68 protein-coding genes are annotated in these 56603 nt (G+C 36.0%); 60 read left to right on the top strand and 8 right to left on the bottom strand.

The window, feature by feature from the left end; translation table 11 throughout:
- Positions 1-4: 4 nt before the first annotated feature.
- Both ACPDG9_RS01340 and ACPDG9_RS01335 read left to right on the top strand, forming a co-directional pair.
- On the top strand, positions 5-1075 hold the full coding sequence (locus ACPDG9_RS01340; RefSeq protein WP_430526048.1) for a mannose-1-phosphate guanylyltransferase: 1071 nt from the start codon (positions 5-7) through the stop codon (positions 1073-1075).
- Between the two features lie 47 nt (positions 1076-1122).
- Positions 1123-1842, top strand: coding sequence for a sterol desaturase family protein (locus ACPDG9_RS01335; protein WP_430526047.1), 720 nt, complete (start codon positions 1123-1125; stop codon positions 1840-1842).
- Positions 1843-1920: 78 nt separating this feature from the next.
- Here the strand turns inward: ACPDG9_RS01335 and purE are convergent, their stop codons facing one another.
- Together purE and ACPDG9_RS01325 are read right to left on the bottom strand one after the other, a co-directional pair.
- Positions 1921-2403, bottom strand: coding sequence for a 5-(carboxyamino)imidazole ribonucleotide mutase (gene purE, locus ACPDG9_RS01330; protein ID WP_430526046.1), 483 nt, complete (start codon positions 2401-2403; stop codon positions 1921-1923).
- A 3-nt stretch (positions 2404-2406) separates the two neighbouring features.
- Positions 2407-3561, bottom strand: coding sequence for a 5-(carboxyamino)imidazole ribonucleotide synthase (locus ACPDG9_RS01325; RefSeq protein ID WP_430526045.1), 1155 nt, complete (start codon positions 3559-3561; stop codon positions 2407-2409).
- A gap of 648 nt (positions 3562-4209) precedes the next feature.
- Here ACPDG9_RS01325 and hpt point away from each other — a divergent pair.
- The 11 genes from hpt (at position 4210) to ACPDG9_RS01270 (ending at position 14566) form a co-directional block, all read left to right on the top strand.
- Positions 4210-4743, top strand: coding sequence for a hypoxanthine phosphoribosyltransferase (hpt, locus tag ACPDG9_RS01320; RefSeq protein ID WP_430526044.1), 534 nt, complete (start codon positions 4210-4212; stop codon positions 4741-4743).
- Between the two features lie 33 nt (positions 4744-4776).
- Entirely contained in the window at positions 4777-5352 is a 576-nt protein-coding gene (locus ACPDG9_RS01315) for an adenylate kinase (RefSeq protein ID WP_430526043.1), read from the top strand.
- A 52-nt stretch (positions 5353-5404) separates the two neighbouring features.
- Positions 5405-6406 (top strand): GTPase ObgE, encoded by a 1002-nt coding sequence (gene obgE, locus ACPDG9_RS01310; RefSeq protein ID WP_430526042.1) that lies wholly within the window; start codon positions 5405-5407, stop codon positions 6404-6406.
- 174 nt (positions 6407-6580) lie between these two features.
- The gene (locus ACPDG9_RS01305) at positions 6581-8899 is read left to right on the top strand and encodes a putative monovalent cation/H+ antiporter subunit A (protein ID WP_430526041.1); all 2319 of its coding nucleotides are present in this window, start codon (positions 6581-6583) and stop codon (positions 8897-8899) included.
- A complete protein-coding gene (locus ACPDG9_RS01300) occupies positions 8880-9320 on the top strand; it encodes a Na+/H+ antiporter subunit B (RefSeq protein WP_430526040.1) in 441 nt (146 codons plus the stop codon). The genes ACPDG9_RS01305 and ACPDG9_RS01300 overlap by 20 nt, the downstream gene beginning before the upstream one ends.
- 19 nt (positions 9321-9339) lie before the next feature.
- Positions 9340-9693 carry a Na+/H+ antiporter subunit C gene (locus tag ACPDG9_RS01295; RefSeq protein WP_430526039.1) on the top strand — a complete coding sequence of 118 codons (354 nt, stop codon included), beginning with the start codon at positions 9340-9342 and terminating at the stop codon, positions 9691-9693.
- A complete protein-coding gene (locus ACPDG9_RS01290) occupies positions 9690-11201 on the top strand; it encodes a proton-conducting transporter membrane subunit (protein ID WP_430526038.1) in 1512 nt (503 codons plus the stop codon). The genes ACPDG9_RS01295 and ACPDG9_RS01290 overlap by 4 nt, the downstream gene beginning before the upstream one ends.
- Positions 11202-11207: 6 nt before the next feature.
- Complete coding sequence (locus ACPDG9_RS01285; RefSeq protein ID WP_430526037.1) at positions 11208-11693, top strand: Na+/H+ antiporter subunit E; 486 nt, start codon at positions 11208-11210, stop codon at positions 11691-11693.
- Positions 11690-11965: a monovalent cation/H+ antiporter complex subunit F gene (locus ACPDG9_RS01280; protein ID WP_430526036.1), complete on the top strand. Its 276-nt coding sequence runs from the start codon at positions 11690-11692 to the stop codon at positions 11963-11965. The genes ACPDG9_RS01285 and ACPDG9_RS01280 overlap by 4 nt, the downstream gene beginning before the upstream one ends.
- On the top strand, positions 11958-12362 hold the full coding sequence (mnhG, locus tag ACPDG9_RS01275; protein ID WP_430526035.1) for a monovalent cation/H(+) antiporter subunit G: 405 nt from the start codon (positions 11958-11960) through the stop codon (positions 12360-12362). The genes ACPDG9_RS01280 and mnhG overlap by 8 nt, the downstream gene beginning before the upstream one ends.
- A 53-nt stretch (positions 12363-12415) precedes the next feature.
- On the top strand, positions 12416-14566 hold the full coding sequence (locus tag ACPDG9_RS01270; RefSeq protein ID WP_430526034.1) for a S46 family peptidase: 2151 nt from the start codon (positions 12416-12418) through the stop codon (positions 14564-14566).
- A 109-nt stretch (positions 14567-14675) separates the two neighbouring features.
- On the opposite strand, the gene ACPDG9_RS01265 is transcribed toward ACPDG9_RS01270, so the two are convergent.
- The gene (locus tag ACPDG9_RS01265; protein ID WP_430526033.1) at positions 14676-15047 is read right to left on the bottom strand and encodes a hypothetical protein; all 372 of its coding nucleotides are present in this window, start codon (positions 15045-15047) and stop codon (positions 14676-14678) included.
- 3 nt (positions 15048-15050) lie between these two features.
- The gene (locus ACPDG9_RS01260) at positions 15051-15494 is read right to left on the bottom strand and encodes a DUF4190 domain-containing protein (RefSeq protein WP_430526032.1); all 444 of its coding nucleotides are present in this window, start codon (positions 15492-15494) and stop codon (positions 15051-15053) included.
- Between the two features lie 276 nt (positions 15495-15770).
- Between ACPDG9_RS01260 and ACPDG9_RS01255 the strand changes: the two genes are divergently transcribed.
- The 3 genes from ACPDG9_RS01255 (at position 15771) to ACPDG9_RS01245 (ending at position 18748) form a co-directional block, all read left to right on the top strand.
- Entirely contained in the window at positions 15771-17123 is a 1353-nt protein-coding gene (locus ACPDG9_RS01255; protein ID WP_430526031.1) for a UDP-N-acetylmuramate--L-alanine ligase, read from the top strand.
- Between the two features lie 132 nt (positions 17124-17255).
- The gene (locus ACPDG9_RS01250) at positions 17256-17996 is read left to right on the top strand and encodes a JAB domain-containing protein (RefSeq protein WP_430526030.1); all 741 of its coding nucleotides are present in this window, start codon (positions 17256-17258) and stop codon (positions 17994-17996) included.
- Between the two features lie 53 nt (positions 17997-18049).
- Positions 18050-18748, top strand: coding sequence for a YjjG family noncanonical pyrimidine nucleotidase (locus tag ACPDG9_RS01245; protein ID WP_430526029.1), 699 nt, complete (start codon positions 18050-18052; stop codon positions 18746-18748).
- 15 nt (positions 18749-18763) lie between these two features.
- Here the strand turns inward: ACPDG9_RS01245 and ACPDG9_RS01240 are convergent, their stop codons facing one another.
- Positions 18764-20041 (bottom strand): replication-associated recombination protein A, encoded by a 1278-nt coding sequence (locus ACPDG9_RS01240; protein WP_430526028.1) that lies wholly within the window; start codon positions 20039-20041, stop codon positions 18764-18766.
- Between the two features lie 151 nt (positions 20042-20192).
- On the opposite strand from ACPDG9_RS01240, the gene ACPDG9_RS01235 reads away from it, so the two are divergent.
- A complete protein-coding gene (locus ACPDG9_RS01235) occupies positions 20193-20996 on the top strand; it encodes a rhomboid family intramembrane serine protease (RefSeq protein ID WP_430526027.1) in 804 nt (267 codons plus the stop codon).
- 107 nt (positions 20997-21103) lie between these two features.
- Here the strand turns inward: ACPDG9_RS01235 and rlmB are convergent, their stop codons facing one another.
- Positions 21104-21838: a 23S rRNA (guanosine(2251)-2'-O)-methyltransferase RlmB gene (rlmB, locus tag ACPDG9_RS01230; RefSeq protein WP_430526026.1), complete on the bottom strand. Its 735-nt coding sequence runs from the start codon at positions 21836-21838 to the stop codon at positions 21104-21106.
- 70 nt (positions 21839-21908) lie between these two features.
- Positions 21909-23570 (bottom strand): hypothetical protein, encoded by a 1662-nt coding sequence (locus ACPDG9_RS01225; protein ID WP_430526025.1) that lies wholly within the window; start codon positions 23568-23570, stop codon positions 21909-21911.
- 182 nt (positions 23571-23752) lie between these two features.
- On the opposite strand from ACPDG9_RS01225, the gene rpsL reads away from it, so the two are divergent.
- The 43 genes from rpsL (at position 23753) to ACPDG9_RS01010 (ending at position 53983) form a co-directional block, all read left to right on the top strand.
- Positions 23753-24133 (top strand): 30S ribosomal protein S12, encoded by a 381-nt coding sequence (gene rpsL / locus ACPDG9_RS01220; protein ID WP_002987523.1) that lies wholly within the window; start codon positions 23753-23755, stop codon positions 24131-24133.
- A 25-nt stretch (positions 24134-24158) separates the two neighbouring features.
- Complete coding sequence (rpsG, locus tag ACPDG9_RS01215; RefSeq protein WP_158962473.1) at positions 24159-24635, top strand: 30S ribosomal protein S7; 477 nt, start codon at positions 24159-24161, stop codon at positions 24633-24635.
- 21 nt (positions 24636-24656) lie between these two features.
- Positions 24657-26792 carry an elongation factor G gene (gene fusA / locus ACPDG9_RS01210; protein ID WP_430526024.1) on the top strand — a complete coding sequence of 712 codons (2136 nt, stop codon included), beginning with the start codon at positions 24657-24659 and terminating at the stop codon, positions 26790-26792.
- 12 nt (positions 26793-26804) lie between these two features.
- Entirely contained in the window at positions 26805-27110 is a 306-nt protein-coding gene (gene rpsJ / locus ACPDG9_RS01205; RefSeq protein ID WP_026710316.1) for a 30S ribosomal protein S10, read from the top strand.
- A 112-nt stretch (positions 27111-27222) separates the two neighbouring features.
- Entirely contained in the window at positions 27223-27840 is a 618-nt protein-coding gene (rplC, locus tag ACPDG9_RS01200; RefSeq protein ID WP_430526023.1) for a 50S ribosomal protein L3, read from the top strand.
- Positions 27840-28469, top strand: a complete 630-nt coding sequence (gene rplD, locus ACPDG9_RS01195) for a 50S ribosomal protein L4 (RefSeq protein WP_182626743.1) — start codon at positions 27840-27842, stop codon at positions 28467-28469. The genes rplC and rplD overlap by 1 nt, the downstream gene beginning before the upstream one ends.
- Before the next feature lie 7 nt (positions 28470-28476).
- On the top strand, positions 28477-28767 hold the full coding sequence (gene rplW / locus ACPDG9_RS01190; RefSeq protein ID WP_158962477.1) for a 50S ribosomal protein L23: 291 nt from the start codon (positions 28477-28479) through the stop codon (positions 28765-28767).
- 6 nt (positions 28768-28773) lie between these two features.
- The gene (gene rplB / locus ACPDG9_RS01185) at positions 28774-29598 is read left to right on the top strand and encodes a 50S ribosomal protein L2 (RefSeq protein ID WP_002987516.1); all 825 of its coding nucleotides are present in this window, start codon (positions 28774-28776) and stop codon (positions 29596-29598) included.
- 11 nt (positions 29599-29609) lie between these two features.
- Positions 29610-29888, top strand: a complete 279-nt coding sequence (gene rpsS, locus ACPDG9_RS01180) for a 30S ribosomal protein S19 (protein ID WP_002987514.1) — start codon at positions 29610-29612, stop codon at positions 29886-29888.
- 9 nt (positions 29889-29897) lie between these two features.
- Positions 29898-30308 carry a 50S ribosomal protein L22 gene (rplV, locus tag ACPDG9_RS01175; RefSeq protein ID WP_002987512.1) on the top strand — a complete coding sequence of 137 codons (411 nt, stop codon included), beginning with the start codon at positions 29898-29900 and terminating at the stop codon, positions 30306-30308.
- Between the two features lie 8 nt (positions 30309-30316).
- The gene (gene rpsC / locus ACPDG9_RS01170) at positions 30317-31039 is read left to right on the top strand and encodes a 30S ribosomal protein S3 (protein WP_430526022.1); all 723 of its coding nucleotides are present in this window, start codon (positions 30317-30319) and stop codon (positions 31037-31039) included.
- An 18-nt stretch (positions 31040-31057) separates the two neighbouring features.
- The gene (gene rplP / locus ACPDG9_RS01165; protein WP_002987510.1) at positions 31058-31477 is read left to right on the top strand and encodes a 50S ribosomal protein L16; all 420 of its coding nucleotides are present in this window, start codon (positions 31058-31060) and stop codon (positions 31475-31477) included.
- A gap of 12 nt (positions 31478-31489) precedes the next feature.
- Positions 31490-31681 carry a 50S ribosomal protein L29 gene (gene rpmC / locus ACPDG9_RS01160; protein WP_430526021.1) on the top strand — a complete coding sequence of 64 codons (192 nt, stop codon included), beginning with the start codon at positions 31490-31492 and terminating at the stop codon, positions 31679-31681.
- Positions 31682-31698: 17 nt separating this feature from the next.
- Positions 31699-31956 (top strand): 30S ribosomal protein S17, encoded by a 258-nt coding sequence (gene rpsQ / locus ACPDG9_RS01155; protein WP_182626739.1) that lies wholly within the window; start codon positions 31699-31701, stop codon positions 31954-31956.
- Between the two features lie 2 nt (positions 31957-31958).
- Complete coding sequence (gene rplN, locus ACPDG9_RS01150; protein ID WP_430526020.1) at positions 31959-32327, top strand: 50S ribosomal protein L14; 369 nt, start codon at positions 31959-31961, stop codon at positions 32325-32327.
- A 12-nt stretch (positions 32328-32339) separates the two neighbouring features.
- Complete coding sequence (gene rplX / locus ACPDG9_RS01145; protein WP_060874042.1) at positions 32340-32657, top strand: 50S ribosomal protein L24; 318 nt, start codon at positions 32340-32342, stop codon at positions 32655-32657.
- Positions 32658-32659: 2 nt separating this feature from the next.
- A complete protein-coding gene (gene rplE / locus ACPDG9_RS01140; protein WP_182626737.1) occupies positions 32660-33211 on the top strand; it encodes a 50S ribosomal protein L5 in 552 nt (183 codons plus the stop codon).
- 5 nt (positions 33212-33216) lie between these two features.
- Positions 33217-33486 (top strand): 30S ribosomal protein S14, encoded by a 270-nt coding sequence (rpsN, locus tag ACPDG9_RS01135; RefSeq protein WP_002987503.1) that lies wholly within the window; start codon positions 33217-33219, stop codon positions 33484-33486.
- 22 nt (positions 33487-33508) lie between these two features.
- Positions 33509-33907: a 30S ribosomal protein S8 gene (rpsH, locus tag ACPDG9_RS01130; protein ID WP_182647126.1), complete on the top strand. Its 399-nt coding sequence runs from the start codon at positions 33509-33511 to the stop codon at positions 33905-33907.
- A 17-nt stretch (positions 33908-33924) separates the two neighbouring features.
- Positions 33925-34467, top strand: a complete 543-nt coding sequence (rplF, locus tag ACPDG9_RS01125; protein ID WP_430526019.1) for a 50S ribosomal protein L6 — start codon at positions 33925-33927, stop codon at positions 34465-34467.
- Between the two features lie 11 nt (positions 34468-34478).
- Positions 34479-34829 carry a 50S ribosomal protein L18 gene (gene rplR, locus ACPDG9_RS01120; RefSeq protein WP_430526018.1) on the top strand — a complete coding sequence of 117 codons (351 nt, stop codon included), beginning with the start codon at positions 34479-34481 and terminating at the stop codon, positions 34827-34829.
- A gap of 6 nt (positions 34830-34835) precedes the next feature.
- Positions 34836-35360: a 30S ribosomal protein S5 gene (gene rpsE, locus ACPDG9_RS01115; protein ID WP_182647123.1), complete on the top strand. Its 525-nt coding sequence runs from the start codon at positions 34836-34838 to the stop codon at positions 35358-35360.
- An 11-nt stretch (positions 35361-35371) separates the two neighbouring features.
- Positions 35372-35554, top strand: coding sequence for a 50S ribosomal protein L30 (gene rpmD, locus ACPDG9_RS01110; RefSeq protein WP_002987496.1), 183 nt, complete (start codon positions 35372-35374; stop codon positions 35552-35554).
- A gap of 12 nt (positions 35555-35566) precedes the next feature.
- Entirely contained in the window at positions 35567-36019 is a 453-nt protein-coding gene (rplO, locus tag ACPDG9_RS01105; RefSeq protein ID WP_430526017.1) for a 50S ribosomal protein L15, read from the top strand.
- A 16-nt stretch (positions 36020-36035) separates the two neighbouring features.
- Positions 36036-37382 (top strand): preprotein translocase subunit SecY, encoded by a 1347-nt coding sequence (gene secY, locus ACPDG9_RS01100; protein ID WP_002987494.1) that lies wholly within the window; start codon positions 36036-36038, stop codon positions 37380-37382.
- 5 nt (positions 37383-37387) lie between these two features.
- Complete coding sequence (gene infA, locus ACPDG9_RS01095) at positions 37388-37603, top strand: translation initiation factor IF-1 (RefSeq protein ID WP_002987492.1); 216 nt, start codon at positions 37388-37390, stop codon at positions 37601-37603.
- Positions 37604-37616: 13 nt separating this feature from the next.
- The gene (ykgO, locus tag ACPDG9_RS01090; RefSeq protein ID WP_002987490.1) at positions 37617-37733 is read left to right on the top strand and encodes a type B 50S ribosomal protein L36; all 117 of its coding nucleotides are present in this window, start codon (positions 37617-37619) and stop codon (positions 37731-37733) included.
- Positions 37734-37735: 2 nt separating this feature from the next.
- Complete coding sequence (rpsM, locus tag ACPDG9_RS01085; RefSeq protein WP_430526016.1) at positions 37736-38110, top strand: 30S ribosomal protein S13; 375 nt, start codon at positions 37736-37738, stop codon at positions 38108-38110.
- 11 nt (positions 38111-38121) lie between these two features.
- A complete protein-coding gene (gene rpsK, locus ACPDG9_RS01080) occupies positions 38122-38505 on the top strand; it encodes a 30S ribosomal protein S11 (protein WP_158962485.1) in 384 nt (127 codons plus the stop codon).
- A gap of 85 nt (positions 38506-38590) precedes the next feature.
- Positions 38591-39196 carry a 30S ribosomal protein S4 gene (gene rpsD / locus ACPDG9_RS01075; protein ID WP_430526015.1) on the top strand — a complete coding sequence of 202 codons (606 nt, stop codon included), beginning with the start codon at positions 38591-38593 and terminating at the stop codon, positions 39194-39196.
- A 25-nt stretch (positions 39197-39221) separates the two neighbouring features.
- Entirely contained in the window at positions 39222-40214 is a 993-nt protein-coding gene (locus ACPDG9_RS01070; RefSeq protein WP_182647120.1) for a DNA-directed RNA polymerase subunit alpha, read from the top strand.
- Between the two features lie 33 nt (positions 40215-40247).
- Positions 40248-40727 carry a 50S ribosomal protein L17 gene (gene rplQ / locus ACPDG9_RS01065; RefSeq protein ID WP_430526014.1) on the top strand — a complete coding sequence of 160 codons (480 nt, stop codon included), beginning with the start codon at positions 40248-40250 and terminating at the stop codon, positions 40725-40727.
- A 104-nt stretch (positions 40728-40831) separates the two neighbouring features.
- Positions 40832-41941, top strand: a complete 1110-nt coding sequence (gene carA / locus ACPDG9_RS01060) for a glutamine-hydrolyzing carbamoyl-phosphate synthase small subunit (RefSeq protein WP_430526013.1) — start codon at positions 40832-40834, stop codon at positions 41939-41941.
- Positions 41942-42054: 113 nt separating this feature from the next.
- Positions 42055-43344: a phosphopyruvate hydratase gene (gene eno, locus ACPDG9_RS01055; protein WP_430526012.1), complete on the top strand. Its 1290-nt coding sequence runs from the start codon at positions 42055-42057 to the stop codon at positions 43342-43344.
- A gap of 287 nt (positions 43345-43631) precedes the next feature.
- A complete protein-coding gene (locus tag ACPDG9_RS01050; RefSeq protein ID WP_182647116.1) occupies positions 43632-44918 on the top strand; it encodes a citrate synthase in 1287 nt (428 codons plus the stop codon).
- 156 nt (positions 44919-45074) lie between these two features.
- Complete coding sequence (locus tag ACPDG9_RS01045) at positions 45075-45989, top strand: dimethylarginine dimethylaminohydrolase family protein (RefSeq protein ID WP_430526011.1); 915 nt, start codon at positions 45075-45077, stop codon at positions 45987-45989.
- 10 nt (positions 45990-45999) lie between these two features.
- Positions 46000-46935, top strand: a complete 936-nt coding sequence (ctlX, locus tag ACPDG9_RS01040; RefSeq protein WP_430526010.1) for a citrulline utilization hydrolase CtlX — start codon at positions 46000-46002, stop codon at positions 46933-46935.
- 140 nt (positions 46936-47075) lie between these two features.
- The gene (locus ACPDG9_RS01035; protein WP_430526009.1) at positions 47076-49199 is read left to right on the top strand and encodes a TonB-dependent receptor plug domain-containing protein; all 2124 of its coding nucleotides are present in this window, start codon (positions 47076-47078) and stop codon (positions 49197-49199) included.
- Between the two features lie 2 nt (positions 49200-49201).
- Positions 49202-50650 (top strand): HmuY family protein, encoded by a 1449-nt coding sequence (locus ACPDG9_RS01030; RefSeq protein WP_430526008.1) that lies wholly within the window; start codon positions 49202-49204, stop codon positions 50648-50650.
- Positions 50651-50892: 242 nt separating this feature from the next.
- Positions 50893-51549: a class I SAM-dependent methyltransferase gene (locus ACPDG9_RS01025; protein ID WP_430526007.1), complete on the top strand. Its 657-nt coding sequence runs from the start codon at positions 50893-50895 to the stop codon at positions 51547-51549.
- Between the two features lie 138 nt (positions 51550-51687).
- Positions 51688-52254: a xanthine phosphoribosyltransferase gene (gene xpt / locus ACPDG9_RS01020; RefSeq protein ID WP_430526006.1), complete on the top strand. Its 567-nt coding sequence runs from the start codon at positions 51688-51690 to the stop codon at positions 52252-52254.
- A 150-nt stretch (positions 52255-52404) separates the two neighbouring features.
- Positions 52405-53412, top strand: a complete 1008-nt coding sequence (locus ACPDG9_RS01015; RefSeq protein ID WP_430526005.1) for an LLM class flavin-dependent oxidoreductase — start codon at positions 52405-52407, stop codon at positions 53410-53412.
- A 34-nt stretch (positions 53413-53446) separates the two neighbouring features.
- Positions 53447-53983 (top strand): hypothetical protein, encoded by a 537-nt coding sequence (locus ACPDG9_RS01010; protein ID WP_430526004.1) that lies wholly within the window; start codon positions 53447-53449, stop codon positions 53981-53983.
- A 36-nt stretch (positions 53984-54019) separates the two neighbouring features.
- Here ACPDG9_RS01010 and ACPDG9_RS01005 read toward each other — a convergent pair whose 3' ends face one another.
- Positions 54020-56185: a M3 family metallopeptidase gene (locus ACPDG9_RS01005; protein WP_430526003.1), complete on the bottom strand. Its 2166-nt coding sequence runs from the start codon at positions 56183-56185 to the stop codon at positions 54020-54022.
- Positions 56186-56603 lie beyond the last annotated feature (418 nt).

Here is a 56603-nt window from a genome sequence, read left to right as displayed (position 1 = left end):
TAGTATGAGTTCGAATTATTATGCTGTTGTAATGGCGGGAGGAGTTGGTTCGCGTTTTTGGCCAGTAAGTACTCCGGAATTCCCTAAACAGTTTCACGATATGTTAGGATCAGGTGAAACCTTGATTCAAAAAACATTCTCGCGATTGTCTCAGTTAATACCCAAAGAAAATATCTTGATATTAACACATGAGAATTACAAAACAATTGTACAAGAGCAATTGCCTTCAGTAGAACCCAATAATATCATTTTAGAGCCTGCGATGCGAAATACCGCTCCGTGTATTTTGTATGCAGCTATGAAAATTAAGAAGCTAAATCCCGATGCAGTTATGGTCGTTGCACCTAGTGATCACTGGATTGAAGATGAGCTTCAGTTTATATCTAATTTACAGCGTACATTTGACGTTTGTGAACGAGATCAAGTTTTGATGACGCTAGGTATTTTACCTACATTTCCCAATACAGGATACGGGTATATCGAATTTAATAAACTCGATTCTCGCCCAATTAAAAAAGTGGTTCAATTTCGTGAAAAACCAGATTATGTAACTGCGCGAAAATTTATTCAAAGTAGACATTTCTTGTGGAATTCAGGGATTTTTGTTTGGAGTGTTGGAGCAATTCTAGAAGCATTTTCTAATTTCCAACCCGAAATGACAGCGCTTTTTGAATCGGGTTACGATTTGTTTAATACTGCAGAAGAAAAGACTTTTATCGATGAGCATTATTCGAAAGCTGATAATATCTCAATTGATTATGCAGTAATGGAAAAAGCCAACAATGTGTATGTATTACCAGCTACATTTGATTGGAATGATTTAGGAACATGGGGATCGTTATATGAAAAGCTGCCGAAAGATATTTCGGATAACGCTGTAGTAAATGCTGATGTATATTTCAATAATGCAACGAATAATATTGTGCGTACGGATAAAGGAAAGCGCGTAGTAATTGATGGGTTGAATGACTATATCGTTGTGGATAAAGAGGAGATATTATTAATCTATCCCAAGAAAAAGGAACAAGAAATTAAAACCGTTAGCCAATATATCACGGCTAAAAAAGAGAAATAAGAAAGTCCTTGGCACGCCAAGGACTTTGTGTTTTGAAGCCAAACCGTATGAGTGCAATTGAAAACATGTTAAACCAAACGTATACCTCCATTTTTCTTTGGGCTATGGGATTGAATTTGGGGCTATTGCTTGGATCTTTAGCCTTCTACTCCATATGGCATCGATTGAGGGGGAATAAGATTCAGGTCAATGTGTATCAACCTATTGTTGTTTCTGATGTTGTTGCTGTAGGTTCTACTTTAATTTGCAATGTAATTGTCTTTGTATTCGGTGCTTTCTTGTGGAAAGAAGGATATTTAAGCGTAGATTTTACTACAAAGCACACAGGTGTACTAGTAGGACAGCTTTTACTTCTGATTTTAATTATCGATCTATTGATGTATTTTTTTCACAAGCTTGCGCATGTAAAGCCATTCTATGCGCTTATACATCAAAAGCACCATGAGCATATTGGAGTAAATGCGTTGAGTCTATTTGTACTAAGTCCGTTGGAGGCTCTTGGTTTTGGTTTGATGCTTATGGCTGTCTTGTTTGTTTATCCCTTTCATTATCTTAGCGTGGGTTTGTATTTTGTAATAAACGTCTTGTGGGGAACAATAGGTCACTTTAATCGCGTAGGAAAGGTTTCTTCCAAGGGGTGGAGTACTTGGTTGGGTACAGCAAGTTTTCACAATAAGCACCACATTGAGCCACAAAAAAATTTTGGTTTTTACACCACTTTTTGGGATCGACTGTTTCGTACACATCAGACGAAAACCGATAAGTAAAAAGAAAATAAAAAAAACCAGCAGTTTAGTAAACTACTGGTTCTTTGTGTTGTACAAGGCTAAAAATCGCTAGTACTCTTATTTTTTTAGATTTTCAGCAGCTTTTAAAACGGCCTCTCTTAATCCATTTTTATAAGCGATCATTTTATTGCGAATTTCTTCATTTTGACTTCCCAAAATTTGTAGGGCTAATAGACCTGCATTTTTTCCACCATTTAAAGCAACGGTTGCTACAGGAACTCCACCGGGCATTTGCAAAATAGAAAGCACACTATCCCATCCGTCAATGGAATTGCTTGATTTTACAGGAACTCCAATTACAGGAAGTGGAGACATCGATGCAACCATACCTGGTAGATGAGCTGCTCCACCCGCACCTGCAATAATAACTTGAATTCCCCTTGTGTGTGCATGAGAAGAGAAGTCTACTAATTTCTCTGGCGTGCGATGTGCCGACACAATGTCAACTTCAACTTCAATACCAAATTCTTTAATTATATCGATTGCGTCTTGCATGATAGGCATGTCTGAAATGCTGCCCATTACTACTGCTATTTTCATAATTTATTGACTGATTACTTTGATCGTTTCTTTTACTTTTTGAGCAATTTCTCTCGCTTTGTCCATATCGCTATTGACAATGGTTACATGTCCCATTTTGCGGAAAGGTCTCGTCTCTCTTTTTCCATAGATATGAGGTGTAACACCAGGAATGGCTAAAATTTCATTCATGCCTTCGTAGTATACCTGTCCAGTATGTCCTTCAGCTCCTACTAAGTTAACCATTACGCCCGCAACCTTACTGTCTGTGTTTCCTAAAGGTAAATCTAAAATCGCTCGGATGTGTTGTTCAAATTGAGAAGTGTAACTTGCTTCAATAGAGTAATGTCCTGAATTGTGCGGACGTGGCGCTACTTCATTGACCAAGATTTCGTCGTCTTGTGTTTGAAACATTTCAACAGCTAATAATCCAACGTGGTTAAATTTCTCCGAAACAGTTAATGCAATGGCTCTGGCTTTTTCGGCAACAGTAGCTTCAATGCGCGCAGGACAAATAACATATTCAACTTGATTGGCTTCTGGATGAAATTCCATTTCTACAACAGGAAATGTTTTAATCTCGCCAGAGGCAGAACGCGCAACAATTACCGCTAATTCATTTTTGAAGGGAATCATTGTTTCAGCGATGCATTCCACCTCAGGTAGTCCTACTAAATCATCAAGTGTACGAACTACTTTTACGCCATTTCCATCATAGCCAAATTGAGCCGATTTCCATACGAAAGGAAGTGCTACACGTTGTTCAGTAGCCGCTGTTACTAAATCTGCTTTTGTTGTAAAACGCGTATAAGGTGCAGTTGGAATACCGTGTGTTGTATAGTAATCTTTTTGTTTTCCTTTATGCTGAATCAAACGCAAAGTTTCGGGTGAAGGATAAACTTTTATTCCCTCTTTTTGTAATTGATCCAACGCTTCGAGGTTGACACCTTCAATTTCAATGGTTAAGACATTTACTTTTTTTCCAAAGCGATAAACCGTTTCATAGTCCATAAGATCTCCTTGAAAAAACTGGTGTGCACCGTATTGAGCAGGCGCTTCTTTACTTGGATCTAAGATGTAAGTAGCAAGGTCAAACTTGCGTGTGTCGTACAAAAGCATTTTGCCTAATTGTCCACCTCCTAAGATTCCCAAGCGAAAATCAGTTGAATAATAATTCATTGTGTTGTTGTAATTGTGTTTGTGCAAAGATATACTAATTCACATGGTGAACATCTATTAGCAACAAAAAAAGTAGAGATCTCCTGTCAAAAAAGAGTATAGAAGTAAGTAGTAGACAGGAGCTTTCGTGTAGTAGTGGAAAGTATTGATTTTAACATATATTAGTTTCTATTGCTTGGTATTACGAGTAAAGTATAGCGTATTTTGGGGGTTGGTGATTTTGTTAATGTGAAAATAAACTTAAAATACTTCTTGTTTAGTTAAAAAATTAACTTATATTTGAAGCGATATAATTAAGGTATATTGTATTAAAAAATAATATATACCCTTGATCTGGTGTATAAAAAGTAATCTTAACAATAAAACTTATTAGCTTTGGTTTTAGAGTTAGATTGAATTAGTTTGTTTTAGACGTGGCGTTTGCAAAAGCGCTGCGTTTTTTTTTGATACAAGTGGACTGCAATAAAGAACAATTGACTTACTTCAAGTACAGGGAATGGTTTACTAACCTTACGCCGTGTAAAAGAGAGAAAAGCAAAAAGCGAAAAAATACAAATACAAGGATAAAATGTTTAGAATTCATCTGTTAAGGAGTACAAATGTGGTGTTTCTTTTTTGTATATTTGCAAATTATCAATTCAATTGTGTATGGAGATTCAAGTTTTAGACAAGACTTTTGTTCCTTTCATTTCAGAAAAACAAATTCAAGAACGTTTAGGGGAAATAGCAAGCGATATTTTGCGAGATATGAATGGTGAGGTGCCTATTTTTATAGGTGTTTTAAATGGCTCTTTTATGGTTGTTTCCGATTTAGTGAAGCAGTATAAAGGGCAATGTGAAATGAGTTTTGTAAAAATGGCTTCTTATATTGGAACACAGTCCTCTAACCAAGTGAATCAACTTTTGGGGTTGGACATTGACGTAACAGATCGACGTGTTATTATCATTGAAGACATCGTAGATACAGGTAATACATTGGTGGCTTTAAAGAATCTTTTCGAACAACAGCGCCCAAAAGAGGTGAAAATCTGTACGTTGTGTTTGAAGCCAGAAGCGTATACGAAAGATATTAAACTGGATTATGTCGCTTTTGAAATTGAGAATAAATTCATCGTTGGATATGGGATGGATTACGATAAACACGGAAGAAATATTCCTGAAATTTATCAAATAAAAGAATAATAAACATTAACAGCATAAATAAAGTATAGTAGCATGATTGCAATAGTTTTATTTGGAAAACCTGGTGCGGGTAAAGGTACACAGGCAGAATTTCTTAAAGAAAAATACAATTTAACTCATATTTCTACTGGAGATGTGTTTCGTTATAACTTAAAAAACGGAACAGAATTAGGGAAACAAGCCAAAGTTTATATGGATAGAGCGGAATTGGTGCCAGATTCTATTACAATTGATATGCTTGCAGATGAAGTAGAAAAAAACATGGATAAGGCAGGGTTCTTATTTGATGGTTTTCCACGTACAATTCAGCAAGCAGAAGCTTTAGAAGCTTTATTACAGAAAAAAAATATTCGTTTCGTTGGAACAATTGGCTTAGAAGCTGATGATGATGTGTTGGTACAACGTATTTTAGAAAGAGGTAAAACGAGCGGAAGAGCAGACGATCAAGATGAGCAAATCATCAGAAGTCGCTACGAAGAATACAACGAAAAAACAGCTCCATTAATCGATTATTATACTGCAAAGCAATGTTATAATGCTGTTGATGGGATTGGGTCAGTTGAAGAAATTACAATGAGATTAAGCGGCGTAATAGACCGTTTAATCTAATCGATTTTTTAAATCGAATAGAACAAATCAAAGAGAAGGTAATATATAAAAGATGACTGAAGGGAATTTTGTAGACTACGTAAAGATTTATGTAGCCTCTGGAAAAGGTGGAAGAGGTTCTACGCATTTGCACCGAGAAAAATTTATTGAAAAAGGAGGTCCTGATGGTGGAGATGGTGGACGTGGAGGTCATGTCTATATTGTAGGTAATGAAGGTTTGTGGACGCTATATCACTTGAAGTTCATGCGCCATATCAAAGCAGGTCATGGAGGTGATGGAGGAAGCTCTAGAAGTACAGGAGCAGATGGAGAAGATAGAATTATTGAAGTGCCTTTGGGAACAGTGGTAAAAGACAAAGAAACAGGAGAGGTACTCTTTGAAATTACAGAACACAACGAAAAGCGAATTTTAGGTAAAGGTGGTAAAGGTGGTTTAGGAAACTGGCACTTTAGAACATCAACTAATCAAACACCGCGTTACGCTCAACCTGGAATGCCTGGTGAAGAACTAGATATTATCCTTGAATTAAAAGTCTTAGCCGATGTGGGATTGGTAGGTTTTCCAAATGCAGGTAAATCAACTTTGTTGTCTGTGTTAACCTCTGCGAAACCAAAAATTGCAGATTATCCTTTTACAACGTTGAAACCTAATTTAGGAATTGTTGCTTATCGCGATTTTAAGTCTTTCGTTATTGCCGATATTCCTGGAATTATTGAAGGTGCAGCGGAAGGAAAAGGATTAGGACACTATTTCTTGAGACATATTGAACGAAACTCAACCCTTCTTTTTATGGTGCCTGCTGATGCTGATGATATTAAAAAAGAGTATGAAATTCTCTTGGATGAGTTGAGAAGATATAATCCAGAAATGTTAGATAAAGATCGACTTTTAGTCATAACAAAAGGCGATATGTTGGATGATGAGTTGAAAGCCGAAATGAAAGAAGGATTAGATAGCGACTTGAAAGGTGTGCCTTATATGTTCATATCTGCGGTAGCAAATCAAGGTCTTCAAGAGTTAAAAGATAGATTGTGGCAAATGTTAAATAACTAGCCCGTTAAAGCGAGATTTTAAAATCTCGCTTTTTTTATACATATAATTTGGAAAACTTGGTTATAGTTTTGTTAAAAATTAGCGTGTTATTTGGCTTTTATTCCTTTTTTTTTGATTTTTTTATATATTTACCCTCAGTAGAAATATTTAGAAAAAGAGAAATAAAGCTTATTTATGCTGGTAATTATTTTACTCACTTTTGTACTAGCTTTTAGTACGTTTTTCTTGAAGGGTTTAGGACGTTCTAAGTTTACAGGATTATTAACTTTACTACCATTCAGTTTATTCATTTATTTTCTATCCTTTATACCTCAAATCAAATCGGGAAAGGAAGTTATAATGTTTAGAAACGAATGGGTACCTTCCTTAGGTATCGCTTTTGACTTCAAGTTAGACGGACTAGCCTTGTTGTTTACTTTGTTGATCACAGGTATTGGTACACTTGTCTATTGGTATGCTTCTTATTATTTAAAGGGGCATATCTATATTCATCGCTTTTTTGCCTATCTAGGGCTGTTTATGGGCGCTATGATAGGTGTCGTACTTTCAGATAACTTAATTTCTTTATTTGTATTTTGGGAGTTAACGAGTATCACCTCTTTTTTCCTTATTGGTTTTAATAATGAAGATGAAGATTCCCGTAAAAGCGCACTTTGGGCCTTGGGAATCACAGGGCTAGGTGGTTTCTTTTTGCTTTCTTTTGCTGCTGTAGTAGGAAGTATTGCAGGAAGTTATTCAATTCACGAGTTGCTTACTCAAGCAGATGTTCTAAAGGAACACGCTTCTTATGGAATCTTGTTGTTCTTCTTATTTATGGGAGCTTTTACAAAATCTGCACAATTTCCCTTCCATTTTTGGTTACCTGGAGCGATGAAGGCCCCAACGCCTGTATCTGCTTATTTGCATTCTGCAACAATGGTTAAAGCGGGAATTTATCTTTTGGCTCGTTTTACCCCCGTATTAGGAGATCACCTCTATTGGAATACTACGCTGCAACTTGTAGGAGGATTAACTATGTTATTTGGCGCAATTCACTCTGTATTCAGAAAGGATATGAAGGGCATCTTAGCATATACAACTATTTCGGCTTTGGGTTTAATCGTGTTCTTACTTGGAGTGGGATCAGAAAAAGCGATTTATGCTGCAAGTATTTTTATACTCGTCCACGCGTTGTATAAAGCGACGTTGTTTTTGGTAACAGGAACTGTCGATCATCAAACACATACCCGTGATATTGCCCATTTAGGAGGCTTGCGCAAAACAATGCCTACACTGTCAGTCGCAGCATTAATTGCGGCTTTGTCAAGCGCTGGGATTCCGTTGACCTTCGGGTTTATTGGAAAAGAAATTATTTATGAAGCAACTTTTACTTACCCGATTAATCAATGGGCTTTGGTTTTTACTGGAGTTGCTGTCTTAACTAATGTATTCTTGACGGCTTCGGGTTTCCTAGTGGGAATAAAACCATTTTTTGGAAAAGTAAAAGAAGCGTGCCAAGATGTTCCTAAGCCTTCCTTACAAATGTGGTTACCCCCGTTTGTTCTCGCTATATTAAGTCTTGTTTTTGGCGTATTACCCCAATGGATTAATATCGAAATCATCTCTTCTGTGGCTAGAGCGGTAGGAGGTAAGCCGATTGAAATGGAATTGGCTATATGGCATGGGTTTAATGAGATTGTTGCACTAAGTGCAGGAACTATTGTGTTGGGTACCACTTTGTATTTTGTATTTAAAGGATATCAAAACTCACTAGAGTTTGTAACGCGCTTTTACAACTTATCTCCTCAACATGTCCTCGGTTATATCATCGAGAAATTTAGATTATTTGCCTATGCTTATACTCGTTTGTTTCAAAGTGGATATTTGCGTATTTATTTGATGGTAATAATTGTATTCTTTATTGGACTTGTAGGGTATAAGCTGTTTGCCGATGTGCCTTTGCGTGTTAATACAGAAGACTTATCTGAATTTAGAATATACGAATTAGTTGTATTTCTAATTACTGTTATTGCTATTTTCTTTGCGATCCATACTCCATCGCGTCTCTCTGCCATTGCAGCTACTGGAGTAGTAGGTTATTGTATCTGTTTGATCTTTGTATTTTATGGAGCACCTGACTTAGCAATGACCCAATTTGCTATCGATACGCTTACAGTTGTACTATTCGTATTAGTCTTGTTTAAATTACCTGGGTTTTTAAAATTGAGTAATCGACGTATACAGTTTAGAGATGCCGTTGTTTCGATTGCTTTTGGAGGGTTGATTTCATTAATAACACTCCAAGCTTTAGTATCTCCTGCTGATAAGGAAATTAGTCGTTACTATGCCGAAAATGCCTATGTCTTAGCAAAAGGTAAAAACGTCGTGAACGTAATTCTAGTTGACTTTAGAGGATTTGATACTCTAATTGAAACCATTGTACTGTCAATCGCTGCATTGGGAGTATATGGTTTATTAAAATATAGAACGAAAGATGAAGAAGCTTCCGAATAAACATCAGGTATTAGATACCACAATCTTGCGTACGGCAACCAATTATTTATTGCCGTTGCTAATCTTGTTCTCGTTGTTTGTATTACTGCGTGGGCATTACCTATCAGGTGGTGGTTTTGTCGGTGGACTCATTGCTTCTATCGCCTTCGTTTTACACTCTTTTGCCTATAGTACAAAGCAAACGTTGGCCTTGTTTCAATTTTCCCCTATGCGTTTAATAGGAATCGGCTTATCAGTCTCTATTATAAGTGCACTGATCCCTGTTTTTGTAGGATTACCTGTGATGACTGGAGTTTGGTTTGCAGAATCAGTAGCAGTTATCGGTGCAGTAGGAACTGCGTTGTTCTTTGATATAGGAGTATACTTGGTTGTAATTGGTGTCGTCTTGACGATTCTATTTACAATCGCTGAAAATGTTTAATGACTAAAGAAAACGTTACATGGAATTATTACTAGTCGTTTTAGTAGGTATATTATATTCTGCGGGCATTTATTTAATGTTTCGTCGAAGTATGGTCAAATTGCTTCTTGGCTTGATGATGTTAGGGAATGGAGCAAATATCCTTATTTTTTTAATGGGTGAATTGACCAAAGGAAAGGCGCCTATCATTGATGAAGAACATGCACAATTCTTTGATGCTTATGCTGATCCCGTTCCTCAAGCCCTGATCTTAACTGCAATTGTAATTAGCTTTGGCCTAACCGCTTTTGCTATTGTACTCTTGAACAAGGTATATAGCACAACAGGAACAGATGATTTAGATTCCCTTAATATTCAAGATTTAGATATATGATTTCAAACTTCATATTAGCGCCCATATTTGCTCATATGTTTACCGCGGTAGTCTTATTGATCTTTTGGAAAAATGTAAAAATTCAAAAAATAATAAGTATCGTTGGGAATAGTATTGCTTTTCTCCTGTGTTGGAATTTGTTTACCGCCACTTGGGAACATGGTGCAATTACCTTGCAGTTAGGAAGCTGGAAAGCTCCCTTTGGTATTACTTTCGTTGCTGATACATTAAGTGCTGTCATGGTTCTTCTTACAGCCACAGTAGCATTAGCTGTGGGGATATATTCAACATCCGCTATTAACATTAGTCGAATCAAATACGGGTATTTTATTATTTTTCACTTCCTCATCATGGGATTGTTAGGAGCCTTCTTAACAGGGGATATTTTCAATCTGTATGTGTGGTTTGAAGTTGTAATTATCTCTTCTTTTGTATTGTTAACTTTAGGAGGAAAGAAAAGACAAATGGAATCTGCTGTCAAATACGTTACAATGAATATGTTGGCTTCGACCATTTTTTTGACTGCAATCGGAATTTTGTATGGGATAACAGGTAGTTTAAATATTGCCGATCTAGCACATCAAGTCGCTATTGTAGAAAATCGTGGATTAGTAACGGTAACTGCTCTGCTTTTCTTCGTGGGATTTGGAATTAAATCAGCGGTTTTTCCAATGTACTTCTGGTTGCCTTCGTCTTACCATACACCGCCCTCTGCAATTGGGGCTATATTTGGTGGATTGTTAACCAAAATGGGGGTGTATTCCATGTTTCGCGTATTTACCATTGTATTCCAACCCGATGATTTTGTATTAGGTGTCTTTGTTGTGATTGCTATTCTGACTATGATCAGTGGGGCTTTAGGGGCAATTAATAAGAGAAATATTAGACGTATACTTTCTTATTTTATCGTATGTCACATCGGATATCTTATTGCAGGCTTCGGTCTGTATACCGAGTTGGCATTTGTAGGTGTTATATTTTACCTCATTCACGATGTAATTGTAAAGAGTAATCTATTTATGATGAGTGGCTTGATTCAAAAAATCAGAGAAACACAAGATATCAACCGATTAGGAGGGTTGTACAAAGATTACCCCAAATTGTCGATTCTCTTTGCTGTTATTTTGTTTTCTTTAGTTGGTATTCCCCCATTATCTGGGTTTTGGCCTAAGATTATGCTCTTTCAAGAAGCTTTTCGATTAGAACAGTATGTCTTGTTAGGAACATTAATCTTTGCTAGCTTCATAACATTATTTATTGTAGCTCGTATTTGGTCAGAAGTGTTTTGGAAAGATTTACCGAAACCTAATAGTGAAGAAATTGACCATTTTGCTCCTTTTGTGAGCTCAGGTAAAGTAGCACTGATTTTACCCGTTGCTGCTTTAGCTGGTGTGTCACTGTTCATTGGGTTAAATGCTCCTTTAGTATTTGAAGTTTCAGAACGTGTTGCACACGAAATGATGAATCCTTCGATATACATCGAATCAGTTTTACAAGGTATAAAATAAGATACTATGTTAAAATACTTTTTACTTAATATATTATTGACGTTTGTTTGGGTAGCTCTAACAGGACAATTAAACTATGCAAACTTCTTTTTTGGAGGTATAGCCGGTTTTTTTATCCTTTGGATGTTGACTAAAACTTCTTCGAATAAAGCGGATAAAGAATATTTTTATCGCGTACCCAAAATTTTGGTGTTTATCCTGTACTTTTTTGTCGATATGCTTCAAGCAAATTTACAAGTAGCTATTGACGTGATTACACCAAATTATCACACGACTCCGGGGATCATTAAATATGAAATTGATGCGAAAACCGATTTCGAAATTACCATGTTAGCCAATATTATTGCTTTAACCCCTGGGACAATGGTTATCGATATTGCCGACGATAAAAGTCATATCTTTATTCATACGATGTACTTGAAGGATAAAGACAAGTTTATTCAACGCATGAAAGAAAGAACAGAAAAGAAACTATTAGCTATATTACGATGACAGTAGAGAATTATTTGATTTATGTTGTAATGCCCATTATCTGCTTGTCCTTAATATTGATCTTTATTCGATTTTTAAAAGGACCAGCGGTGGTTGATCGCGTAGTAGCTATTGACTTGCTTATTACCGTTGGAGTTGGATTTATTGGCTTGTTTAGTCTAATCACCAATAACCCTATATTTTTAGACGTTGCTGTCATTATGGCGTTAATCGCTTTCTTGAGTACCGTCGCCTTTTCGTTTTACCTTGATAAAAGAGAAAGAGATGACTGATTTGCTTATCATGATACTAAGTACCTTAGGTGCAATTTTTATTCTAATTGCTTCAATTGGTATATTTAGAATGCCCGACTTTTATACGCGCTTATCCATTACTATTAAAGCAGCCACTTTAGGGATTGGATGCATCTTAGGGGCTGCCGCAATTCACTTCGCTGAGTTTTCAATTACGACCAAAGTGTTCGCTATTGTTTTTTTCCTGTTTATTACCTCCCCTGTAGCTGCCTTTTTGATTGCTAGAACAGCATATATGACAGGTGTTAAATTGTGGAATAAATCGGTAATTGACGAGTTGAAAGACAGATATGGCTTCGACGATTGTAAAGAAATGGATGCCAAAAATATAAACGCAACGACAAATTGCGAGAAAAATGACGAAGAGAAGGATTAATTATTTTGTTTATTAAACTATCTTCGCAAACTAAGTAACATACTATTATAATTATGAAAAAAATCGTTCTATTACTGACTGCATTTTTATTAGTTGCGCCTGTGAAGTTAAAGGCAGACGAAGGAATGTGGTTTTTAATGTTCCTTGAGCGTTTGAACCAACGCGATATGGAAAAAATGGGATTACAGCTTACAGCTGAAGAAATTTACAGTATTAATAACCATTCATTGAAAGATGCAATTGTGCAGTTTGATGGTGGGTGTACTGCTGAAATAATCTCTAATCAAGGTTTAGTTTTGACTAACCACCACTGTGGTTATGATAAGATCGCTAACTTATCTACTCCAGAGGATGATATCTTAACTAACGGATTTTGGGCTAAAGATAAAGCAGCTGAAAGACCAGCTAAAGGTCTATCTGTTCGCTTCTTCGTTCGTATGGACGATGTAACAAAACGCATCTTGAGTGTTGTTAATGGTCAAATGTCTGAAGTAGATAGAGAGAGAGCAATCAATAAAGAGATCGCTAAAATTCAAGAAGAAAATAATGAAAATGGAAGATATACAGTATCTGTTAAATCCTTTTTCCAAGGAAATGAATTTTATTACTTCGTATACGAGGACTATAATGATGTGCGTTTAGTAGGAACACCTCCAAATAGCATTGGTAAATTTGGTGGTGATACAGACAACTGGGAATGGCCTCGTCATACAGGAGATTTTTCTATTTTCCGTGTATATACAGATAAAGAAGGAAACCCTGCAGAATATGATGCAGCTAACGTACCAATGGTACCGAAACACGCTTTACCTGTATCTATTGCAGGGATCAAAGAAGGTGATTTCTCTATGATTTTAGGTTATCCAGGTAGAACTAACCGCTGGATGCCTGCACAAGGGGTAGAGCAAAATATTAAATATGCTTATCCAGCTTGGGTTGAAGGATCTAAATTAGGAATGGATGTCATGAAGAAACACATGGCAAAAGACGACGCTGTCCGTCTAAACTATGCTTCTCAATATGCTGGTGTAGCAAACTATTGGAAAAATAGACAAGGAATGATCGATGCTTTAAACCAACATCAAACGGTTGCTACTAAAACAAAAGCAGAAGAGAACTTCCAAGTATGGGCGAATAAAAAAGAAAATAAAGCGAAGTATGGTGATGTTATTGCTAACATCAACGCATTCTATAGCGCTACAAATGAAAAATCACGTCACGATAACTACTTAATGACGTTATTGCGTACATCTGCTTTGGCTGCAACTCCTTATCGTTTATCAGGAGGAATTGAAGCATATACTAAGGGTGATACAAAGAAAAGAAAAGAAATGCACGATGATTTCATGGCTTATGTGAATGAAATCTATGAAGGACAAAATGAAGAGCTAGAAAAAGAAATGCTAGCTAAACAATTGGCTTTATATGCTACTAAATCTACAGGATACGCTATCACTCCTTATATCGCTGAAATTGAGAAAAAATACAACGGTGATTTTACTAAATTTGTAAACGAAGCTTTTGAAAAAAGTATCTTCGTAAATAAGGATAGAATTAATGCGTTCTTAGCAAACCCTTCTACTACTTTTGAAAATGATCCTTTATTGGAGTTGTCTATCGCTATCATGGAGCAATACCGTGCAAAAAGTGATGAGTTAGTAGGATTAGAAGACAAGTATCAAAAAGCATATCGCTTGTTTGTTGACGGAGTTAGACAGAGTAATCCAAATGGAAAATACTACCCAGATGCAAACTCAACGTTGCGTTTGACTTATGGTACAGTAAAAGGATTGCCTAGAGGAGCAAAAGTAAATGATGCAAAAGAAAACTGGTATACGACGTTAAAAGGTACAATCGCTAAACACGTTCCTGGAGATGACGAGTTTGAGGTACCTCAAAAATTAACTGACTTGTACAATTCCAAAGATTATGGAGTATATGCAGATAAAGAAGGTCACTTGCCAGTAAACTTCTTAACAAATCACGATATTACTGGAGGTAACTCAGGTTCTCCTGTATTGAATGGTAAAGGAGAGTTGATTGGTTTAGCTTTTGATGGAAACATTGAAGCAATGGCTGGAGATGTTATCTACGATCCAGAATTGCAACGTACTATCAACGTTGATATTCGCTATGTATTATTCATTATCGACAAATTTGCTGATGCAAAACACATTGTTGACGAAATGAATGTAGTAAAATAAGAAGAATAAAAAAGCAGTAGTTGAAGAACTACTGCTTTTTTTATAAAGCAAATGGAAACCCATGAAAAAACAGTTTAAAAGAGTACTCTTTTAAACTGTTTTTTTATTTCTAATTTACACCTAATAAAGGAATAAAAGCGTATAAAAAGAAGATGCTCAATATGACAATGTCAAGGTATGCCATCCAGTTTTTATACAGTCGTAAGGGAAGTAATAACAAAGCCCCTCTTGAACAACCTACATAGGCAAAAAACAAGAAGATAGTATAACTATAAGGATTAATCAAATCGTTTTTACCTTTTAACAGCGACATAAAGTCTCGAGTCAAACCTCTACTTCTGCAAAGTGATTCTGGCAATCCCTCGCAAGAAGAACGAATACTTAATGCGGTAGAAGTGGTTGTGTTTAAGAAAAGGATATAGCCAAATAAACACAAGATAAATACAAAAAAAATACAATTGATGATCCTATAGTTCTGCACGACTTATTCCGTTATTTGCTCTTCTAAAAGGTATACGTCTTCTTGATCCTGAAGTGAGTCTTCTTCAGTACCTTCTTCGTTGTAATACGGATAATCTTCCGTTGACATATTTTCCATTTCTTTTTGCATGTCATCGATGTTCTTAATTGCTGCTGTTGTTACGGTAGCAAATAAAGCTCCCCAAGCAAGAATGATGACGAAACTGATCGCACCAAGAACTAGTCCGGCAACACCTAAACCTTTAGGTTCGTTGTTTTTCTTTGCACTAGAAATGGTTAAAATACCCAATACAATGGCTACAACTGCAACAATAAGTGCAACAAGCCCAAAACAAGGGATAAATGATGAAGGTAAAGCAATGATACCCGCAACAAGAGCTAAGATACCTAAAACTTGTGTATTGCCACTTTTTTGTGACGGTACGGGTGGTGGAGTGTAATTGTCCATAGGGTGATTTTTTGTTAAAAAATTTTGACGAAAATACGATATATTTTTTCTTAATTATTATTTAAATAGTAAAATAACGGTTAAGGAGGTAATTTGAAAATAAGGTTGATCGAGAGCAGGAGCTGTATCGGGGGAGAAGTTGTAAAAGAAAACATACAAGTAGCAATAAAAATACAGCGGTTATTTTTCTCGATCGTCTTGTGAAAGTATCCTGTTTTTTAGTAATAATATTGTAATTTTAACCTCCAATAAGAATTGAAGTAAAAAAGATATAGAATGCGTATACATTTTATCGCAATAGGTGGAAGTGCCATGCACAATTTAGCTCTAGCCTTGCATGCAAAAGGTGATGTTGTAACAGGAAGTGATGATGCTATTTTTGAACCATCAAAAACAAGGTTAGCTCAACAAGGTTTATTGCCTAAACAAGAAGGTTGGTTTGCTGAAAAGATCACTGCAACTATCGATGCCGTGATTTTGGGCATGCACGCTAAAGAGGATAATCCAGAACTGATCAGGGCAAAAGAATTAGGCTTAAAGATTTATTCTTATCCAGCGTTTATTTATGAACACGCTAAGAATAAAACTAGAGTTGTTATTGGAGGGTCACATGGAAAAACAACCATTACTTCGATGGTGTTGCACGTGTTGAATTATCATGGTGTGGAAGTTGATTATTTGGTAGGAGCACAGTTAGAAGGATTTGATCGAATGGTCAATTTAACTGATGAAAATGATTTTATGCTCATTGAAGGGGATGAATATTTGTCTTCGCCAATTGATCGCCGTCCGAAGTTTCATCTATATGAACCTAATATCGCTTTGCTAAGTGGTATTGCTTGGGACCATATTAATGTGTTTCCAACATTTGAAAATTATGTGGATCAATTTCGAATTTTTATCGATAAGATTACCAATGGGGGCATCTTAATCTACAATGAAGAAGATGAGATTGTAAAGCAAATTACAGAAGAGAGTAACAATCCCATTCGGAAATTGCCTTACACAACCTTAGAAAATGAAAGTGTTGATGGTGTAGCTTATTTAGTAACATCAGAAGGACCTATGCCTTTGGAAGTATTTGGACAACATAATATCAACAATATTAGTGGTGCAAAATGGGTATGTCAAAATATGGGAATAGATGAGGACGATTTCTTTGATGCGATCACAAGCTTTAAAGGAGCTTCAAAACGCTTAGAGAAATTGTATGATGAACAAACGACAGTTGTATATAAAGATTTCGCCCATTCACCGAGTAAGGTGAAAGCTACCATGAAAGCCGTTCGAGAGCAATATCCAAATAAGCAGTTAATCGCGTGTTTAGAACTTCATACTTATAGTAGTTTGAATGCTGATTTCTTATCCGAATATAGAGGAAGCCTAGATGTCGCAGATCAAGCAGTGGTGTTTTATTCTTTAGATGCTTTGAAGATTAAACGCATGCCTGAGATTACAACAGAACAAATGCAAAAAGCTTTTGAATTGCAAGCGTTGAAGACTTATACAAATGCTGAAAATTTTAAAACCTATATTAAAAACTTAGATCTAAAAGACAGTGTTTTGTTATTTATGAGTTCAGGAGATTACGGTGGACTGAACTTAAATGAATATGTGCAAAATTTGTAATAATAAAAAAATCCTTTCAATGAAAGGATTTTTTTATTTAGAAAGTACAATAAAGACTTGAATGGAGAGAAAGACATCGAATAAAGGATCGATTTTTGAGGTACACAAGAGAGAATCAAAAGACGAAATGTTATGGCTGATGTAAGAAAACCGATCTCCACCTGGGCGATTGATGATCGACCTAGAGAAAAATTATTACTCAAAGGAAAAGGTGCATTGAGTGATACAGAGTTAATTGCAATTCTGATTAATTCTGGAAATAAAAACGAATCTGCAATTGATCTCAGTAGGCGAATATTGGAAAATACAGAGTCTAGTTTAGCAGAACTAGCTAAACAATCCGTAGAAAATCTGAGGCGATTTAAGGGAATAGGTGAAGCCAAGGCTATTGCTATTGTAGCTGCTTTAGAATTGGGACAACGAAGACGAATGGCGGATCTCCCTTCTCGAACTAAGATCAACTGCAGTCAGGATGTCTTTGAATTGATGCAACCAAAAATTGGAGAGCTCAACCATGAGGAGTTCTGGGTGATCTTCTTGAATAACTCCAATGCGGTAAGAGGAATTACGACGAATAAAGAAGCTCCATTCATCAAGCATCAAGTGATAGAAACAGTTGGTATCAGTAAAGGTGGAGTTACAGGAACTCTAGTAGACTTGCGTATTCTTTTTAAGCTAGCGTTAGAAAAGAACGCCACAGCTATTATTCTAGTGCACAACCATCCTTCTGGTAAGCTGCAACCTAGTGAGGCGGATATTCAGATTACAGAGAAAATAAAAAAAGCAGGTAAAATTATGGATATTGTGATCTTAGATCATTTTATTATTACGGAATGTGACTACTATAGTTTTGCAGATCATGGGCGACTATAACAACAGTTTTTTTAAATTGTTTACTTTTGTGTTCTTATATGAAAATAACACCTATGTCATTAAAGAAATTTGAACATAAAACTGATATATTTTTTGACCTTGATCACACCTTATGGGATTTCGAAAAGAATTCCGGTTTAGCCTTTGAACAAGTCCTAAGTGAAATGCAATTGCCTTTTACGATTGAGCAATTTTTACATTATTATGTTGGAATTAATGCTACCTATTGGGATCGCTATAGTTTAAACCAAGTGTCGCAAGCAGAACTTAGAATCGGTAGAATACGTGATACTTTTGAGTTGTTGGGTTATGCAGCTACAACAGAAAAAATGCTGGAGGTAGGGGATAAGTATTTAACTTATTTACCTAATTACAACTATTTGTTTGAAGGAGCGATTGAGATTTTAGGGTATTTGAATGAAAAATACAAGCTACACATTATCACTAATGGATTTGACCAAGTACAAGCAAGAAAAATAAAAAACTCGGGTATAGAGCCCTTTTTTAAAACGGTAACTAATTCTGAATTAGCTGGGGTTAAAAAACCAGATGCTAAAATTTTTACCTATGCTTTGCAGTTGGCTCAAGTTGAGGTACAAGATACGGTTATGATTGGAGATAACCTTTTAGCAGATATAGAAGGAGCACAAAATATAGGAATGGATGTGATTTATTATAATGAGCATCGCAAAAAAGTTCCTGTAACTTTGCCTCAAGTAACTACTTTATTAGATATTAAAAGCCTGCTGTAAGAGCAGGCTTTCGTTTTAATAGTTGTATTTAAATTGCCATCTGTTTTTCAAGAAATCGCGCGTGCCATTTTCTCTACTATTGTGTCCTGGTTCATATAAAACCGTTCCACTTAATTCTGTAGGTAAGAATTCTTGGTCTACAAAATTGTTCGGATAATCATGGGAATATTTGTAGTCCTCACCATAGCCTAATTCTTTCATTAATTTCGTTGGTGCATTGCGCAAGTGAATAGGTATAGCTAAATCTCCTGTTTGTTTAACAAGTTGTTGGGCTTTACCAATAGCCATATAGGTAGAATTACTCTTCGGTGAGGTCGCAAGGTAAATGGCACATTGACTCAATAAGATTCTACTTTCAGGATAGCCAATTACAGCAACGGCTTGAAACGTATTGGTTGCCATAATTAGCGCTGTCGGATTAGCATTGCCAATGTCTTCGGAAGCTGCTATTACAAGTCGTCTCGCAATGAATTTTACGTCTTCTCCTCCTTCAATCATACGCGCTAACCAATACACAGCACCATTGGGATCACTACCGCGGATGGATTTGATAAAGGCGGATACAATATCGTAGTGTTGCTCTCCTGTTTTATCGTAAAGAACCGTGTTTTTTTGAACGATTTGCATGACGTAATCATTGGTTAAAAGAACGTCATCTCCTGTTGTGGCATTGACAATGAGCTCAAAAGTATTTAACAATTTTCGGCCATCTCCACCAGATACGCGAAAAAGAGCCTCTGTCTCTTGTAGTGTAATGCGTTTAGAACGCAGGAATGTATCTTTTTCAATAGCTCGGTCTAGTAGCGTGCGTAAGTCCTCTTTCGTAAACGCATTGAGCGTATAGACTTGACAACGAGAAAGTAAAGCAGGAATTACTTCAAAACTAGGATTCTCTGTTGTTGCGCCAATTAACGTAATCCATCCACGTTCAACAGCTGCTAAAAGTGAATCTTGTTGTGACTTGCTAAAACGGTGAATCTCGTCAATAAATAAAATGGGATTGCGAGCCGTAAATAATCCATGATTGGATTTAGCTTTCTCTATTACTTCTCGGACATCTTTTACTCCAGAGTTAATTGCACTTAAAACGTAAAAGGGACGCTGACTTTCTTTGGCTAAGATTTCAGCTAATGTAGTCTTTCCTGTTCCAGGAGGTCCCCAAAAAAGCAACGATGGAATAAAACCAGTTTGTAATTGTTTTGTTAAGATTCCTTGTTCACCAACTAAATGAGCTTGACTAACATAGTCAGCCAAGGTCTGTGGTCGTACTCTTTCTGCTAATGGTGCATCCATGACAATGTAATTTTGAGAAACACAAAAATACAACCTATAATGTCGAATAAAAAGAAGTCGAGTGAAATTGTAGCTAAACGCTGTGGTTTGTATAGTTGAATTGCGTTACTATTTTATATCTTTATGTTTTACGTATCAAGGAAACGCCCCAATGAAAGATAAACAACTTGTTATAACCGCCGATTTAATTATTCTCCCTGTTCTGTTTCTTATGTTGATCTGGACTGTGTATTGGTTGGATTGGAAAGATTATTTGCAATTATATCAATATGGAATTTATCCTCGTACCTTAAAGGGGTTGAGAGGAATCTTATTTAGCCCTTTTATTCATGGAGGACTAAAACACATCTACAACAATTCTGTAGCCTTATTTGTATTGCTTTTGTTGGTGCAATTTTTTTATAAAAAACAAGTATGGCAGGTTTTGGGGTGGGGGATTTTATTATCTGGATTAGGGACTTGGATTATTGCAAGAGAAAGCTATCACATAGGCGCTAGTGGATTAATATACGTTTTAGTGAGCTATATGTTCTTTAAAGGGATCCAAACAAAATACTTTAGATTAGTGGCGCTCTCTCTTCTTATTGTGATGTTGTATGGAAGTATGATTTGGTATGTTTTTCCTGATATTGAAGAAGGAATCTCTTGGGAGGGACATTTAAGTGGTTTTATTACAGGAATGCTGTTGTCTTTCGTCTTGAAGAATCCTGTATATGCGGAAAAGGTATATAAGTATGAATGGCAGTCCCCAAGTTACAATCCGAATGAGGATCCCTTTATGCAATGCTTTGATGAAAAGGGAAACTTTGTCATTATACCGAAAGAGGTGAAGGAGGTTCTGGATTTAAAAAATCCATATCGACCAACTTTGCCAATTGTGTATGGAAATGGGGAGGCGACGATAAGAGAATCGGGGGGCGAGATTGGCAAGATGATTGCACATCGCAAAGAATAGTAAATAAAAAGGGAAAGGATAGCAACGGCTATCCTTTCCCTTTTTATTTTTGAAAGATAAATCCAATGAATGTAGAATATAATTCTCCATCATAACCGATCACTCATTTATCTACGTTGTCTGATAATTTCATATAGGAATGCCCCACAAGCAACTGATACGTTCAAAGAATCAATGGTGCTGAACATGGGTAATTTTGCTTTTTCATCTATGATTTTCAACACAGAAGGATTGATACCTCGGTCTTCACTCCCCATAATAATAGCTAAAGGAATATTGAGTTCTACATCGTAGATTTCTTTTTCTGCTTTTTCAGTAGCGCCTAAAGTAATAACACCAGATCCTTGTAAGTAGAAGACCGCATCTTTAATGTGGTCCACTTTACAAATTGGAATATTGAAAACAGCACCTGCTGAGGTTTTAATTGTATCGCCATTTACAGGAGCAGCGCCATTTTTTGAGATGATAATTCCATCTGCACCACAGCAAACTGCAGTACGAATAATCGCTCCAAAATTACGTGCATCCGATAATTGATCTAAAACAACAAAAAGAGGTTTTTCTTTTTTCTCCAAGGTCGTTTCTACTAGTTCTTCTAGTGAGATAAACGAAATAGGAGCAATTGTTCCAATAGCCCCTTGGTGGTTCTTCTTTGTTAGACGGTTGAGTTTCTCGATAGGAACATAAGAGAAATTAATATTATTTCGCTTTAATGTTTTGATTAACTCATTCATTAATTCACCCTGTGCATCCTTTTGTAAGAATACCTTATCTATATCTTTACCTGCTTCAATGGCTTCGATTATCGCACGAATACCAAAAATTTGATTCTCCTGATCCATGAGGCAAAGGTAGTTATATTTTTATTATACGATAGCTATTTTTTGAGGGGAGTCCTAATCTTTTCGGAAATTAAAAGAGGGTTTTAAATCCGATGTGAATTGTGGTGTTGTCAAAAGAAAAAGGTACCCCTGGTTGCTTTCCATTGGCAAAAGAGAGGTTGAAGTAACTCGATGAGGTAATAAAGCCCAATCCCATACCTATACTATATAAGGTATTGGTTTGGTTCAAAGGCTTGTAATTTTGAATGGCATAATCAAAAATCGTATGTAAGTATAAACTAGGATGTACTAAGAATCGATACTCTGTGTTGATTAGGTTAAGCTGATTGGCTAATAAACTATTTTCTTGAAAACCGCGAAGTGATTGTGTGCCACCAAAACGGTATAGTTCATTAATGAGATAGTCTTCGCTAAAGAGCGAATAATAGGTCCAATTAACATAGAGGTAGTGCTTGGGCGCAAGTTCGAAGTTTTTATTCGCTTGAAGCTGTATCATGTATTGAGATAGCTTCGTTTCTTCAGTTGTTCGATTACCTGTACCTAGTAAAACATCTAGGGTATAATTGATTGGGAAAATTGGTAGGCTTGTTCGCTTTTGAATTTGGGTGTAGTTTAAGGTGTAAAATTTGCTGTCAAAATTTTCCATCGAAGGCAATATACTATTGGTTGTTGATGATGTACTTTGATATCCAATTTTAATATTGCGGTTGTATCGAATGGCATATCCCAATTGCAAGCCGAGTTTTGTGTTTTGGTAAATGGTATCTTGTTTCTGAATATTGAGTTGACCATTGATATTTAAAGGTGTGTTGAAGAGGTAGACAAAAGACGTTTTAAAGTCAAATTGCGTTTGCTTATTCGCATCACTTCTCCAGTATAACGAAAGAGATTCCCCTTTGTTCAAGACATTGTTTAAGTTTAGATCCAAATAACCAGCTAGCGTAAACTTGTCTTTCTCGTCCGTACTGAATCCCATAAATCCATCAAAAGAATTGGTGTTTGCCTTATCTAAATAAAGGAATAAAGTGGTGGAATCATCTGTGAAAAGCGTTTCTGGAGTTTTATACGAAGTTAAAAAATCGAGTGTATGAACTGTAGAAGTGAGCTCAGCGATGAGTTGTTCACTATAAGGCTTGTTGAGGTAGCGTTTGGTTAGCTGTCGGATGATTTTCTCAGGCACTCGATTGCTGCTTTGAATTTCAATTTGATCTAGTGTTCTGCCTTGCGTTAAGTTTAGTTGTAGCGAACAATATAGCGTGTCATTTTGAATGCGGTGATTAGTCAACTGCAAGGTAGACATGCCCATGCCATCGCGATCTAGTTGTTGAGTGTATTGTTGTAATGTGGTGGAAAGAGATTCAAAAGCAAGTGTAAGACTATCTGTGGTGAAATCAATTTGTTTTTGAATTTTTGGTGATAAAAGGTTGTTGGATAGAACAATTTGACGGATGGGATCGGCTAGTGTATAGGTATATATTAGGTTTGCTTGTTCTTTTTGTTGACGCTTAGTCAATGCTAAATAGCCCTTTTTGTAGAGTAATTGATCCACATGGTCAATGGTTTGATGGACAGACTGTAGATCTGGGTGTTCTTTTTGATATGCTATAGCTTGTACTATGTCACGTTCTTTTTCGAGTGTTGCAGTTAGTTCAAGTGTAAAGAGCACATCTTGTCCATAGCTAGTAAAATGTAGCATGGTGAACAAAAGAAAGAAGAAGAGTGACTTAGACACGGGGCTATATATTTAGGTGTAAAGTAAAATAAAAAAAGTAAGAAGCTGAGGCTTAAAGAATAAAATAAATAAATTACTTGAAAATTAATAGATTGTCTTTTGAAAAAAGAAAAAAACTTTCTACATTTGCAACCCCGTATATAGTGCGGAATAATATATTGTAGAAATTATTAATAAACATTATGCCAACAATTCAACAATTAGTAAGAACAGGGAGAACCCAATTAACTAAGAAGAGTAAATCGGTTGCTTTGGATTCTTGTCCTCAAAGAAGAGGAGTTTGTACGCGTGTTTATACTACTACACCTAAAAAACCTAACTCTGCAATGCGTAAAGTTGCAAGGGTACGTTTGACAAATGGTAATGAAGTAAACGCTTACATCCCAGGAGAAGGACACAATTTACAAGAGCACTCGATAGTATTAGTTAGAGGAGGAAGGGTAAAAGATTTGCCAGGTGTTAGATACCACATCGTACGTGGAGCTTTGGATACTGCTGGAGTAAACGGTAGAACACAAAGAAGATCTAAATATGGTGCAAAACGCCCTAAAGACAAAAAATAATCGTTTAAACGTTTAAGAAAAAGACATGAGAAAAAGACAGGCGAAAAAGAGACCTCTTTTACCAGATCCGAAATTTAATGATCAATTAGTGACGCGTTTTGTGAATAACTTAATGTGGGACGGTAAGAAGTCTACAGCTTTTAAAGTATTCTATGATGCTTTAGCAATCGTTGAAGAGAAAAAACAAGATGAGGAGAAAACTTCATTAGAAATTTGGAAAGACGCTTTAACTAACGTTATGCCACACGTAGAGGTTCGTTCTCGTCGTGTTGGTGGAGCTACATTCCAAATTCCTATGCAAATTCGTCCAGATAGAAAAATTTCTATGGCAATGAAATGGATGATTTTGTATGCGAGAAGAAGAAATGAGAAGTCTATGGCTGCAAGATTAGCTTCTGAAATTTTAGCTGCTGCTAAAGAAGAAGGTGCTGCAGTTAAAAAGAGAATGGATACGCATAAAATGGCTGAGGCTAATAAAGCGTTCTCTCACTTTAGATTTTAATCCATACAGAAAAATTATACAATGGCAAGAGATTTAAAATATACAAGAAATATTGGTATCGCTGCTCACATCGATGCTGGTAAAACAACTACTACAGAACGTATTTTGTTCTATACTGGTAAAAACCATAAAATGGGAGAAACTCACGAAGGGTCTTCTACAATGGACTGGATGGAGCAAGAAGCGGAAAGAGGTATTACTATTACTTCAGCAGCGACTACTTGTACTTGGAATTTCCCAACTAAACAAGGTGAGAAGATAGCTGAGTCTATGGAGTACCACTTCAATATTATTGATACTCCAGGACACGTTGACTTTACAGTTGAGGTGAACCGTTCTTTACGTGTATTAGATGGATTAGTATTCTTATTTAGTGCAGTTGATGGTGTTGAACCACAGTCTGAAACTAACTGGAGATTAGCTGATAACTATAAAGTTCCTCGTATGGGGTTCGTTAACAAAATGGACCGTCAAGGAGCTAACTTCTTAGCAGTATGTCAGCAAGTTAAAGATATGTTGAAATCAAATGCTGTGCCAATCGTTTTACCAATTGGTGATGAGGCAGATTTCAAAGGTATCGTTGACTTAGTGAAAAACCGTGCAATTGTATGGCATGATGAAAATCATGGTTCTACATTTGACGTTGTTGAAATCCCAGCTGATATGGTTGCTGATGTTAAACAATACAGAGGTCAATTAATCGAGGAGATCGCAGCTTATGACGAGAACCTTCTTGAGAAATATATGGAAGATGAAAACTCAATTACAGAGGACGAAATTCACAAAGCGTTGCGTGCAGCGACGTTGGATATGAGTATCATCCCGATGTCTTGTGGTTCATCATTCAAAAATAAAGGTGTTCAGTTTATGTTGGATGCTGTTTGTCGTTACTTACCTTCTCCAATGGATAAGGAAGCTATCGAAGGAACAAATCCTGATACTGAAGAGCCAGTAGTGCGTAAGCCATCAGTTTCTGAGCCGTTTGCTGCGTTAGCGTTTAAAATTGCTACTGATCCTTTCGTAGGTCGTTTAGCTTTCTTTAGAGCTTATTCAGGACACTTAGATGCAGGTTCTTATGTATTGAATACGCGTTCAGGTAACAAAGAGCGTATTTCTCGTATCTACCAAATGCACGCAAACAAACAAAATCCAATCGAATATATTGAGGCTGGAGATATTGGAGCTGCTGTAGGATTTAAGGATATCAAAACTGGAGATACTTTATGTGATGAGAAAAATCCTATCGTATTAGAAAGTATGGATTTCCCTGATCCAGTAATCGGTATCGCTATTGAACCAAAAACAAAAGCGGATATGGATAAAATGGGAACTGCTTTAGCTAAATTGTCTGAAGAGGATCCTACGTTTACTGTGAAAACAGATAAAGCTTCTGGGCAAACAGTAATCTCTGGTATGGGAGAGTTGCACTTAGATGTATTGATCGACCGTATGAGACGTGAATTCAAAGTTGAAGTGAACCAAGGTGAGCCTCAAGTTGAATACAAAGAAACACTTACGCGTGTTGCTAATCACAGAGAATCTTACAAAAAACAATCTGGTGGACGTGGTAAATTCGCGGATATCGTGTTTACAATTGGACCTGCTGACGAAGTGGATGGAAAACCATTCGTTGGATTGCAATTCGTAAATGAGGTAAAAGGGGGTAACGTACCAAAAGAATATATTCCTTCTGTAGAGAAAGGATTCAAAGAAGCGATGAAACAAGGGCCTTTAGCAGGTTTCGAAATGGATTCGATGAAAGTTACACTAACAGATGGTTCTTACCACGCGGTTGACTCGGATGCATTATCATTCGAATTGGCAGCGAAAATGGGTTACAAAGCTGCTGCTAAAGCTGCTGGTGCTGTAATTCTTGAGCCTATCATGAAGTTAGAAGTATTGACTCCTGAAGAAAACATGGGTGATATCGTTGGGGATTTGAACCGTCGTCGTGGGCAAATCAACAGCATGGATGATAGAAATGGAGCAAAAGTTGTAAAAGCTTCTGTGCCGTTATCAGAAATGTTCGGATATGTAACTACATTGAGAACGTTATCATCAGGTAGAGCTACTTCTACAATGGAGTTCTCTCACTACTCTGAAACGCCATCAAACATTTCAGAGGATGTAATCACTAAAGCAAAAGGAAACGCTTAATTTTAGAGAAAAATGAGTCAAAAAATCAGAATAAAATTAAAATCTTACGATCATATGTTGGTTGATAAATCAGCGGAGAAAATCGTAAAAACTGTAAAAAGTACAGGTGCAGTAGTAACAGGGCCAATTCCGTTACCAACTCATAAAAAAATCTTTACTGTTTTACGTTCACCACACGTAAACAAGAAAGCAAGAGAGCAATTTGAAGTTAGTTCTTACAAAAGATTGTTAGATATTTATTCTTCTTCTTCTAAAACAATTGACGCTTTAATGAAATTAGAGTTACCAAGTGGAGTAGAAGTTGAGATTAAAGTGTGATAATCGAAAGTAATTTCAAAAAAAATAAAAGAGTAGGGATTGAGTATTAGGGCTGAAAAGCTCTAATGCTTAATTCTTTTAAATAAGTTTCAAATAATTTAATTAAATATTTATGTCTGGGTTAATTGGTAAAAAAATCGGCATGACTAGTATTTTCGACGAAAATGGAAAAAACATTCCATGTACAGTAATCGAAGTTGGTCCATGTGTCGTTACCCAAGTCAGAACCAATGAGGTTGACGGGTATGAAGCGTTACAACTTGGTTTCGATGACAAGACAGAGAAACACGCTACTAAAGCTGAGTTAGGTCACTTTAAGAAAGCGGGAACATCTGCTAAGAGAAAAGTCGTTGAGATCAAAGAATTCGAAGGAGAGTACAAATTAGGTGATGTTATCACGGTTGATTTGTTCATCGAAGGAGAATATGTAGACGTTCAAGGTGTATCTAAAGGAAAAGGTTTCCAAGGGGTTGTTAAACGTCATGGATTTGGCGGAGTAGGTCAAGTTACTCACGGTCAAAAAAACCGTTTAAGAGCACCAGGTTCTGTAGGGGCTTCTTCTTATCCATCTAGAGTATTCAAAGGAATGCGCATGGCAGGAAGAACTGGAGGAGAAAATGTAACAGTACAAAATCTTAGAGTTTTAAAAGTAGTGGCTGATAAGAACCTACTTGTTGTAAAAGGAGCTATTCCAGGACACAAAAACTCTTATGTAATCATTCAGAAGTAATGGAAGTAAAAGTTTTAGATATTACAGGGAAAGATACTGGAAGAAAAGTTGAACTTTTAGATTCAGTATTCGGAATTGAGCCAAATAATCACGCAGTATACCTTGATGTTAAACAATATTTAGCAAACCAAAGACAAGGAACGCATAAAGCAAAAGAAAGAGCTGAAATTGCTGGAAGTACGCGCAAGATTAAAAAGCAAAAAGGAACTGGAACGGCAAGAGCAGGTAGCATCAAGTCACCAGTATTCAGAGGAGGAGGAAGAATCTTCGGACCAAGACCAAGAAACTACTCTTTCAAATTGAATAAGAACTTAAAACGCTTAGCTAGAAAATCAGCGTTTTCAATTAAGGTTCGTGAAGAGAACTTAATCGTTTTAGAAAACTTCAACTTCGAGGCACCAAGCACTAAAAATTTCATTAGTGTATTGAAGGCTTTAGGGTTAGAAAATAAAAAATCTCTATTTGTGTTGGGTGAATCAAATAAAAATGTATATTTGTCATCACGCAATTTAGAGAAGGCTGCTGTTGTAACTAACTCAGAATTAAGTACTTACGCTATTTTAAACGCGGGAAGCTTAGTTTTGACAGAGGGATCTGTGGCTGGAATTGTTGAAAATTTAAGCAAATAATAGGAACATGAGTGTTTTAATTAAGCCTATAATTACAGAAAAAGTAACAAAAGACGGTGAAGTTTTTGGCCGTTATGGTTTCGTAGTTGATAGAAAAGCGAACAAAATTGAGATCAAAAAAGCGGTAGAAGCTACATATGGTGTTAGTGTTGTTAACGTAAATACTATGAACTATGGTGCTAAGCGTTCTGTTAAGTATACAAAAAGCGGTATGATTAACGCTAAAACTAATGCTTTCAAAAAAGCAATAGTTGAATTGAAAGAAGGAGATAATATAGACTTTTATTCAAATATCTAATAAATAATGTCAGTTAGAAAATTAAAACCTATTACCCCAGGTCAGCGTTTTAGAGTTGTAAATAGTTTTGACGCTATAACAACTGATAAGCCGGAGCGTAGTTTACTAGCACCGAAAAAAAAATCTGGAGGTAGAAATAGTCAAGGAAAAATGACCATGCGCTACACAGGTGGTGGTCATAAACAAAGATATCGTATCATCGATTTCAAAAGAACAAAAGAAGGAGTTCCTGCAATTGTTAAAACAATCGAGTATGATCCAAACCGTTCAGCATTTATTTCATTACTTGCTTATGCGGATGGAGCAAAAACTTACGTTATCGCACAAGCTGGTCTTAAAGTTGGACAAACTGTAGTTTCAGGACCAGATGCATCGCCAGAAGTTGGTAATGCAATGCCTTTAAGTAAAATTCCTTTAGGAACTGTTATTTCTTGTATTGAATTACGTCCTGGTCAAGGAGCAGTAATTGCTCGTTCAGCTGGTACTTTCGCTCAATTAGTAGCAAGAGATGGTAAGTATGCAACAATTAAAATGCCTTCTGGAGAAGTGCGTTTGATTTTGTTAACTTGTATGGCGACTATTGGAGCTGTATCGAACCACGATCACCAATTAATCGTTTCTGGTAAAGCAGGTAGATCTAGATGGTTAGGTAGAAGACCAAGAACTAGAGCAGTAGCTATGAACCCGGTAGATCACCCAATGGGAGGTGGAGAAGGTCGCTCTTCTGGAGGACACCCACGTTCAAGAAATGGGATGCCTGCTAAAGGTTATAGAACTCGTTCTAAAGTTAAGTCGAGTAACAAGTATATCGTTGAACGTAGAAAGAAATAAAAGAGTAAGACATGGCACGTTCGTTAAAAAAAGGACCTTATGTTCACTTTAAATTAGAGAAGAAAGTTCTTAAAAATGTAGAGTCTGGAAATAAAGCTGTTATCAAAACTTGGTCAAGAGCTTCTATGATTACTCCAGATTTCGTTGGACAGACAATCGCAGTACATAATGGTCGTCAATTTGTTCCTGTATATGTAACAGAGAACATGGTTGGACACAAGTTAGGGGAATTTTCACCAACAAGATCGTTTAGAGGTCACGCTGGTGCAAAGAATAAAGGTAAAAAATAATAAGAAGCTATGGGAGTTCGTAAAAGAGAGAGAGCTGAGCAAATTAAAGAAGCTAATAAGCAAGTTGCTTTTGCTAAGCTAAACAATTGCCCTACTTCTCCAAGAAAAATGCGCTTAGTAGCGGATTTAGTAAGAGGACAGAAAGTAGAAAAAGCTCTAAACATATTAAAATTCAGCACAAAAGATGCTTCTCGTAACTTAGAGAAATTACTTTTGTCTGCAATTGCAAACTGGCAAGCAAAAAACAGCGAAGAAAACATGGAAGAAGCTGGACTTTTTGTAAAAGAAATTAGAGTAGATGGAGGAATGATGTTGAAAAGACTTCGTCCTGCACCTCAAGGAAGAGCACACAGAATAAGAAAACGTTCTAATCACGTTACAATCGTATTAGGATCTAATAATAACACACAAAGCAATTAATAAACAGTATGGGACAAAAAACTAATCCGATCGGGAATCGCCTTGGTATTATTAGAGGATGGGACTCAAACTGGTATGGTGGAAATGATTACGGTGATAAAATCGCTGAGGATCACAAAATCAGAAAGTATATCCATGCTCGTTTATCAAAAGCTAGTGTATCAAAAGTAATCATTGAGAGAACTTTGAAACTTGTAACCGTTACTATCACTACTGCTAGACCTGGTATCATTATCGGTAAAGGTGGACAAGAGGTAGACAAGTTGAAAGAGGAATTGAAAAAGATTACGGATAAGGAAGTTCAAATCAATATCTTTGAAATTAAGAGACCTGAGCTTGACGCATTCTTAGTGGCTGCTAGTATCGCGCGTCAAATCGAAAACAGGATTTCTTACCGTAGAGCTATTCGTATGGCGATTGGTGCTGCGATGAGAATGAATGCAGAAGGAATCAAAGTGATGATTTCTGGTCGTCTAAACGGTGCTGAAATGGCGCGTTCAGAATCTTTCAAAGATGGTAGAATTCCATTATCTACTTTCAGAGCTGACATCGATTACGCACTTGCTGAAGCTCATACTACTTACGGTAGAATGGGAATTAAAGTGTGGATCATGAAAGGTGAAGTTTACGGTAAAAGAGATCTTTCTCCGTTAGCTGGTATGGATAAAAAACAATCCAAATCATCAGCAGGATCTAGTAAAGGTAGACCTAACCAACGCAAAAGAAAGTAATTTTTAAACTGAAGAAAAATGTTACAGCCTAAAAGAACAAAATACCGCAAGGTACAGAAAGGTAAGATGAAAGGGATTTCCCAAAGAGGGCATGAACTTTCAAATGGGATGTTCGGAATTAAATCTTTAGATTCAGCATTTATCACTTCTCGTCAGATCGAGGCTGCGCGTATCGCTGCAACTCGTTTCATGAAACGTGAAGGACAATTGTGGATTAAGATTTTCCCAGACAAACCAATCACTAAGAAGCCTCTTGAAGTGCGTATGGGTAAAGGTAAAGGTGCAGTAGAATACTGGGTTGCTGTGGTAAAACCAGGAAAAATAATGTTTGAGGTAGGTGGTGTTCCACTATCTGTAGCGAAAGAAGCATTGCGCTTAGCTGCTCAAAAACTTCCTGTGAAAACAAAATTTATAATTGCTAGAGATTTCGAAGCATAATAGAAATTTATCATGAAACAATCTGAAATAGTAAGCCTATCTGTAGCTGATTTACAAGAGCAATTAAAAGAGTTGACTAACGCATTAAATAGCTTGAAAGCTACTCATGCAATTTCTCCAATCGAGAACCCTCTTCAAATCAGAAAGGTTAGAAGAACAATTGCTAGAGTTAATACTGAGCTAAGCAAAAGAGAGTTACAATAATTGTATTCTGCCAAAAGATGGAAAATAGAAAAGAAAGAAAAGAAAGAATAGGTGTTGTTACTAGTAACAAAATGGAGAAATCTATTGTTGTTTCTGAAGTAAAGAAAGTAAAACACCCATTATATGGAAAATTCGTGAAGCAAACTAAGAAATATGTTGCTCACGACGAAACGAACGACTGCAACATTGGTGATACAGTTAGAATTATGGAGACTCGTCCATTATCTAAATCAAAATGTTGGAGATTAGTTGAAATCATTGAAAGAGCGAAATAATTATGGTACAACAAGAATCTAGACTTAAAGTAGCAGATAACACGGGAGCAAAAGAGGTTTTGACTATCCGTGTATTAGGTGGGACAAAGCGTCGTTACGCTTCAGTAGGAGATAAAATTGTAGTAAGTGTCAAAGACGCAACTCCAAATGGAAGCGTTAAAAAAGGTGCTGTTTCTACTGCTGTAGTTGTTCGCACTAAAAAAGAGGTTAGAAGAGCTGATGGATCATACATTAGATTCGATGATAACGCTTGTGTATTATTAAATGCTGCAGGTGAAATGAAAGGAACTCGTGTTTTTGGACCAGTAGCAAGAGAACTTCGTGAAAAACAATTCATGAAAATTGTATCATTAGCACCAGAGGTGTTGTAATTCGTTCTAAACATGATTAAGCTAAAGATAAAAACAGGAGATACTGTACGTGTTATTGCTGGTGATCACAAAGGATCAGAAGGAAAGATCGTACGTGTATTACGCGAAAAGAACAAAGCTATTGTTGAAGGGGTAAACATCATTTCTAAGCATGTTAAGCCTAGTGCTACTAACCCTCAAGGTGGTATTGTTAAAAAAGAGGCTCCTATCCATATTTCAAATTTAGCGATCGTAGATCCTAAAACTAACGATACTACGAAAGTAGCGATCCAAAGAAATGAAAATGGAAAAAATGTAAGAGTTTCTAAAAAATCAAATCAAGTATTATAGTTATGGCTTATATACCAAGACTTAAAGAAGAATATAAAAGCAGAGTGATCTCTGCTCTTAAAGAGGAGTTTGGATACAAGAACATTATGCAAGTTCCTAAACTTGAGAAAATTGTTGTTAGCCGTGGTGTAGGTGCAGCTGTATCTGATAAAAAATTAGTTGATTACGCAGTTGAGGAATTGACTAAAATTACAGGACAAAAAGCTGTTGCTACTATTTCTAAGAAAGACGTTGCTTCTTTCAAATTGAGAAAAGGTATGCCGATCGGAGCTAAAGTTACTTTACGTGGTGAAAGAATGTATGAATTCTTAGATCGCTTAGTTACTTCTGCTTTACCACGAGTGAGAGATTTCTCTGGTATTAAATCTGAAGGATTCGACGGTAGAGGAAATTATAACTTAGGTGTAACTGAGCAAATTATTTTCCCTGAAATCAATATTGATAAAGTAAACAAAATCGCTGGTTTTGATATTACGTTTGTAACATCTGCTAACACAGATAAAGAAGCGAAATCTTTACTAGCTGAATTAGGATTACCTTTTAAAAAGAATTAAGAGTTATGGCTAAAGAATCAATGAAAGCCCGTGAGGTTAAAAGACAAGCATTAGTAGCTAAATACGCAGACAAAAGAAAAGCTCTTTTAGAAGCAGGTGACTACGAAGGGTTACAAAAATTACCTAAAAATGCTTCTCCTGTACGTTTACACAACAGATGTAAATTAACTGGAAGACCTAGAGGGTATATGCGTCAATTCGGTATTTCTCGTGTTACTTTCCGTGAGATGGCTAACCAAGGGTTAATACCAGGAGTTAAAAAGGCAAGTTGGTAATTAAGATTTAAAGGTAAAAACAATGTATACAGATCCAATAGCAGATTTCCTTACAAGAATTAGAAATGCTGTGCGTGCAAACCACAAAGTGGTAGAGATCCCAGCATCTAACTTCAAAAAAGAAATCACGAAAATTTTATTCGATCAAGGATATATCTTAAGCTATAAATTTGATGATACTACCGTGCAAGGTACAATCAAAATAGCTTTGAAATACGACAAAGACACAAAAGAGTCTGTGATTAGAGATATCCAAAGAATTAGTAAACCAGGTTTGCGTAAATACGCTTCTGCAAGTGACCTTCCAAGAATCTTAAATGGTTTAGGAATTGCGATTGTTTCAACATCAAAAGGATTGATGACTGGAAAACAAGCAAAACAGTTAAATGTTGGTGGAGAAGTAGTTTGTTACGTATACTAATTTAAAAAGACTAAGAAATGTCAAGAATAGGAAAAAGTCCGATAACAATTCCTGCTGGAGTAACAGTTGATGTTCAAGAAGGCGTTATTGTTGTTAAAGGTAAATTAGGAGAGCTTACTCAGGAATTCGATACAGTTAGTGTTAAAGTTGAAGATAATCAAGTGATTGTTGAAAGATCATCTGACAATAAAGATGAAAGAGCAAAACACGGATTATACCGTAGCTTGATTAACAATATGATTACTGGTGTTTCTGAAGGATTTACTATCACTTTAGAGTTTGTAGGGGTAGGTTACCGTGCTGCAAACCAAGGGCAAAAGTTAGATTTAGCTTTAGGATTCTCTCACAATATCGTGTTAGAAGTTGCTCCAGAAGTTGTAGTTGAAACAATATCAGAAAAAGGGAAAAACCCTTTAGTGAAATTAACTTCTCATGACAAACAATTAGTAGGTCAAGTAGCTGCAAAAATCCGTTCTTTCCGTAAGCCAGAGCCTTACAAAGGAAAAGGAATTAAATTTGTAGGTGAGGAATTGAGAAGAAAAGCAGGTAAATCAGCTTAAAAATTAAGACTATGTCATTAACAAAATCTGAAAGAAGACAACGTATAAAGTTCAGAATTAGAAAGACAGTTAGCGGTACACCTGCTAAAACTAGACTTTCTGTATTCAGAAGTAATAAAGAGATCTATGCACAAATCATAGATGACGTAAATGGAGTAACTTTAGTTTCGGCATCATCAAGAGAAGCTGGGATAACAAGAGGAACCAATGTTGAAACTGCTGCATCGGTTGGAAAACTAATCGCAGAGAAAGCTTTAAAAGCTGGTATTGAAACCGTATCTTTTGATAGAAACGGTTATTTATACCACGGACGTGTTAAATCATTAGCAGACGGCGCTAGAGAAGCTGGATTAAAATTCTAATTAGTTATGTATCAAAATTATAAAAACGTAGAATTTGTAAAACCAAGCGGTCTTGATTTAAAAGATCGTTTGGTTAGTGTTAACCGTGTTACTAAAGTAACAAAAGGGGGAAGAGCTTTTGGTTTTTCTGCTGTTGTTGTAGTAGGTGACGAAAACGGTGTAGTGGGTCACGGTTTAGGTAAATCAAAAGATGTATCTGAAGCTATTGCGAAAGCAGTAGAGGATGCGAAGAAAAACTTAGTTAAAATTCCATTAAACGGACATACTATTCCGCACGAACAAAAAGGAAAATTCAGTGGAGCACGTGTATTGTTGATGCCTGCATCACTAGGTACGGGAGTTATTGCTGGAGGTTCTGTGAGAGCGGTGGTTGAAGCTGTAGGAATTACAGATTTATTATCTAAATCTCAAGGTTCTTCGAATCCACATAACGTGGTGAAAGCTACTTTCGATGCTTTATTACGATTAAGAAGCGCTTCTACAGTTGCAAAACAAAGAGGAATTTCTTTAGAAAAAGTATTTAAAGGTTAATTTGAAAGATTATGTCGAAAATCAAAATAAAACAAGTAAAAAGCCAAATTAAATGTCCTCTTAACCAAAAGAGAACATTAGAGGCTTTAGGACTTCGTAAAATTGGTCAAGTAGTTGAACATGATGCTTCTACTGCAATTTTAGGAATGGTAAATAAAGTTCAACACTTAGTTTCTGTAGAAGAAATTAAATAATATTCGCAATAGATGAATTTAAGTAATTTACAACCAGCAAACGGTTCAGTACACAACCAAAACAAACGTGTTGGTCGTGGTGAAGGTTCTGGAAAAGGAGGAACTTCTACAAAAGGACATAAAGGTGCTAAATCACGTTCAGGTTATTCGAAAAAGATCGGATTTGAAGGAGGGCAAATGCCACTTCAAAGACGTGTACCTAAATTCGGTTTCAAAAACATTAACAGAGTTGAGTACGCTGTGATTAACTTAGAGACTTTACAAGGTCTTGTTGATAGCGGAAAAGTAACTGATACTGTAGATTTTTCACAATTAGTTGATTTAGGATTAGCTACTAAAAACAGTTTAGTTAAGGTTTTAGGACGTGGAGAGCTAAAAGCAAAATTAAAAGTTTCTGCTCATAAATTTTCAGCTTCTGCCCAAGCAGCTATCGAAGCAGCAGGAGGAGAAGTTGTAACGTTATAAAATCTTAGTGAACAGGATGAAGAAGTTTTTTGAAACATTAGCCAGTATCTGGAAAATTGAAGAGTTAAAAAATAAAATCTTAATCACATTAGGACTATTACTTGTGTACCGATTCGGTACACAAGTAACTCTACCAGGTATTGATGCAACGAAATTGCAAGCGTTGACAGATCAAACAGATCAAGGAATTGGATGGTTAATTAACGTTTTTACAGGTGGTGCATTTGCACAGGCATCTGTTTTTGCTTTAGGTATTATGCCTTACATTTCTGCTTCCATTGTGGTGCAGCTGATGGGAATTGCGGTTCCTTATCTGCAAAAATTACAAAATGATGGAGAAAGCGGTAGAAAGAAAATGAATCAAATTACAAGATGGTTAACTATAGGTATTACCTTGTTACAAGGGCCAAGTTATATCTATAACTTGTATGTGCAATTGCCGTCAGATGCATTTTTGCTAGGTTTTAATTCTTTCTCATTCTTGTTTTCTTCAGTAATGATACTAACTGCCGGAACTATCTTTGCTATGTGGTTAGGAGAAAAAATTACTGATAAAGGGATTGGAAATGGTATTTCGTTATTAATCATGGTTGGAATTATTGCAAGACTTCCTATGTCTTTCATCCAAGAGTTCCAATCGCGTATTACAGAAAATAACGGAGGACCAATGTTAGTTGTTATTGAGGTAATTTTATGGTTATTGATTATCGTTGCTTGTATCTATTTGACACTTGCTGTAAGAAGAATACCAGTGCAATATGCTCGTCGTAGCGCGTCTGGGACTTATGATCAATCCATGTTAGGAGGAAACCGTCAATGGATTCCTTTAAAACTAAATGCTTCAGGAGTTATGCCAATTATCTTCGCTCAAGCGATCATGTTTGTGCCTGCTGCTGTAGCTGGTTTATCAACTTCAGATACTGCAAAATCAATCAGTAATACATTCCATAATGTGTTCGGTTGGGAGTATAATTTACTTTTTGCTTTATTAATCATTATTTTTACGTACTTTTACACCGCGATTACAGTACCTACTAATAAAATGGCAGACGACTTGAAGCGAAGTGGTGGTTTTATTCCTGGTGTTAAACCGGGTTCTGAAACTGCAGATTTCTTAGATAGAATTATGTCGTTGATTACATTCCCAGGGTCTCTTTATCTTGCTATCATTGCTGTTTTTCCAGCAATTATTGTTAGCATCTTAGGAGTACAACAAGGATGGGCGATGTTTTATGGTGGAACTTCACTATTAATTATGGTGAGCGTTGTAATTGATACAATCCAACAAGTGAACTCATACTTATTGAATAAACAATATGATAGTATGATGACTAGTGGTAAAAATAGAAGAGCGACAGCTTAATTTTTATGGCAAAACAATCAGCAATAGAACAAGACGGAGCAATAATTGAAGCATTGTCTAATGCAATGTTCCGAGTAGAATTAGAAAATGGTCACGTTGTTATCGCGCACATCTCAGGGAAAATGCGTATGCACTACATTAAATTGTTACCTGGTGATCGAGTGAAACTGGAAATGAGTCCATATGACTTGACCAAAGCAAGAATTACTTATAGATATTAAAGAGGCTATTAAAATGAAAGTAAGAGCATCAGTTAAAAAAAGAAGTGCCGAGTGCATCATAGTACGTAGAAAAGGTAGACTTTACGTTATTAATAAAAAGAATCCTAGATTTAAACAAAGACAAGGATAATTATGGCAAGAATCGCAGGGGTAGACATACCTAAATACAAAAGAGGAGTTATTGCTTTAACTTACATCTTCGGAATTGGTTCTAGTAGAGCCAAAGAAATCTTAGCAGCAGCTAAAGTTGACGAAGATAAGAAAGTACAAGATTGGAATGATGACGAGATCGGAGCGATCCGTGAGGCAGTAGGTCATTTCAAAATTGAAGGTGAATTACGTTCAGAGATTTCTTTAAACATCAAACGTTTAATGGATATCGGTTGTTACAGAGGAATCCGTCATAGAACGGGACTTCCTTTAAGAGGACAAAGAACGAAAAATAACTCGAGAACGAGAAAAGGTAAAAGAAAAACTGTTGCTAACAAGAAAAAAGCAACTAAATAATAAGTAGTAATATGGCTAAAGCGAATACAAAAAAGCGTAAAGTTGTTGTAGAAACAACAGGTGAAGCTCATATTAATGCAACATTCAACAATATCATTATTTCTTTAACTAACAAGAAAGGTGAAGTAATCTCTTGGTCGTCTGCAGGTAAAATGGGATTCAGAGGTTCTAAAAAGAACACTCCGTATGCTGCTCAGATGGCTGCTGAAGATTGTGGTAGAGTTGCACTAGAGGCAGGATTGAAAAAAGTAAAAGTTTATGTTAAAGGTCCAGGAAACGGAAGAGAATCTGCAATCAGATCTTTACATAACGGTGGAATTGAAGTAACTGAGATTATCGATATTACTCCAATGCCACACAACGGTTGTCGTCCTCCTAAGAGAAGAAGAGTTTAATTTATAGTATAACCAAAGGTAGGATAGATTATCGGAGGAAAGTGACCTGAATTCATAATCCCTACCTTTTTTTTTATTTTGAAAAATGGCAAGATATACTGGTCCACAAACAAAAATCGCTCGTAAATTCGGCGAAGCTATTTTCGGAGATGACAAATCATTCGAAAAAAGAAACTACCCTCCAGGACAGCACGGATTAGCTAAAAAAAGAGCTAAAAAATCTGAATATGCTGTTCAGTTAATGGAGAAACAAAAAGCAAAATACACATACGGTATCTTAGAAAAGCAATTCCGTAATATTTACAAGAAAGCTGCGGCTGCTCGTGGAGTTACTGGTGAGGTATTGATTCAATTGTGTGAATCGAGATTAGATAACGTAGTTTACAGAATGGGAATTGCTCCTTCTCGTAGAGCTGCACGTCAAATAGTTTCTCACAGACATATCACAGTTAACGGTGAAGTAGTGAATATTCCTTCTTACCAATTAAAAGCTGGTGATAAAGTTGCTGTTCGTGAAAAATCTAAATCTTTAGAAGTTATCGAACGTTCGTTATCTAATTCTAGTTCTGTTTATGAGTGGATTACTTGGAATCCTGAAACTTTAGAAGGTACTTTCGTTGCTGTACCTCAAAGACTTCAAGTTCCAGAAAACATCAAAGAACAGTTAATCGTAGAGTTGTACAACAAATAATAATTGACATTCAGTCGAAACAAATATGGCAATATTTAATTTTCAAAAGCCCGATAAAGTTATCATGATTGATTCGACCGATTTTAGAGGTAAATTCGAATTTAGACCTTTAGAACCGGGATATGGATTGACTATTGGTAATGCATTGAGAAGAGTACTTCTGTCTTCGTTAGAGGGGTATGCTATTACTTCAGTACGTATCGAAGGAGTTGATCACGAGTTTTCTACCATCGCTGGTGTTGTTGAGGATGTTACTGAAATTATCCTTAACCTTAAGCAAGTGCGTTTCAAACGTCAGGTAGAAGATGTAGATAATGAATCTGTAAGTATCACTTTTTCAGGGAAAGAACAAATGACTGCTGGTGATTTCCAGAAGTTCATCTCTAATTTCCAAGTATTAAATCCGGAGTTAGTTATCTTCAATTGCGAAAGCAGTGTAAGTATTACAATGGATTTAACAATCGAAAAGGGTAGAGGTTACGTTGCTGCAGAGGAGAATAGAAAACCTAATGCACCAATCGGAACAATCTTCACAGACTCGATTTATACTCCAGTTAAGAACGTTAAGTATGCTATAGAAAATTACCGTGTGGAGCAAAAAACAGACTATGAAAAGTTGGTTTTTGATATCATTACAGACGGTTCTATTCATCCAAAAGACGCCTTAACAGAAGCAGCTAAAACATTGATTCATCATTTTATGCTGTTCTCAGACGAGAGAATTACTTTAGAGGCTGATGAAATTGCTCAAACTGAATCATACGATGAAGAATCATTGCATATGAGACAGCTTCTAAAAACTAAATTGGTAGATTTAGATCTTTCAGTTCGAGCGTTAAATTGTTTAAAGGCGGCTGAAGTAGATACATTAGGAGATTTAGTATCTTTTAACAAAAACGATTTGATGAAATTCAGAAACTTCGGTAAGAAGTCTCTTTCTGAATTAGAAGAATTAGTAGCTGTGAAAGGATTAAATTTTGGTATGGATCTATCAAAATACAAATTAGATAAAGAATAATCTAGACCGCTAAAGTCTAAATTCGATAACGCAATGAGACACGGAAAAAAAATAAATCACTTAGGTAGAAAAGCTGGACATAGAAATTCTATGTTAGCTAATATGGCTTGTTCTTTAATTGAGCACAAGCGTATCAATACTACTGTAGCTAAAGCAAAAGCATTAAAACAATATATCGAACCATTAGTAACTAAAGCTAAAACTGACGATACGCATAATCGTCGTGTTGTGTTCTCTTACTTGAGAAGCAAAGAAGCTGTTACAGAATTGTTCAGAGAAGTTGCTCAAAAAGTAGGTGACCGTCCAGGAGGATACACTCGTATCATCAAGTTAGGTAACCGTTTAGGGGATAACGCAGATATGGCTATGATTGAATTCGTTGACTTCAACGAAATTTACAATGTAGCGAAGAAAGAAGCGAAGAAATCGACTCGTAGAGGGAAGAAGAAAGCTGAAACTGTTGACGCTCCTCAAGCTGAAGCTGCTACAACTGAAACAGAAACAAATGAATAATAACTATTCATTATATATGTTTTCATTATAAAATTAAAAGGACATTCTTTTTAGAATGTCCTTTTTTTTGCTTTATTTTTGCATCACTACAATACAACTTACACATGGAATATAAAAGAAAAGAAGACGGTATCATTGTTTTAGCAGATGGCACCGTTTTTTATGGGAAATCAATTGGTATTAAAGGAACAGCTTTTGGTGAAATCTGTTTTAATACCGGAATGACAGGGTATCAAGAAGTATTTACTGATCCGTCTTATTATGGACAGATTATGCTTGCTACTAATCCTCATATTGGTAACTACGGCGTTAATGCAGACGAAGTTGATTCTGATGGTATTAAAATCGCTGGATTAGTATGTAAGAACTTTAGTTATGAATTCTCACGTCCAGATGCGGATGGTAGTTTATATGACTATTTTGATGCGCATCAATTGGTAGCTATTTCCGACGTTGATACACGTGCTTTAACTGCTTATATCAGAGACAATGGTGCTATGAATGCAGTTTTAAGTACCGATGGAAAAACGGTAGAAGAGCTAAAAGCTTTGTTGAAAGAAGTTCCATCGATGGAAGGTTTAGAGCTTTCTTCTCTAGTTTCTACTAAAGAACCTTATTTCTACGGTAACCCAGAAGCTACCTATCGCGTTTCGGTATTAGACTTGGGAATCAAAACCAATATTTTACGCTGTTTAGCTGAACGTGACTGTTACGTGAAAGTTTTTCCTTATGATAGTTCTTACGAAGATTTACTTTCGTTCGATCCAGCTGGTATTTTCTTATCAAACGGACCTGGGGATCCACAAGCATTAGCAGCTAAAGGAGTTTTAACGGTTGTCAAACAAGTTGTAGATGGAGCATTGCCTGTATTTGGTATTTGTTTAGGACACCAATTAATCTGTTTGTCACAAGGTGTAGGTACATATAAAATGTTTAGTGGACATAGAGGTGTAAACCACCCAGTATTGAATGTATTAACGGGGAAAGGTGAGATTACATCACAAAACCACGGATTCGCTGTAATTAAAGAGGCGTTGACGAATCATCCGACGTTAGAAATTTCGCATTTACACTTGAATGATCAAACTGTTGCAGGAGTGCGTATGAAAAACAAGGCTGTTTTCTCTGTACAATACCACCCAGAATCTAGCCCTGGACCACACGATTCAAGATATCTATTCGACGATTTTGTTGCGAATATGAGTAAAAAATAAAAAGCTTACTCGCTGTAGTAAAAAGCTTTGAAAAAGTATAAATACACAACACAATGGACGATAAACTGACACTACATTAGCATATCATCCAATTATTAACACACACTTTGATTATGAGTACAATTTTAAGCGTTCACGCACGTCAAATTTTAGATTCTAGAGGTAATCCAACTGTTGAAGTTGATGTAATTACTAGTAATGGTAGTTTAGGTAGAGCTGCTGTTCCATCAGGAGCATCTACAGGAGAACACGAAGCTGTCGAACTAAGAGATGGTGGACAAGCTTTTATGGGTAAAGGCGTTTTGAAAGCTGTTGAGAATGTAAATACAGTTATTGCTGAAAATATTGTAGGATTAAGCGTATTCGAACAAAACTATATCGATCAATTAATGATTGATTTAGATGGTACGCCGAATAAAGGAAATTTAGGAGCAAACGCTATTCTAGGTGTTTCATTAGCAGTTGCAAAAGCAGCAGCGGAAGAATTAGGAATGCCTTTGTATCGCTATGTAGGAGGAGTTTCTGCTAATACGTTACCTGTTCCAATGATGAATATCATTAATGGAGGATCTCACTCTGATGCACCTATCGCTTTTCAAGAGTTCATGATTATGCCTGTGAAAGCAATCACTTTCTCACATGCTATGCAAATGGGGACGGAAATTTTCCATCACTTGAAAAAAGTATTGCACGACAGACAATTAAGTACAGCTGTTGGTGATGAAGGGGGATTTGCACCAACGTTGAAAGGAACCGAAGATGCATTAGATTCAATCAAAGTAGCAGTTGAAAACGCGGGATACCGTTTTGGAGATGAAATTATGCTAGCTTTAGACTGCGCAGCTTCTGAATTTTATGTAAACGGTGCGTACGATTATACAAAATTTGAGGGTGATTTAGGAAAAGTTCGCACTTCACAAGAGCAAGCAGACTATTTAGCGGAATTAGCTGCTAAGTATCCTATTATCTCTATTGAAGATGGTATGCATGAAGATGACTGGGAAGGTTGGAAATACCTAACAGATAAAATTGGAACCACTGTACAATTAGTTGGAGATGATTTATTCGTTACGAATGTTACGCGTCTAGAAAGAGGAATCAAAGAAGGTATTGGTAACTCTATCCTTATTAAAGTAAATCAAATCGGAACCTTAACAGAGACAATTGCAGCGGTTAACATGGCGAAAAACGCTGGATTTACTTCTGTAATGTCGCACCGTTCTGGAGAAACAGAAGACAGTACAATCGCTGATTTGGCTGTAGCATTGAATTGCGGACAAATTAAAACAGGTTCTGCTTCGCGTTCAGATCGTATGGCAAAATACAATCAATTGCTTCGTATTGAGGAAGAATTAGGCGATGTTGCTTATTATCCACAAGAGAAAGCTTTTAAAATAATGTAATTTTATCATTTTGATAAAAAAGCCTCAACTTATTAAGTTGAGGCTTTTTTTGTAAAAAATATGATTATTTATTATTTTTTTAATAGTATATTGTAGATTGAAATATAATTGTTTATAACAAGATATCTTTCTAGAAATTGTGTCGAAAATGTTGTGAATCAATGATTATTATTAGCTTTTATAGCTTGTATGTAAGCATAATATTTCATATCTTTCCAACTGCAAAAAACATTTTAGGATGTTTTAATTATAGAAATAAAAAGTAAAGAAAAATAAAAAATAACAATATGTCTAAAACAGCTTTTATAGAAGTTGATGGTCAAAGACACGAACTACCAGTATTAGTTGGTACTGAAAACGAAGTAGCAATTGATATCTTAAAATTACGTGCATTAACAGGGGCTATCACTTTAGATCCAGGATATAAAAATTCTGGTTCATGCCAAAGTGCAATTACTTTCTTAGATGGGGAACAAGGAATTTTAAGATATAGAGGCTATTCAATCGAGGACCTTGCTGCTAAATCTAACTTTTTAGAAGTTTCTTATTTGATTATTTTCGGTGAGTTACCAACGCAAGAGCAAATAACTCAGTTTGAAAAGGATATTCGCAAATATTCGTTAGTAAACGAAGAAATGAAGAATATCATTGACGGTTTCCCTAAAACAGCTCACCCAATGGGAGTGTTAGCTTCTTTGACAAGTGCTTTAACTGCTTTTAATCCAAAAGTAGTTGATGCAGAATGTGAAAAGAGCCTATACGAGGCTGTTTGTAAAACAATGAGCAAGTTCTTAGTTATCGCAACTTGGACATATAGAAAAGCAAAAGGATATCCTTTAAATTACTACAATAACACAAAAAGCTATGTAGATAATTTCTTGAATTTGATGTTTGCTTTACCTACAGAGCCTTATGAAATTGATCCTATTATCAAGAATGCAATTGATAAATTGTTCATCTTGCACGCAGATCACGAACAAAACTGTTCGACTGCTACTGTAAGAATGGTAGGTTCTTCTCATGCTGGTTTATTCGCTTCTATCTCTGCTGGTGTTTCTGCACTTTGGGGACCTCTTCATGGAGGTGCTAACCAAGCTGTATTGGAAATGTTGGAAGCTATCCAAAATGATGGTGGAGATGTTGAGAAATACATTAACAAAGCAAAAGATAAAGATGATCCATTCCGTTTAATGGGATTCGGTCACCGCGTATACAAAAACTTCGATCCAAGAGCGCGTATCATTAAGAAAGCAGCGGATGAAGTATTAGCAAAATTAGGAGTAGATGATCCTGTTCTTGATATTGCTAAACAATTAGAAGCAGCAGCATTAAAAGATCCGTACTTCGTAGATCGTCATTTATATCCAAACGTAGATTTCTACTCTGGAATTATCTACAGAGCTTTAGGTATCCCAACAGAAATGTTTACCGTGATGTTCGCTATCGGTCGTTTACCTGGATGGATCGCTCAGTGGAAAGAAATGAGAATCAACAAAGAACCAATTGGACGTCCACGTCAATTATACGTAGGAGAGGCTTTGAGAGAATTTGTTCCAATGAACGAAAGAAAGTAATTTTCTGTTCAGTATAAGATAAAAAAAGGAAATGAGCTTTGCTCATTTCCTTTTTTTGTTAGCCCTCTCATCTTCTCATTAACCCAAAAAACAAAAAGCTAAAAAACAAACACCAATCAAAAGGGGTTTTACTATATTTGTACAAAATGAAACTATATGTTACAAGTAAATGTAAAAAATGAAACTTCTCGCTTGCGGGCTGTGGTCCTAGGCACTGCCGTTAGTAATGGACCCACACCTACGATTGAAGAAGCCTATGATCCTAAATCATTAGAGCATATTAAAGCAGGAACATATCCTATTGAAGCAGATATGGTACGCGAAATGGACGCCTTTAATCAAGTTTTTGAAAAATACAACGTAAAGGTATTTCGACCTGAAATCATTGAAGATTACAATCAAATTTTTACTCGAGACATTGGATTCGTTATTGATAATAAATTTATCAAAGCCAATATACTTCCCGATCGAGACAGAGAATTAGCTGCTATAAACTACGTTTTAGAACAAATAAATCCCAGCGATATTATATCCGCACCAGAGGAAATGCATTTCGAAGGTGGTGATGTAATGTTGTGGAATGATCATATCTTTATTGGATCCTATAAACGACCTGATTATCGTAACTATATTACTGCTCGTACGAATGAACTAGGCGTTGAATTTATTCGTGAGTTGTTTCCTAATAAAACAATCAAGAGTTTTGATTTAGTGAAGTCAAAAGTGGAACCAAGAGATAATGCTTTACACTTAGATTGTTGTTTTCAACCCGTGGGAGTTGATAAAGCAATCATTTATAAAGGAGGTTTCTATGATGAAAAGGAATATCAATATTTAGTGGACATCTTTGGAGAAGATAACTTATTCCAAATTACAAGAGAGGAAATGTATCACATGAATTCAAATATTTTCTCTATCGCACCTGATGTTGTTGTTTCTGAAAGAAACTTCACGCGCTTAAATAATTGGTTGAGAAGTCACAATATAACTGTAGAAGAAATTCCTTATGCCGAAATTGCGAAACAAGAAGGCTTATTGAGATGTTCTACTTTACCTTTAATAAGAGATTAATTTGAATAGTATGAAACAGATAACAAATAATATTCTGATGATTCGCCCGGTTGCTTTTCGCATGAATGAGCAAACTGCAGTGAATAACTACTACCAAAAGGTACTGGATAATTTGACACCAGCAACAGTAAATGCAAAGGCACAACAAGAATTTGACACCTTTGTTGAAAAATTACGCGCTGTCGGTGTACATGTTACCGTAGTTGATGATACCGTAGATCCAGATACGCCAGATAGTATTTTTCCAAATAACTGGATTTCTTTTCACGAATCAGGAGAAGTAGTTCTATATCCAATGTTCGCTGAAAACAGACGTTTAGAGCGAAGAGAAGATCTATTAGATATTCTTGAGGAACAAGGTTTTGTGATCACTGATATTTGGGATTATACTTCAGCGGAAGAAGATGACTTGTTCTTGGAGGGAACAGGGAACTTATTGCTAGATAGAACCAATGAAATTGCTTACTGTGCTTTGTCGCCTCGTGCAGATGAAGGATTAGTTATCGAGTTTTGTGAAGATTTCGAAATGAATCCTGTGATTTTTGAAGCCTTTCAAACGGTTGATGGAGAACGTAAAAATATTTATCACACCAATGTAATGATGTGCTTAGGGGATACCTTTGCTGTTATTTGTGCTGATACAATTGACGATAAGCAAGAGCGAAAGATTGTTTTGAATCACTTAAAAGAATCAGGAAAGGAAGTAGTACTGATTACAGAAGACCAAGTGAATAACTTCGCTGGTAATATGTTGCAAGTATTAGGTGCAAATGATCAAAAATACGTAGTCATGTCTACACAAGCTTTTAATAGCTTAACAGACGGACAAATTAAAACACTTGAAAAACATGCAACAATCCTACATAGTAGTTTGGATACTATTGAAGCATGTGGAGGCGGAAGTGCAAGATGTATGATGGCAGAAGTGTTTTTACCTAAAAACTAGAAGCTCAAAGTATAACATAAAAGCGAAGTGAAAAACTTCGCTTTTTTTTATAAAAATATATTATTTAAAATGAGTTTAAATAATATATTTTCTTATCTTTGCAATTAAGAATCTATCTAAATAAAAGACTTTACATATAAATGAAACGTTCACTACTGCTTGCAACAGGTACCTTACTCACGTTAAGTTCGACTGTCGTTGCTCAAATAAATGATACGATCAAAGAGCCGGAACAAAAATTGGAAGAAATTGTTATTTCAGGTCAATATAATCCGCAGTCCATCAATAAAGCTGTAAATAATGTTACGATACTAAATAGACAGCGAATTGAGAACTTAGGAGCGGTTACTTTAGCTGATGCATTAAATCAAGTAATGAATATTTCTATTCTACCCAATGCCACGACGGGCCGTTCTACTGTTAAAATGTTTGGTTTAGATGCTCAATATTTTACCATTCTTATCGATAATGTCCCTATGATTTCTGATGAAGGGTTTGGTAATAATACTGATTTAACCCAAATCAACTTAGATGATATTGAACAAATTGAAATTGTGGAAGGTGCAATGGGCGTAGACTATGGTGCTAATGCAGTAACGGGAATTATCAATATCATTACGAAGAAGAATAATATCAATGATTGGAATGTAAACTTTTTCGTACAAGAGGAAACCGTTGGAAGTGAGTATGACTGGAAAAACAAAGGAAAGCATATTCAAGGGATTACTATGGGACACAATATTAATGACAACTTATATGCAAGTGTTTCCTATACACATACCGACTTTAAAGGATGGTATGACCAAAGAAAAGGACATACATATTATGGTGATGAGCCGAAGAGGGGACATGAATGGTTACCTAAAAACCAAAACAACGTCAAAGGTTTTTTAAACTATCACAAGAATTCATATCGCGTTTACTATAAGTTTGAATTCTTCGACGAACGCATGAAAGACTATGCCAAGTTGTTTAATATAAATGAAGATCCCGTTTTTGAAACAATCAATCCCGTAGCTAATGATCGCATTTTGAATACGAAGCGTTGGTCTAATGTTTTGAATACTTCAGGGAAGTTAGAAGATTTGTTTCAATTTGATTTATCCTTTTCTTACCAAAAACAGGAAAGAGAAACAGATAAGTACAGATACCGCATTATGTACGATGAAAAATACGATAAAAGTTCATTTAAAAGTGAAAGTAGAGAAGTATTCTTTTCTAGAGGAACATTTAGTGATTTTATTCAATTAGAAAAAGCAAAGTTTCAAGTTGGATATGAAGTAGCGTACACGAACGGATATTCTGCAATGTCTGAACAATTAGCAGAGAACCCAACGAAAAAAGCATTGGGAAGCTATGATTTTTACGCTTCTTCTGAGATCAATGTTTTTCCAAGATTAATGGTTCGTCCAGGGTACCGTTTGATGACTTCCAATACATTTGATAGTCAACATGCATTGAGTTTAGTCTTGAAATATGTGCTTCCTGGTGATTATGAAATTAGAGGAACAGTCGGAACATCGCCTCGTTTGCCAAATTACGAAGAACTCTATACGTATTTTGTCGACGTCAATCACGATCTACAAGGAAATGAAAACCTAAATCCAGAAAAGGGAAAGACAGCCTTTTTAAATTTTAAAAAGACCTTTATCCTAGGAGATAATATGGAATTGAGCAATAGCTTAACAGGACGTTATCTTGAAGTGACAGATAAAATCGATTTGATAGAATTGATTAATCCAGAAGGATTGAAGTTTGTTTATGAAAATACAGATAAGTATAGAAATATAGGAGCAACTTTTTTAAGTCAATTGAGTTGGAATTCTTTCGACTTTGGTCTTGGTTTTACCATGTCAGGGGTGTCTCAGGAAATTTATCAAGCTCCAAAAGGAACGGATAAGTTCTTATATACACCTGAAGTTACTGCCAATGTTAATTATCGTTTAGCTAAAACAGGTACAAACTTCTCTTTGTATTATAAGTTTAATGGAGAAGAAGAGCGATATAAAAAAGGATCAGATGAATTTGGAGAGTACTATGTTAAAGGAAAGCAAGAAAGTTACTCGTGGTTAGACTTTAGTGTAAGACAACCGTTCTTTAAAAATATGTTGTACGCCACCGTTGGTGTGAGAAATTTATTCGACATTAAAGATATACGCTCAACAACGAGTGGAGCTACAGGACACTCAGGAGGTTCTACTTCAAATCCCATTGGATATGGAACGAGCTTCTTTTTTAAATTACAATATAAATTAGGATTTTAATTATGAAGAATTTTAGATTAGGAAAACTTGTTATTGCAATTGTTGCACTTGTTTTTTTCAGCTCGTGTGAGAAAGATTCTACTAATGGGAATAACAGTATCCGTGATTTTATTGTAGCTTTTGATGATCCATCCATTCCTTATAGAGAGATTGAAACATCAAGAGAAGTAGAATTGGTTTTTTCTGAAATTGCTCAAGGAGATGGAACTATTGAGTTACAAGTTAGTCCTAGTAAAGCAATATACGGCGTTGATTTTTCAACAGTACCCGCAACAGTAGATCATAAATTGATTGTACCGATTGTGAAAGGAACAAAAAGCACAACATTTACATTTGAAAATTTGATCTTCCCTTATGATAGAATGGACAAAACAATTCAGTTTACTATTGTAAAAGTGAATTATGATGTGAAGACTCCTAAAATTCAGGGTTATAATGTCATGATGATTAGTTTTGATACTTCTTTAGGGGGTATTATGACACCGAATGTAGGAGGACCTACTCAACCCAATCAAGTTTATGTTGATTTAGGTGGAAAAGCAATGTACGAAGTAAAGCGCAACTCGTGGGATCTAGCTTTTGATAGCAGTGATGAATTTAGAGTGCGTCTAAATGGTTCTGTTTATATGGCAGCGGGAATAATCAAAGGTGCAAACTCAATTGATGACGTTCGCGATGACAGTGCTATTCAAGCCATGAAAAACTTAGTAAAGATTGGTACATTCGATCCGTTAAACCTGGAGTATATTGATGATCCTTCAGGCGACCCAAACAAAACGGCTATTCACAAGATCTCTGATGTAGATGCTAACAATAAGGTGTATTTGGTGAATATGGGCTTTGATCCAGGGACGGATGCGGTAGAACCAGGATCAGTTTTGGTTACTGGAAAAGAGCGTGGATGGAAAAAAATTAGAATTCTAAAGCGTTCAGGTGGATATTTGTTGCAATATGCAGATCTTAATGAAAGTACACACAAAGAAGTACTGATCGCTAAAACAACAGGTTTTAATTTTACGTTCTTTAGTTTTAATACCAATAGCGTTGTTCAAGTAGAACCAAGTAAAACGAAATGGGATTTGAACTTTACGGTATTTACCAATAAAGTCGATCAAGCTGGTGATCCAAAAGGATCATATGGGTATTCAGATTTTATTGTTCAGAATAGCTATGGAGGTGTAAAAGCGTATCAAGTAACAATCCCAGCAGGGGATAAAAATTTTTATAAAGCATATAATTTGCAAAATGTAGAGGAAAACTTGTTGTCTAGTGATTTTACCATCATTGGAGGAACATGGAGGGAAGTGGCTAACGCAAAAGTCTTGTATAAAAATGTTTTCTATGTTATTAAAGATGCAAAAGGACATTATTATAAAATGAGAATGTTAGATTTCTTCAATGAAAAAGGTGATAGAGGATATCCGAAATTCGAATACGCCTTGTTGAGATAAAAGATAGTTAAGAGTATATAGAGATAGTTGTCGCACTCTATATGTTGAATTCAATCGAATGGCAAATAGCTTTTTGTATTTGTTCTTTATTGAGTTGTTAGTTTATTTTTGTTAGGAAAACCCCGAAATAGCATTTCGGGGTTTTTCGTTCTTTCTTTCCGCGCTTTCAGCTTGAAAAATAAACTAGCGTAATATTATGTAGATTTATTCTAAATAGTTATATTTGAGCAAAATTAGAAGGAATGAGTATGTTAGATTTAAATGATGTTGCAAATCAATTGCGATGTCCTTCAGGACAGGCAGGTGAAGAGTTGGCTGAAATGATGTTTAAATCAAATAGCAATATGATTTACAAAACAGTAGATCGTTTGCAGCTTGATCAAAAGGATGCTGTTTTAGAAATTGGATTTGGAAGTGCTAAACACTTACCCTATATCTTTTCCGCTGCTAAAAACATAAGATATCACGGAGTAGAAATTTCTCCCTTGATGATGGAAATGGCAGCTAAAGTGAAAGAATCGCTCGAACAAGAGCAAATAGAATTAACACTTACGGGAGAATTGAATTCACTTCCTTATTCAGATAAAGCTTTTAATCATTGTTTTTCGGTAAATACAGTTTATTTTTGGAGTGATCCAGTGAAGTATTTTACAGAGATTTACCGTGTTTTAAAACCTGGAGGAAGTATTGCTCTTTCTTATATACGTGAAGATTTTGCCCAAGAACAACCCTTTGCGAAAGAAGACGTTTTTCATTTTTATAGGACAGAGTGGTTAATTCGCATCCTAACGAATATCGGTTATAGTCACGTAGAACGTTGGCAGTATATTGAAAATACATTCGATAAATTGGGTAATAAAGTAATTCGCCCTTTTGTCGTACTAAAGGGAAAGAAATAAAACGTACGTGTTCAATTTGTAAAAGAATGCGAGAGGGAATTTTGTAAAGCTCTAGCGATTATTTTACCTTCGCAATAGATACCAAAAAGGAGATTCAACACAATCTCCTTTATTTATTCATAGACAATACACAAGAGAATGGAATTATTACGTCAACGTATTCTTCAAGACGGAAGGTGTTTTGAAGGGGGAATTTTAAAAGTAGATAGCTTTATTAATCACCAAATGGATCCTGTTTTAATGAAGTCCATTGGCGTAGAATTTGTTCGCCGTTTCGCCTCAACTAAGGTGAATAAAATTATGACTATCGAAGCAAGTGGGATTGCACCAGCGATTATGACGGGCTACTTACTCAATCTTCCTGTGGTATTTGCAAAGAAGAAAAAGCCGAGTACCATGGATAATATCTTGCATACGCAAATACATTCGTTCACCAAAGACAGAACATACGATGTAGTAATTAGCAATGATTTCTTGACACCAGAAGACAATGTATTATTTGTTGATGACTTCTTAGCGTATGGGAATGCAGCAGTAGGAGTGTTGGATTTGATTGAGCAAGCAGGAGCAAATTTAGTTGGAATGGGATTTATTATTGAAAAAGCTTTCCAACAGGGAAGAACATTATTAGAAGAAAAAGGCGTGCGCGTTGAGTCTTTAGCGATTATTGATGATCTTTCGAATTGTACCATAACGATCCGATAAAAAATATAGCCCATTCCTTCGAATGGGCTTTTTCGTACAATGAATATCCTGTATTTCTACAAATGTTAAACATATCTAGAGGATTAGTGTTTTCTTTTTTTATTGATTACTTTAATTGCTTACAATAATTATTTTACAACTATAGGTAATATGACTAAAAATATAGCTTACTCTTTCTTGGATCTTGCTGTAATTGGAGCAAATAAATCAACGAAAGAGACGTTAAACAATGTGTTGGCTACTGCTCAACATGCCGAAGATTTAGAGTATAATCGGTTTTGGTTAGCGGAACACCACAATATGCCTCATATAGCAAGTTCTGCTACGGCAGTTTTAATTGGATACGTTGCGGGTGGTACAACTAAAATTCGCGTGGGTTCGGGGGGAATTATGTTGCCTAATCATCCACCCTTGGTTATAGCGGAACAATTTGGAACGTTAGAATCGCTTTATCCTCATCGAATAGATTTAGGGTTGGGAAGAGCACCAGGAACGGATCAGTTAACCGCAATGGCTCTTAGGCGAAATGATGTGCAAAGTGCTAGTTTTTTTCCACAGCAGATACAAGAACTCAAAACATTTTTTAGTGCAACTAATGCCGAAGCAAAAGTAAGGGCTTTTCCTGGAGAAGGCTTAGCTATCCCTTTTTGGATTTTAGGTTCAAGTACTGATAGCGCTTATTTAGCGGCAGAGTTGGGACTCCCTTACGCCTTTGCGAGTCATTTTGCTCCTGATCAGATCCAAATGGCAGGAAGAATTTACAAGAATAACTTTAAACCTTCTACTCAGTTGAGTCAACCGTATTTTATGCCCTGTGTCAATGCTATTTTAGCTGATTCAACACATGAAGCAGAACAATTGGCCACTTCTTTTTATCGCATGTTCTTGGGAATTATTCGCAATGACAGAAAACCATTACAACCTCCGATTGATTCCATGCAAGGTATATGGAACGTACAAGAAGAAGCTGCAGTTTACAATATGACAGCGTGCTCCTTTATAGGGACAAAAGAAGAGCTACTACCTGAACTCAATCGTTTTTGTGAAGTACTCGAAGTAGATGAATTAATGATTACTACGCCGATTTATGACTATGATAAACGAAAATACAGTATGAAGTTGTTTTCAGAGGTTATGAAAGAATTGGAACAGTCGTAATTTTGTACGTATTTTGTTGTTTAAAGATATGGATATGAAAAAAATTGGAAGTTTATTACTCCTTTTAGTTATACTTGTCGGGTGTAATCGCAAATCTGCGTATACGGAAATTGTACATGAAGATACATTTCGTGTAGAAGTACCTAGTACAATGAAGAAAACACGAGGATTGAATGGTGAAGCAACTCTTCAATTGCAAAACGTTCAAGATGAACTTTATTTGATTGTAATTAAAGAAAATAAAAGGGAAATCGATGAGTTGTTTCATTCGGAAGGCGATGGCGGAATGGTATTTCAACAGTTTTCAGAAGCGACGTTAGCGTATCTGACCTCTACTTTGGATCAGTTAGAGCCAAGTGAATTAAAACTGACAGAAAGCACAATCCATAATTTACCAGCAAAAACTGTTGATTTTACTGCGAGAATCGGAGGATTAGATGTTTATTATAAATTCTCTGCTTTTCAGGGGAAAGAAAATTACTATCAGATATTGACTTGGACTTTGAAAGAATACAAAGACAAGAACCAAGAAGATATGAATAAAATGAGCAATAGCTTTAAAGAAGTATAAAAAAAAGTCTGAGCCAATTCGCTCAGACTTTTTTATTTAGATTTTAGCATCTAGTTTCGTCTTGTTTTTAAATGTGGATTGTTGATCAAATCCCTTCATTTTTAAATAAGCATCAATAGTTGCATCTTTTCCTCTAAACTCGCGATACATGGCATCAGATGGTTTAGTGTTTCCTTGGGATAAAATTTTATCTCTGAAAATTTGTCCGTTTTCACGAGTCATACCACCATGTTCTAACAACCATTGAAAAGCATCGTTGTCTAGTGTTTCTGCCCAAGTGTACGAATAATAACCTGCTGCATATCCACCGCCAAATACGTGATTAAAAAACGTAGAGCGATATCTTGGAGGAACGGTAGCCAAATTAATGCCATATTTTGCTAAAGCTTGTTGTTCAAAGGTAGCAACATCCTTAATCTCTGTAGTGGAGGAAATCGTGTGCCACTCCATATCTAATAGAGAAGCGCTTAAAATTTCTGTCAAACCGTACCCAATATTAAAGTTTTGAGCAGCTTTCATTTTAGCAATTAAACTTTCAGGAATAACCTCTCCTGTTTTGTAATGTTTTGCATAGTTGGTTAAGACTTCTGGTAAAAAGGCAAAATGTTCGTGGAACTGTGAAGGTAATTCAACAAAATCACGTGAAACACTAGTTCCTGCAACAGAAGGATAGGTTACATCAGATAAGAATCCGTGTAAACCATGTCCAAATTCATGGAACATCGTGATTACTTCATCTGGAGATAAAAGAGTAGGTTGTCCTGCAGCTGGTTTTTGGTAGTTACAAACGTTGTATACTACTGGAGCTTGGTTTAATAATTTGGATTGTGTAACGATATTGCTCATCCAAGCGCCACCACGCTTAGATTCACGAGCGTAAAAATCTACATAAAATAAACCAATTGGACTTTTGTCTTCATTGAAGATTTCAAATACGCGTACATCCTCTTGCCAAACGGGAATGTCTTTGCGCTCTTGGAAGGTAATACCATATAGTTTCTCAGCCATATAGAATACCCCATGCTCTAAAACAGCGTCCATTTCAAAATAAGGTTTTACCTCATTTAGGTTTAAAGCGTATTTTTCCTCTCTGATCTTCTCTGCATAATAATCCCAATCAGCAGCAGTTAACGTAAAAGGGTCCGCCTCTTTATTGATTAAATCTTGAATCTCTTTGGCCTCTTGATTTGCTGCACCTACAGCATACGGACTTAATTGATCCATTAATTTTTTTGCCTGGTCAGGTTTGTTGGCCATACTGCCTTGCAAACTCCACTCTGCATAATTCTTGTATCCTAGCAATTCTGCTTTTTCCGCTCTTTTCTTCGCAATGGCAATGACTGTTGCTCTTGTGTCGTTGTCATCTTCTTTTTCTGTACGACTCCAACCAGCATCAAAAAGTTTTTTACGTGATTCCTTGTTGTTTAAAGACGCTGCAAGAGGTTGTTGTGTTGTGTTGTTTAATGGAATCAGATAGGTACCATCTGTTTGTTTGAAGGCTTCTAGTTCAGATTCACTTAGACCATCTAACTCTTCTTTTGTAAATACAACACTTCCTGATTTAGTAGCAGCTAAAAGTTGATCGCCAAATTTAGTTGTAAGTGAAGCTAAATCTTGGTTTATTCCTTTTAATGTTTCTTTTTGCTCAGATTTTAAGTTTGCTCCTGAACGGACAAACTCTTGATAATATACATCAAGTACACGTGCTTGTTCACTAGATAATCCTAAGGTTGCCTGAGTATCGTGTAATTGTTTTACTTTTTGAAATAAAGCATCATTTAGATAAATGGCATCATTATGTGCTGCAAACTTTGGAGATAATTCTTGATTAATCGCTTTGATTTCATCATTAGTATGTGCGCCAACTAATAAATGAAAGACAGAACTAACACGATTTAATAAGGTGCTGGATTTTTCTAATTCTACAATGGTGTTCTCAAAAGTAGGCGCCTCTGTATTGCTTGTGATCTTATCAATAGCCTCTACTTGACGACGCATTCCCTCTAAAATGGCAGGTTTAAAATCTTTATTTTTAATTTTATCAAAGTCTGCAGTTTGATAAGGGAGTGTACTGTCAGCAAAAAAAGCATTGTTCTCATCCCAGTTTGGATTAGCGTCTGCTTGATCTGAATTTTGCTTACACGAAACACTAAATAAAGTAATACCTGTAAGGGTACCTACGATAGCTTTTTTCACGTACATAATAATTAAGGTTTAAAATAAATGAAGCTCAAAGATAGAAATATATTGTGAGGTTGTTTGTTGTAGCGATTATCGTTTAAAGAGAATACTTCCTTATTATAGAAAAAACTACCGATACCTCCTAACAGATCACAGATCACTTTTTGTAGTTCGTTGTAGAGATTATCGTTTAAAGAGAACACCTCCTTATTTTAGAAAAATTGACCGATACCTCCTAACAGATCACGGATCACTTTTTGTTGTTCGTCGTTTGTTGTAGCGATTATCGTTTAAAGGGAACACTTCCTTATTTCAGAAAAATTGACCGATACCTCCTAACAGATCACAGATCACTTTTTGTCGTTCGTTGTAGCGATTATTATTTAAAGAGCACACCTTTCTTATTTCAGAAAAATTGACCGATACCTCCTAACAGATC

The organism is Myroides sp. C6-3 (assembly GCF_050522425.1).
GTDB lineage: Bacteria > Bacteroidota > Bacteroidia > Flavobacteriales > Flavobacteriaceae > Flavobacterium.
This window is presented reverse-complemented; position numbering and strand designations above follow the sequence as displayed.

Bases quoted from the DNA above. Each gene is read 5' to 3' on its own strand.
- ACPDG9_RS01340 (WP_430526048.1), top strand. From the start codon at position 5: ATGAGTTCGAATTATTATGCTGTTGTAATGGCGGGAGGAGTTGGTTCG.
- ACPDG9_RS01335 (WP_430526047.1), top strand. From the start codon at position 1,123: ATGAGTGCAATTGAAAACATGTTAAACCAAACGTATACCTCCATTTTT.
- purE (WP_430526046.1), bottom strand. From the start codon at position 2,403: ATGAAAATAGCAGTAGTAATGGGCAGCATTTCAGACATGCCTATCATG.
- ACPDG9_RS01325 (WP_430526045.1), bottom strand. From the start codon at position 3,561: ATGAATTATTATTCAACTGATTTTCGCTTGGGAATCTTAGGAGGTGGA.
- hpt (WP_430526044.1), top strand. From the start codon at position 4,210: ATGGAGATTCAAGTTTTAGACAAGACTTTTGTTCCTTTCATTTCAGAA.
- ACPDG9_RS01315 (WP_430526043.1), top strand. From the start codon at position 4,777: ATGATTGCAATAGTTTTATTTGGAAAACCTGGTGCGGGTAAAGGTACA.
- obgE (WP_430526042.1), top strand. From the start codon at position 5,405: ATGACTGAAGGGAATTTTGTAGACTACGTAAAGATTTATGTAGCCTCT.
- ACPDG9_RS01305 (WP_430526041.1), top strand. From the start codon at position 6,581: ATGCTGGTAATTATTTTACTCACTTTTGTACTAGCTTTTAGTACGTTT.
- ACPDG9_RS01300 (WP_430526040.1), top strand. From the start codon at position 8,880: ATGAAGAAGCTTCCGAATAAACATCAGGTATTAGATACCACAATCTTG.
- ACPDG9_RS01295 (WP_430526039.1), top strand. From the start codon at position 9,340: ATGGAATTATTACTAGTCGTTTTAGTAGGTATATTATATTCTGCGGGC.
- ACPDG9_RS01290 (WP_430526038.1), top strand. From the start codon at position 9,690: ATGATTTCAAACTTCATATTAGCGCCCATATTTGCTCATATGTTTACC.
- ACPDG9_RS01285 (WP_430526037.1), top strand. From the start codon at position 11,208: ATGTTAAAATACTTTTTACTTAATATATTATTGACGTTTGTTTGGGTA.
- ACPDG9_RS01280 (WP_430526036.1), top strand. From the start codon at position 11,690: ATGACAGTAGAGAATTATTTGATTTATGTTGTAATGCCCATTATCTGC.
- mnhG (WP_430526035.1), top strand. From the start codon at position 11,958: ATGACTGATTTGCTTATCATGATACTAAGTACCTTAGGTGCAATTTTT.
- ACPDG9_RS01270 (WP_430526034.1), top strand. From the start codon at position 12,416: ATGAAAAAAATCGTTCTATTACTGACTGCATTTTTATTAGTTGCGCCT.
- ACPDG9_RS01260 (WP_430526032.1), bottom strand. From the start codon at position 15,494: ATGGACAATTACACTCCACCACCCGTACCGTCACAAAAAAGTGGCAAT.
- ACPDG9_RS01255 (WP_430526031.1), top strand. From the start codon at position 15,771: ATGCGTATACATTTTATCGCAATAGGTGGAAGTGCCATGCACAATTTA.
- ACPDG9_RS01250 (WP_430526030.1), top strand. From the start codon at position 17,256: ATGGCTGATGTAAGAAAACCGATCTCCACCTGGGCGATTGATGATCGA.
- ACPDG9_RS01245 (WP_430526029.1), top strand. From the start codon at position 18,050: ATGTCATTAAAGAAATTTGAACATAAAACTGATATATTTTTTGACCTT.
- ACPDG9_RS01240 (WP_430526028.1), bottom strand. From the start codon at position 20,041: ATGGATGCACCATTAGCAGAAAGAGTACGACCACAGACCTTGGCTGAC.
- ACPDG9_RS01235 (WP_430526027.1), top strand. From the start codon at position 20,193: ATGAAAGATAAACAACTTGTTATAACCGCCGATTTAATTATTCTCCCT.
- rlmB (WP_430526026.1), bottom strand. From the start codon at position 21,838: ATGGATCAGGAGAATCAAATTTTTGGTATTCGTGCGATAATCGAAGCC.
- rpsL (WP_002987523.1), top strand. From the start codon at position 23,753: ATGCCAACAATTCAACAATTAGTAAGAACAGGGAGAACCCAATTAACT.
- rpsG (WP_158962473.1), top strand. From the start codon at position 24,159: ATGAGAAAAAGACAGGCGAAAAAGAGACCTCTTTTACCAGATCCGAAA.
- fusA (WP_430526024.1), top strand. From the start codon at position 24,657: ATGGCAAGAGATTTAAAATATACAAGAAATATTGGTATCGCTGCTCAC.
- rpsJ (WP_026710316.1), top strand. From the start codon at position 26,805: ATGAGTCAAAAAATCAGAATAAAATTAAAATCTTACGATCATATGTTG.
- rplC (WP_430526023.1), top strand. From the start codon at position 27,223: ATGTCTGGGTTAATTGGTAAAAAAATCGGCATGACTAGTATTTTCGAC.
- rplD (WP_182626743.1), top strand. From the start codon at position 27,840: ATGGAAGTAAAAGTTTTAGATATTACAGGGAAAGATACTGGAAGAAAA.
- rplW (WP_158962477.1), top strand. From the start codon at position 28,477: ATGAGTGTTTTAATTAAGCCTATAATTACAGAAAAAGTAACAAAAGAC.
- rplB (WP_002987516.1), top strand. From the start codon at position 28,774: ATGTCAGTTAGAAAATTAAAACCTATTACCCCAGGTCAGCGTTTTAGA.
- rpsS (WP_002987514.1), top strand. From the start codon at position 29,610: ATGGCACGTTCGTTAAAAAAAGGACCTTATGTTCACTTTAAATTAGAG.
- rplV (WP_002987512.1), top strand. From the start codon at position 29,898: ATGGGAGTTCGTAAAAGAGAGAGAGCTGAGCAAATTAAAGAAGCTAAT.
- rpsC (WP_430526022.1), top strand. From the start codon at position 30,317: ATGGGACAAAAAACTAATCCGATCGGGAATCGCCTTGGTATTATTAGA.
- rplP (WP_002987510.1), top strand. From the start codon at position 31,058: ATGTTACAGCCTAAAAGAACAAAATACCGCAAGGTACAGAAAGGTAAG.
- rpmC (WP_430526021.1), top strand. From the start codon at position 31,490: ATGAAACAATCTGAAATAGTAAGCCTATCTGTAGCTGATTTACAAGAG.
- rpsQ (WP_182626739.1), top strand. From the start codon at position 31,699: ATGGAAAATAGAAAAGAAAGAAAAGAAAGAATAGGTGTTGTTACTAGT.
- rplN (WP_430526020.1), top strand. From the start codon at position 31,959: ATGGTACAACAAGAATCTAGACTTAAAGTAGCAGATAACACGGGAGCA.
- rplX (WP_060874042.1), top strand. From the start codon at position 32,340: ATGATTAAGCTAAAGATAAAAACAGGAGATACTGTACGTGTTATTGCT.
- rplE (WP_182626737.1), top strand. From the start codon at position 32,660: ATGGCTTATATACCAAGACTTAAAGAAGAATATAAAAGCAGAGTGATC.
- rpsN (WP_002987503.1), top strand. From the start codon at position 33,217: ATGGCTAAAGAATCAATGAAAGCCCGTGAGGTTAAAAGACAAGCATTA.
- rpsH (WP_182647126.1), top strand. From the start codon at position 33,509: ATGTATACAGATCCAATAGCAGATTTCCTTACAAGAATTAGAAATGCT.
- rplF (WP_430526019.1), top strand. From the start codon at position 33,925: ATGTCAAGAATAGGAAAAAGTCCGATAACAATTCCTGCTGGAGTAACA.
- rplR (WP_430526018.1), top strand. From the start codon at position 34,479: ATGTCATTAACAAAATCTGAAAGAAGACAACGTATAAAGTTCAGAATT.
- rpsE (WP_182647123.1), top strand. From the start codon at position 34,836: ATGTATCAAAATTATAAAAACGTAGAATTTGTAAAACCAAGCGGTCTT.
- rpmD (WP_002987496.1), top strand. From the start codon at position 35,372: ATGTCGAAAATCAAAATAAAACAAGTAAAAAGCCAAATTAAATGTCCT.
- rplO (WP_430526017.1), top strand. From the start codon at position 35,567: ATGAATTTAAGTAATTTACAACCAGCAAACGGTTCAGTACACAACCAA.
- secY (WP_002987494.1), top strand. From the start codon at position 36,036: ATGAAGAAGTTTTTTGAAACATTAGCCAGTATCTGGAAAATTGAAGAG.
- infA (WP_002987492.1), top strand. From the start codon at position 37,388: ATGGCAAAACAATCAGCAATAGAACAAGACGGAGCAATAATTGAAGCA.
- ykgO (WP_002987490.1), top strand. From the start codon at position 37,617: ATGAAAGTAAGAGCATCAGTTAAAAAAAGAAGTGCCGAGTGCATCATA.
- rpsM (WP_430526016.1), top strand. From the start codon at position 37,736: ATGGCAAGAATCGCAGGGGTAGACATACCTAAATACAAAAGAGGAGTT.
- rpsK (WP_158962485.1), top strand. From the start codon at position 38,122: ATGGCTAAAGCGAATACAAAAAAGCGTAAAGTTGTTGTAGAAACAACA.
- rpsD (WP_430526015.1), top strand. From the start codon at position 38,591: ATGGCAAGATATACTGGTCCACAAACAAAAATCGCTCGTAAATTCGGC.
- ACPDG9_RS01070 (WP_182647120.1), top strand. From the start codon at position 39,222: ATGGCAATATTTAATTTTCAAAAGCCCGATAAAGTTATCATGATTGAT.
- rplQ (WP_430526014.1), top strand. From the start codon at position 40,248: ATGAGACACGGAAAAAAAATAAATCACTTAGGTAGAAAAGCTGGACAT.
- carA (WP_430526013.1), top strand. From the start codon at position 40,832: ATGGAATATAAAAGAAAAGAAGACGGTATCATTGTTTTAGCAGATGGC.
- eno (WP_430526012.1), top strand. From the start codon at position 42,055: ATGAGTACAATTTTAAGCGTTCACGCACGTCAAATTTTAGATTCTAGA.
- ACPDG9_RS01050 (WP_182647116.1), top strand. From the start codon at position 43,632: ATGTCTAAAACAGCTTTTATAGAAGTTGATGGTCAAAGACACGAACTA.
- ACPDG9_RS01045 (WP_430526011.1), top strand. From the start codon at position 45,075: ATGTTACAAGTAAATGTAAAAAATGAAACTTCTCGCTTGCGGGCTGTG.
- ctlX (WP_430526010.1), top strand. From the start codon at position 46,000: ATGAAACAGATAACAAATAATATTCTGATGATTCGCCCGGTTGCTTTT.
- ACPDG9_RS01035 (WP_430526009.1), top strand. From the start codon at position 47,076: ATGAAACGTTCACTACTGCTTGCAACAGGTACCTTACTCACGTTAAGT.
- ACPDG9_RS01030 (WP_430526008.1), top strand. From the start codon at position 49,202: ATGAAGAATTTTAGATTAGGAAAACTTGTTATTGCAATTGTTGCACTT.
- ACPDG9_RS01025 (WP_430526007.1), top strand. From the start codon at position 50,893: ATGAGTATGTTAGATTTAAATGATGTTGCAAATCAATTGCGATGTCCT.
- xpt (WP_430526006.1), top strand. From the start codon at position 51,688: ATGGAATTATTACGTCAACGTATTCTTCAAGACGGAAGGTGTTTTGAA.
- ACPDG9_RS01015 (WP_430526005.1), top strand. From the start codon at position 52,405: ATGACTAAAAATATAGCTTACTCTTTCTTGGATCTTGCTGTAATTGGA.
- ACPDG9_RS01010 (WP_430526004.1), top strand. From the start codon at position 53,447: ATGAAAAAAATTGGAAGTTTATTACTCCTTTTAGTTATACTTGTCGGG.
- ACPDG9_RS01005 (WP_430526003.1), bottom strand. From the start codon at position 56,185: ATGTACGTGAAAAAAGCTATCGTAGGTACCCTTACAGGTATTACTTTA.